This is a genomic window from Paeniglutamicibacter selenitireducens (assembly GCF_051550675.1).
In the GTDB taxonomy this organism is placed as follows: domain Bacteria; phylum Actinomycetota; class Actinomycetes; order Actinomycetales; family Micrococcaceae; genus Paeniglutamicibacter.
In genome coordinates this window covers 56,658-112,971 of sequence record NZ_JBPULF010000007.1, presented here as the reverse complement: position 1 = coordinate 112,971, position 56,314 = coordinate 56,658, and the positions used below count along the sequence as shown (strand labels likewise).

General features: G+C 67.3%; 54 protein-coding genes, 1 tRNA gene and 1 riboswitch (2 of these 56 only partly in view). Of the genes, 26 read left to right on the top strand and 29 right to left on the bottom strand.

What is annotated here, in order from left to right:
• Both ACSYDW_RS13185 and ACSYDW_RS13180 read left to right on the top strand, forming a co-directional pair.
• Positions 1–144, top strand: partial view of an NtaA/DmoA family FMN-dependent monooxygenase gene (locus tag ACSYDW_RS13185; protein WP_438339186.1) — the 3' end only. 1,266 nt of this gene lie to the left of the window's left edge; only the last 144 of its 1,410 coding nucleotides appear in the window; its start codon lies beyond the left edge, outside the window; it ends in the stop codon at positions 142–144.
• The gene (locus ACSYDW_RS13180; RefSeq protein WP_438339185.1) at positions 141–1,094 is read left to right on the top strand and encodes an ABC transporter substrate-binding protein; all 954 of its coding nucleotides are present in this window, start codon (positions 141–143) and stop codon (positions 1,092–1,094) included. Before ACSYDW_RS13185 ends, ACSYDW_RS13180 begins: the two co-directional genes overlap by 4 nt.
• A gap of 56 nt (positions 1,095–1,150) precedes the next feature.
• Here the strand turns inward: ACSYDW_RS13180 and ACSYDW_RS13175 are convergent, their stop codons facing one another.
• The 8 genes from ACSYDW_RS13175 to ACSYDW_RS13140 all read right to left on the bottom strand — a co-directional run bounded on the left by ACSYDW_RS13175 (position 1,151) and on the right by ACSYDW_RS13140 (position 7,166).
• Positions 1,151–1,933 carry an amino acid ABC transporter ATP-binding protein gene (locus ACSYDW_RS13175; RefSeq protein WP_438339184.1) on the bottom strand — a complete coding sequence of 261 codons (783 nt, stop codon included), beginning with the start codon at positions 1,931–1,933 and terminating at the stop codon, positions 1,151–1,153.
• A complete protein-coding gene (locus ACSYDW_RS13170; RefSeq protein ID WP_438339183.1) occupies positions 1,920–2,585 on the bottom strand; it encodes an amino acid ABC transporter permease in 666 nt (221 codons plus the stop codon). Before ACSYDW_RS13170 ends, ACSYDW_RS13175 begins: the two co-directional genes overlap by 14 nt.
• A gap of 65 nt (positions 2,586–2,650) precedes the next feature.
• Entirely contained in the window at positions 2,651–3,481 is an 831-nt protein-coding gene (locus ACSYDW_RS13165; protein WP_438339182.1) for an amino acid ABC transporter substrate-binding protein, read from the bottom strand.
• Positions 3,482–3,731: 250 nt separating this feature from the next.
• Positions 3,732–4,658 carry an AEC family transporter gene (locus ACSYDW_RS13160; RefSeq protein WP_438339181.1) on the bottom strand — a complete coding sequence of 309 codons (927 nt, stop codon included), beginning with the start codon at positions 4,656–4,658 and terminating at the stop codon, positions 3,732–3,734.
• Between the two features lie 113 nt (positions 4,659–4,771).
• Positions 4,772–4,842 (bottom strand) — tRNA-Gly (locus ACSYDW_RS13155).
• 66 nt (positions 4,843–4,908) lie between these two features.
• Positions 4,909–6,117: a cation:proton antiporter gene (locus ACSYDW_RS13150; RefSeq protein ID WP_438339180.1), complete on the bottom strand. Its 1,209-nt coding sequence runs from the start codon at positions 6,115–6,117 to the stop codon at positions 4,909–4,911.
• 9 nt (positions 6,118–6,126) lie between these two features.
• On the bottom strand, positions 6,127–6,609 hold the full coding sequence (locus ACSYDW_RS13145; protein WP_438339179.1) for a cation:proton antiporter regulatory subunit: 483 nt from the start codon (positions 6,607–6,609) through the stop codon (positions 6,127–6,129).
• A gap of 53 nt (positions 6,610–6,662) precedes the next feature.
• Positions 6,663–7,166, bottom strand: coding sequence for an SseB family protein (locus ACSYDW_RS13140; RefSeq protein ID WP_438339178.1), 504 nt, complete (start codon positions 7,164–7,166; stop codon positions 6,663–6,665).
• A gap of 111 nt (positions 7,167–7,277) precedes the next feature.
• On the opposite strand from ACSYDW_RS13140, the gene ACSYDW_RS13135 reads away from it, so the two are divergent.
• Positions 7,278–8,984 carry a fumarate hydratase gene (locus ACSYDW_RS13135; protein WP_438339177.1) on the top strand — a complete coding sequence of 569 codons (1,707 nt, stop codon included), beginning with the start codon at positions 7,278–7,280 and terminating at the stop codon, positions 8,982–8,984.
• 105 nt (positions 8,985–9,089) lie between these two features.
• Here ACSYDW_RS13135 and ACSYDW_RS13130 read toward each other — a convergent pair whose 3' ends face one another.
• On the bottom strand, positions 9,090–10,364 hold the full coding sequence (locus tag ACSYDW_RS13130) for an Nramp family divalent metal transporter (RefSeq protein WP_438339176.1): 1,275 nt from the start codon (positions 10,362–10,364) through the stop codon (positions 9,090–9,092).
• 176 nt (positions 10,365–10,540) lie between these two features.
• Complete coding sequence (locus ACSYDW_RS13125; protein ID WP_438339175.1) at positions 10,541–11,374, bottom strand: M15 family metallopeptidase; 834 nt, start codon at positions 11,372–11,374, stop codon at positions 10,541–10,543.
• 181 nt (positions 11,375–11,555) lie between these two features.
• Between ACSYDW_RS13125 and dcd the strand changes: the two genes are divergently transcribed.
• Entirely contained in the window at positions 11,556–12,137 is a 582-nt protein-coding gene (gene dcd, locus ACSYDW_RS13120) for a dCTP deaminase (RefSeq protein WP_438339174.1), read from the top strand.
• Positions 12,138–12,205: 68 nt separating this feature from the next.
• On the opposite strand, the gene ACSYDW_RS13115 is transcribed toward dcd, so the two are convergent.
• Entirely contained in the window at positions 12,206–13,237 is a 1,032-nt protein-coding gene (locus tag ACSYDW_RS13115) for a malate dehydrogenase (RefSeq protein ID WP_438339173.1), read from the bottom strand.
• A gap of 64 nt (positions 13,238–13,301) precedes the next feature.
• A complete protein-coding gene (locus tag ACSYDW_RS13110) occupies positions 13,302–14,639 on the bottom strand; it encodes an MFS transporter (RefSeq protein ID WP_438339172.1) in 1,338 nt (445 codons plus the stop codon).
• Between the two features lie 245 nt (positions 14,640–14,884).
• Here ACSYDW_RS13110 and ACSYDW_RS13105 point away from each other — a divergent pair, with 245 nt between their 5' ends.
• Genes ACSYDW_RS13105 through mnhG form a run of 6 tightly spaced genes read left to right on the top strand, consistent with a single transcriptional unit; the run spans position 14,885 to position 21,248 of the window.
• Positions 14,885–17,872: a Na+/H+ antiporter subunit A gene (locus ACSYDW_RS13105; RefSeq protein ID WP_438339171.1), complete on the top strand. Its 2,988-nt coding sequence runs from the start codon at positions 14,885–14,887 to the stop codon at positions 17,870–17,872.
• Positions 17,869–18,345: a Na(+)/H(+) antiporter subunit C gene (locus ACSYDW_RS13100; RefSeq protein ID WP_438339170.1), complete on the top strand. Its 477-nt coding sequence runs from the start codon at positions 17,869–17,871 to the stop codon at positions 18,343–18,345. The genes ACSYDW_RS13105 and ACSYDW_RS13100 overlap by 4 nt, the downstream gene beginning before the upstream one ends.
• Positions 18,342–19,970, top strand: a complete 1,629-nt coding sequence (locus ACSYDW_RS13095) for a Na+/H+ antiporter subunit D (RefSeq protein WP_438339169.1) — start codon at positions 18,342–18,344, stop codon at positions 19,968–19,970. Before ACSYDW_RS13100 ends, ACSYDW_RS13095 begins: the two co-directional genes overlap by 4 nt.
• Positions 19,967–20,581, top strand: a complete 615-nt coding sequence (locus ACSYDW_RS13090; RefSeq protein ID WP_438339168.1) for a Na+/H+ antiporter subunit E — start codon at positions 19,967–19,969, stop codon at positions 20,579–20,581. Before ACSYDW_RS13095 ends, ACSYDW_RS13090 begins: the two co-directional genes overlap by 4 nt.
• Positions 20,578–20,841: an MrpF/PhaF family protein gene (locus ACSYDW_RS13085; RefSeq protein WP_438339167.1), complete on the top strand. Its 264-nt coding sequence runs from the start codon at positions 20,578–20,580 to the stop codon at positions 20,839–20,841. Before ACSYDW_RS13090 ends, ACSYDW_RS13085 begins: the two co-directional genes overlap by 4 nt.
• Positions 20,841–21,248, top strand: coding sequence for a monovalent cation/H(+) antiporter subunit G (gene mnhG / locus ACSYDW_RS13080; RefSeq protein WP_438339166.1), 408 nt, complete (start codon positions 20,841–20,843; stop codon positions 21,246–21,248). Before ACSYDW_RS13085 ends, mnhG begins: the two co-directional genes overlap by 1 nt.
• A 154-nt stretch (positions 21,249–21,402) precedes the next feature.
• Here mnhG and ACSYDW_RS13075 read toward each other — a convergent pair whose 3' ends face one another.
• Positions 21,403–21,663, bottom strand: coding sequence for a DUF4235 domain-containing protein (locus ACSYDW_RS13075; protein WP_438339165.1), 261 nt, complete (start codon positions 21,661–21,663; stop codon positions 21,403–21,405).
• A 70-nt stretch (positions 21,664–21,733) separates the two neighbouring features.
• Positions 21,734–21,856, top strand: a riboswitch (TPP riboswitch).
• 54 nt (positions 21,857–21,910) lie between these two features.
• Between ACSYDW_RS13075 and ACSYDW_RS13070 the strand changes: the two genes are divergently transcribed.
• Together ACSYDW_RS13070 and ACSYDW_RS13065 are read left to right on the top strand one after the other, a co-directional pair.
• Positions 21,911–22,546: an ECF transporter S component gene (locus tag ACSYDW_RS13070; RefSeq protein WP_438339164.1), complete on the top strand. Its 636-nt coding sequence runs from the start codon at positions 21,911–21,913 to the stop codon at positions 22,544–22,546.
• A gap of 13 nt (positions 22,547–22,559) precedes the next feature.
• Positions 22,560–24,920, top strand: a complete 2,361-nt coding sequence (locus tag ACSYDW_RS13065) for an ATP-binding cassette domain-containing protein (RefSeq protein WP_438339163.1) — start codon at positions 22,560–22,562, stop codon at positions 24,918–24,920.
• Positions 24,921–25,039: 119 nt separating this feature from the next.
• Here the strand turns inward: ACSYDW_RS13065 and ACSYDW_RS13060 are convergent, their stop codons facing one another.
• Together ACSYDW_RS13060 and ACSYDW_RS13055 are read right to left on the bottom strand one after the other, a co-directional pair.
• A complete protein-coding gene (locus ACSYDW_RS13060; protein ID WP_438339162.1) occupies positions 25,040–25,501 on the bottom strand; it encodes an NUDIX hydrolase in 462 nt (153 codons plus the stop codon).
• A gap of 4 nt (positions 25,502–25,505) precedes the next feature.
• Positions 25,506–26,381: an aminodeoxychorismate lyase gene (locus ACSYDW_RS13055; protein WP_438339161.1), complete on the bottom strand. Its 876-nt coding sequence runs from the start codon at positions 26,379–26,381 to the stop codon at positions 25,506–25,508.
• Positions 26,382–26,491: 110 nt separating this feature from the next.
• Here ACSYDW_RS13055 and cls point away from each other — a divergent pair, with 110 nt between their 5' ends.
• Entirely contained in the window at positions 26,492–27,985 is a 1,494-nt protein-coding gene (gene cls, locus ACSYDW_RS13050; RefSeq protein ID WP_438339160.1) for a cardiolipin synthase, read from the top strand.
• Positions 27,986–28,015: 30 nt separating this feature from the next.
• Here the strand turns inward: cls and ACSYDW_RS13045 are convergent, their stop codons facing one another.
• From ACSYDW_RS13045 to ACSYDW_RS13030, 4 genes are all read right to left on the bottom strand, one after another.
• Positions 28,016–30,061 carry a chorismate-binding protein gene (locus tag ACSYDW_RS13045; protein WP_438339159.1) on the bottom strand — a complete coding sequence of 682 codons (2,046 nt, stop codon included), beginning with the start codon at positions 30,059–30,061 and terminating at the stop codon, positions 28,016–28,018.
• Positions 30,051–30,548, bottom strand: coding sequence for a low molecular weight protein-tyrosine-phosphatase (locus tag ACSYDW_RS13040; RefSeq protein WP_438339158.1), 498 nt, complete (start codon positions 30,546–30,548; stop codon positions 30,051–30,053). Before ACSYDW_RS13040 ends, ACSYDW_RS13045 begins: the two co-directional genes overlap by 11 nt.
• 147 nt (positions 30,549–30,695) lie before the next feature.
• The gene (locus tag ACSYDW_RS13035; RefSeq protein ID WP_438339157.1) at positions 30,696–31,316 is read right to left on the bottom strand and encodes a LysE family transporter; all 621 of its coding nucleotides are present in this window, start codon (positions 31,314–31,316) and stop codon (positions 30,696–30,698) included.
• Positions 31,317–31,395: 79 nt separating this feature from the next.
• The gene (locus tag ACSYDW_RS13030) at positions 31,396–31,860 is read right to left on the bottom strand and encodes a MarR family winged helix-turn-helix transcriptional regulator (RefSeq protein ID WP_438339156.1); all 465 of its coding nucleotides are present in this window, start codon (positions 31,858–31,860) and stop codon (positions 31,396–31,398) included.
• Between the two features lie 110 nt (positions 31,861–31,970).
• Between ACSYDW_RS13030 and ACSYDW_RS13025 the strand changes: the two genes are divergently transcribed.
• From ACSYDW_RS13025 to ACSYDW_RS12990, 8 genes are all read left to right on the top strand, one after another.
• A complete protein-coding gene (locus ACSYDW_RS13025) occupies positions 31,971–34,118 on the top strand; it encodes an MMPL family transporter (RefSeq protein ID WP_438339283.1) in 2,148 nt (715 codons plus the stop codon).
• A gap of 255 nt (positions 34,119–34,373) precedes the next feature.
• Positions 34,374–36,089, top strand: a complete 1,716-nt coding sequence (locus ACSYDW_RS13020) for a DEAD/DEAH box helicase (RefSeq protein ID WP_438339155.1) — start codon at positions 34,374–34,376, stop codon at positions 36,087–36,089.
• 312 nt (positions 36,090–36,401) lie between these two features.
• Positions 36,402–36,875, top strand: coding sequence for a hypothetical protein (locus tag ACSYDW_RS13015; protein WP_438339154.1), 474 nt, complete (start codon positions 36,402–36,404; stop codon positions 36,873–36,875).
• A 276-nt stretch (positions 36,876–37,151) separates the two neighbouring features.
• Entirely contained in the window at positions 37,152–38,996 is a 1,845-nt protein-coding gene (gene dnaK / locus ACSYDW_RS13010; protein ID WP_438339153.1) for a molecular chaperone DnaK, read from the top strand.
• A 14-nt stretch (positions 38,997–39,010) separates the two neighbouring features.
• Positions 39,011–39,559: a nucleotide exchange factor GrpE gene (locus ACSYDW_RS13005; protein WP_438339152.1), complete on the top strand. Its 549-nt coding sequence runs from the start codon at positions 39,011–39,013 to the stop codon at positions 39,557–39,559.
• A 187-nt stretch (positions 39,560–39,746) separates the two neighbouring features.
• On the top strand, positions 39,747–40,712 hold the full coding sequence (locus ACSYDW_RS13000; protein WP_438339151.1) for a DnaJ C-terminal domain-containing protein: 966 nt from the start codon (positions 39,747–39,749) through the stop codon (positions 40,710–40,712).
• 107 nt (positions 40,713–40,819) lie between these two features.
• On the top strand, positions 40,820–41,251 hold the full coding sequence (locus ACSYDW_RS12995; RefSeq protein WP_438339150.1) for a heat shock protein transcriptional repressor HspR: 432 nt from the start codon (positions 40,820–40,822) through the stop codon (positions 41,249–41,251).
• A gap of 42 nt (positions 41,252–41,293) precedes the next feature.
• The gene (locus ACSYDW_RS12990; RefSeq protein ID WP_438339149.1) at positions 41,294–42,202 is read left to right on the top strand and encodes an alpha/beta hydrolase; all 909 of its coding nucleotides are present in this window, start codon (positions 41,294–41,296) and stop codon (positions 42,200–42,202) included.
• On the opposite strand, the gene ACSYDW_RS12985 is transcribed toward ACSYDW_RS12990, so the two are convergent.
• The 3 genes from ACSYDW_RS12985 to ACSYDW_RS12975 all read right to left on the bottom strand — a co-directional run bounded on the left by ACSYDW_RS12985 (position 42,194) and on the right by ACSYDW_RS12975 (position 44,947).
• Positions 42,194–42,589 carry a hypothetical protein gene (locus ACSYDW_RS12985; protein WP_438339148.1) on the bottom strand — a complete coding sequence of 132 codons (396 nt, stop codon included), beginning with the start codon at positions 42,587–42,589 and terminating at the stop codon, positions 42,194–42,196. The genes ACSYDW_RS12990 and ACSYDW_RS12985 overlap by 9 nt on opposite strands.
• A 106-nt stretch (positions 42,590–42,695) precedes the next feature.
• Entirely contained in the window at positions 42,696–43,550 is an 855-nt protein-coding gene (gene trmB, locus ACSYDW_RS12980; RefSeq protein ID WP_438339147.1) for a tRNA (guanosine(46)-N7)-methyltransferase TrmB, read from the bottom strand.
• 26 nt (positions 43,551–43,576) lie between these two features.
• On the bottom strand, positions 43,577–44,947 hold the full coding sequence (locus ACSYDW_RS12975) for a polysaccharide deacetylase family protein (RefSeq protein ID WP_438339146.1): 1,371 nt from the start codon (positions 44,945–44,947) through the stop codon (positions 43,577–43,579).
• A gap of 313 nt (positions 44,948–45,260) precedes the next feature.
• On the opposite strand from ACSYDW_RS12975, the gene ACSYDW_RS12970 reads away from it, so the two are divergent.
• The 3 genes from ACSYDW_RS12970 (at position 45,261) to clpB (ending at position 49,047) form a co-directional block, all read left to right on the top strand.
• Positions 45,261–45,668 (top strand): YccF domain-containing protein, encoded by a 408-nt coding sequence (locus ACSYDW_RS12970; protein WP_438339145.1) that lies wholly within the window; start codon positions 45,261–45,263, stop codon positions 45,666–45,668.
• Between the two features lie 194 nt (positions 45,669–45,862).
• On the top strand, positions 45,863–46,330 hold the full coding sequence (locus ACSYDW_RS12965) for a VOC family protein (RefSeq protein WP_438339144.1): 468 nt from the start codon (positions 45,863–45,865) through the stop codon (positions 46,328–46,330).
• 122 nt (positions 46,331–46,452) lie between these two features.
• Positions 46,453–49,047: an ATP-dependent chaperone ClpB gene (gene clpB, locus ACSYDW_RS12960; protein ID WP_438339143.1), complete on the top strand. Its 2,595-nt coding sequence runs from the start codon at positions 46,453–46,455 to the stop codon at positions 49,045–49,047.
• 99 nt (positions 49,048–49,146) lie between these two features.
• Here clpB and ACSYDW_RS12955 read toward each other — a convergent pair whose 3' ends face one another.
• A complete protein-coding gene (locus ACSYDW_RS12955) occupies positions 49,147–49,743 on the bottom strand; it encodes a septum formation family protein (protein WP_438339142.1) in 597 nt (198 codons plus the stop codon).
• 194 nt (positions 49,744–49,937) lie between these two features.
• On the opposite strand from ACSYDW_RS12955, the gene ACSYDW_RS12950 reads away from it, so the two are divergent.
• Positions 49,938–50,165, top strand: a complete 228-nt coding sequence (locus ACSYDW_RS12950) for a DUF3073 domain-containing protein (RefSeq protein WP_438339141.1) — start codon at positions 49,938–49,940, stop codon at positions 50,163–50,165.
• 139 nt (positions 50,166–50,304) lie between these two features.
• A complete protein-coding gene (locus tag ACSYDW_RS12945) occupies positions 50,305–51,273 on the top strand; it encodes a Sir2 family NAD-dependent protein deacetylase (RefSeq protein ID WP_438339140.1) in 969 nt (322 codons plus the stop codon).
• A gap of 95 nt (positions 51,274–51,368) precedes the next feature.
• Here the strand turns inward: ACSYDW_RS12945 and purM are convergent, their stop codons facing one another.
• The 6 genes from purM to ACSYDW_RS12915 all read right to left on the bottom strand — a co-directional run.
• Positions 51,369–52,511: a phosphoribosylformylglycinamidine cyclo-ligase gene (purM, locus tag ACSYDW_RS12940; RefSeq protein ID WP_438339139.1), complete on the bottom strand. Its 1,143-nt coding sequence runs from the start codon at positions 52,509–52,511 to the stop codon at positions 51,369–51,371.
• A gap of 18 nt (positions 52,512–52,529) precedes the next feature.
• Positions 52,530–54,080: an amidophosphoribosyltransferase gene (purF, locus tag ACSYDW_RS12935; protein ID WP_438339138.1), complete on the bottom strand. Its 1,551-nt coding sequence runs from the start codon at positions 54,078–54,080 to the stop codon at positions 52,530–52,532.
• Between the two features lie 63 nt (positions 54,081–54,143).
• On the bottom strand, positions 54,144–54,470 hold the full coding sequence (locus ACSYDW_RS12930; RefSeq protein ID WP_438339137.1) for a hypothetical protein: 327 nt from the start codon (positions 54,468–54,470) through the stop codon (positions 54,144–54,146).
• Between the two features lie 13 nt (positions 54,471–54,483).
• Positions 54,484–54,861, bottom strand: coding sequence for a sterol carrier family protein (locus ACSYDW_RS12925; protein ID WP_438339136.1), 378 nt, complete (start codon positions 54,859–54,861; stop codon positions 54,484–54,486).
• Between the two features lie 6 nt (positions 54,862–54,867).
• Positions 54,868–55,872, bottom strand: a complete 1,005-nt coding sequence (locus tag ACSYDW_RS12920) for an asparaginase (protein ID WP_438339135.1) — start codon at positions 55,870–55,872, stop codon at positions 54,868–54,870.
• A gap of 4 nt (positions 55,873–55,876) precedes the next feature.
• Positions 55,877–56,314 carry the 3' portion of a class I SAM-dependent methyltransferase gene (locus tag ACSYDW_RS12915; RefSeq protein ID WP_438339134.1) on the bottom strand. 183 nt of this gene lie beyond the right edge of the window, so 438 of the gene's 621 nt are visible here — the last part of the coding sequence; its start codon lies off the right edge, out of view; the stop codon is at positions 55,877–55,879.

Sequence of the window (56,314 nt, the reverse complement as noted above, 5' to 3'; positions counted from 1 at the left end):
GTCCCAAGGCTGCAGGAACGCGGGATCTACCCGACAAGCTACGCGGGGGACACCCTGCGCGAAAACCTGGGTCTCGACGACCCCACCGACATCGCGTCCGCGGCGTCGGACCAACCCAACACCCGATACGAGGAAAGCGCATGAACCAGAAAACCACCACCGGACTGATCCTCGGCGCTGCCGCCCTGGGACTGCTGCTCACCGGCTGCTCCGACCCCGGGAGCACCGCCGCCGCGGACACGGTATCCACGCACGGATTCAACCTGTCCCCGGAACAGAACCGCCAGACGGCCGATCCCGTCGCGGCCGCGACCAAGATCCTGCCCGCGGACATCAAAAAGGACGGCAAGCTCACCGTGGCCATCGCCCCGGGGTCCGCGCCCCTTGCCATGTTCGCCACGGACAACAAGACGGTGATCGGCGACGAGGCGGACATCGCCGTGGCGCTCGCCCAGTCGCTGGGGCTGGAGGCGGACCTCGTGCCGGTGTCCTGGGCCGACTGGCCGCTGGGGCTCGAGTCCGGGAAGTACGAGGCCGTCATCAGCAACGTCACGGTGACGCAGGAACGCAAGAAAAAGTACGACTTCGCCACCTACCGCGAGGACAAGCTCGGCTTCTACGTCCCTGTCGATTCCCCGGTCAAGGAGATCCGCGAACCGAAGGACGTCGCAGGCCTGCGCATCACCGTGGGTTCGGGCACCAACCAGGAGAAGATCCTGCTCTCCTGGGACGCGCAGAACCGGAAAGCCGGGCTGGAACCCGTCGAGTTCCAGTACTACGACGAGGATGCGCTGGCAACCGTGGCGCTGACCTCCGGGCGCGCAGACGCCTCCTTCGGCCCCAACGCCACGGGCGCCTACAAGGCCAGCACCGACGGCAAGACGCGGCTCGCGGGCCTGGTGCCCGGAGGCTGGCCGGATGCCGCAAACATCGCGGTGACCGTGCGGAAGGGCAGCGGCCTGGCCGAGGCCTCGCGGGAGGGCATCGACGGGCTGATCGCCTCGGGCCTGTACCAGCAGATCCTGGACAAGTGGGCGCTGGGCGAGGAATCGATCCCCGCCTCCGAGCTGAACCCGCCGGGTCTCAAGGACTGAATGGCACGACAGAAGGGCCGGACATTGTCCGGCCCTTCTGTCGTGTCGGCGCCTGCCTAGAACGGGTTGAGCAGGCGGTGGACGAACTGCCGGGTGCGCTCGTTTTCCGGGGCACGCAGGACCACGTCCGGGTGGCCGCGCTCGACGACAACACCCTGGTCCATGAAGACCACCTCGTCGGCCACCTCGCGGGCGAACGCCAGCTCGTGGGTCACCATGACCATGGTCCACCCTTCGTCGGCGAGCTCCTTGATGACTTTCAGGACATCGCCCACCAGCTCCGGGTCCAGGGCCGAGGTCGGCTCGTCGAAGAGCAGCAGCGAGGGTTTCAGCGCCAGGGCACGGACGATTCCCACGCGCTGTTGCTGACCGCCCGAAAGCTGGTGCGGGTACTGGTCGTGCTTGTCGGCCAACCCCACGCGCGCCAGGAGTTCCGTTGCCTCGGCAACCGCCTCGGCGCGCTTGCGCTTCTGGACCTGGACGGGTCCCTCGATGACGTTCTCGAGCACCGTCTTGTGCGGGAACAGGTTGTAGGTCTGGAACACCATGGCACTGCGCGTGCGCAGGACCTGGGCCTGTTTCTGCGTGGTTCCCGGGCCGAAGGTGACGGCGGGTCCGCCCTCGAACGACACGGAACCCGCATCGGGGATTTCCAGCCCGTTCAGGCAGCGCAGCACCGTGGTCTTTCCGGAGCCGGAGGGGCCGATGAGCGCCAGCACCTCTCCCTTGCGCACGGCGAGGTCGATGGACTTGAGGACCTGGTTCGAGCCGAAGCTCTTCTGCAGGCCCTCGGCGCGCAGCAACACGGGGGCATCCGCCGGTGGTCTAGTGTGCGACATAGCGGTCGAGCCTTCCTTCCAAGCGCGACTGGGCGGTGGAGAGCACCAGGCAGAACACCCAGTAGACCAGCGCGGCCTCGATGTAGATCAGCATGAACTCCTGGCTGAAAGCGGCGATTTCCTCGGCCTTGCGGAAGAGCTCTGTCACCAGGATCAGCGAGGCCAGCGACGTGTCCTTGACCAGGGAGATGAAGGTGTTGGACAGCGGCGGCACCGCGACGCGCGCGGCCTGCGGGAGGATCAGCCTGCGCAGCGTGGTGGACCGGGACATCCCGATGGTATATCCGGCCTCCCACTGGCCGCGCGGGACCGAAAGGATCGCGGCGCGAATGATCTCGGCCGCGTACCCGCCGATGTTCAGGGAGAACGCAATCACGGCGCTGGGCCACGGGTTCAGGGTCACCCCGATGCTGGGCAGCCCGTAGAAGATCACGAAGAGCTGGACCAGCAGCGGGGTTCCTCGGATCGCCGAGATATAGGCCCTGGCGATGAAGGAGACCAGGCGGTTTCCGCTCAGGCGCATCAAGGCCATGAGCAGGGCGATGGCCAACCCGATGACGAAGCTGGCCAGGGTCAGCGGGATGGTCCCCTTGATGCCGCCCAGCACGATGGGCCAGAGCGAATCGAGGAAGAGGTTCCAGTCGACGTTCATTGACAGTTCTCCCTAGCTGGTCGGAAAACCACGTGCGGCAACATGTGCATCAACAACGGACACGCCTACTTGGTGACGTCGGCCCCGAAGTACTTCTCGGAGATCTTCGCCAGGGTGCCGTCTGCCTCCAGGTCGGCCAGGGCGCCGTCGACGGCCTTGACCAGGTCCTCGCTGCCCTGGCGGAACGCGATGGCGCTCTCGGACTTGTCCGTGGTTTCGGCGGCGATCTTGATGCCCGCGTCGTTCTTGGTCTTCTGCGAGTCCAGGTAGGTCAGCTTGTCGTTGATCGTCGCATCGACCCGGCCCTGCTTGAGCAGCGTGATGGCCTGGGCCCAGCCCTCGACGGCCTCGACGTTTGCGCCGGAGTCCTTGGCCAGCTGGTTCCAGTTGCTGGTCAGCGACTGGGCGGTGGTCTTGCCCTTGAGGTCCTCGAAGGACGTGATGTCGGTGTTGTCCGCCTTGGTCACGATCACGCCGGTGCTCACCGTGTACGGGGTGGAGAAGAGGTACTTCTCCTTGCGTTCCGGGGTCATCGAGACCTGGTTGGCGATGGCGTCGAAGCGGCCGGCCTCCATGCCTGCGAAGATCCCGTCCCACTGGGTTTCCTCGAACTTCGCCTCGACGCCGAGCTTGCCGGCAACTGCCGTGGCGATTTCCACGTCGAAGCCGGTCAACGGCCCGGTTCCGCCCTCGTGGAAGGAGAAGGGCTTGTAGGTGCCCTCGGTGCCGATCTTCAGCACCCCGGCGTCCTTGACCTGCTGCAGCGTCAGGCCGCTGGCGGTTCCCGCCGTCCCGGTGGCGGCGGAGGTAGCGGATGGCTCGGAGGATCCTCCGCAGGCAGTAAGCGTCACGGCGATCGCTGCGGTGGACATCAACGCAAGGAATTGACGTTTCATGGGGCGGTACGGTCCTTTCGAAAACAAAATGTCCGCACCACGGGCGGCCGCGTCCTGTGAACCAGGAAGCCTGCCGATGCGAACCTTGATGCGACGCTAACACGGAGGCCCTGCCCGCATAAGAGTTATGTTCCGAAGTGCGTCGAAAATGTTTGACGGGCGCGGCAGAATCGCTGAAGATTGACAACCCTGCCCGAAGCCGGTCCCGGCGCGGACGCCTGCGGGACGCCCGGGGGACGGTGACGTGATCTCAGGCGAGCAGCAGCGGGACAAGCATCATGGCGGGAACGGCCACGATCGTGGTGAGCAGCACCGTGTCCTTGGCCAGGACCACTCCGCGGTCGTAGCGCGAGGCCGTGACGAAGATGTTCTGGGCCGTGGGGAGCGCCGCCATGACGACGACGATGAATACGTCGTTTCCCTCGAGCCCGAAGATCCACCGTGCCGCGGCCCAGGCCGCGACCGGCTGGAACACCAGTTTCAGGATAGTGGCAACGATGGTGTCTGCCTTGCGGCCGCCGGATGCCTCCAGCGGCCTGGAACCGACAAGCGAAATCCCGAATGCGATGAGCATGGCCGGAATCGAGGCGCCGGCGATCAGCTCGATCGGGTCGGCCAGTGGCTGGGGAAGCTCCACGTCGAACAGCGCGCAGGCCAGCCCTGCCAGCGAACCCACGATCATGGGGTTCCTCGCCGTCTGCGCCAGCATCGACAGGGCAGTGGTTCGGTGCCGCGAGGTGCTTGCATCGAGGATCGCGAGGCAGACGGGGGAGAAGAGGGCCAGCTGCCACAGGATGACCGGGGCCGCGTAGGAGATGTCGCCCAGCACGTACAGGGCGATCGGCAGGCCCAGGTTGGCCGAGTTCACCGTGGAGGCGCTCATCGCCCCGATGGTTGTTTCGGTGAGGTCGCGGCGCAGCCACCAGCGGGTGGCCAGCACGAACGCCACGGCTGTCGCTGTCGCCGAGATCGCCGCGACCCCCAAGTACGGGCCCAGCACGGCGACGGGGTCCGAATCGGCAAGCGTGGTGAACAGCAGCGCGGGGCTGGCCACGAAGAACGTCAGGCGGTTGAGCACGTACCGCGCGTCGGGGCCGAGCACCCCGGTGCGCCCCACCAGGTAGCCAACGGCGATCACCGTCCAGACCACGGCAAAACCCGAGAGCACACCGACCATGGAACGAGGCACCTTCCCGCTGGTGCCGGACGCGGGGTGCGGGAAATCCGTCTCCCGGGTATCCGGCTTAACGCATGGGGACCCGGCCACAGGCCGGGTCCCCATCAATCACGAGCGGGCGACGGGAATCGAACCCGCGTGTCCAGCTTGGGAAGCTGGCGCTCTACCATTGAGCTACGCCCGCGATGCGCCGAGAAGCCTATTGACCGCCCGGGCACAGACAGCATATCCCAAAGTGGGCCACCAAAACCTAATCGATGGCAAACGGCGGGTCGGGGCGTGTCGAGGCAGCCGGGATCCGCTTGCGCAGGAAGGGCCTGCTCAGCGGCTCCACGAAGCGCGCTGCCACCGGTCCAAGGACCGCCAGCAGCAGCACGTACGCGGTCGCCAGTGCGGCAAGTTCCCCTGAGACAGCGCCGGATGCGACGGCCAGGCCGGCAATGACGATGGAGAACTCGCCGCGGGCGATGAGTGCAACGCCGGCACGCAGCCGGCCGGGCACGCCGATGCCCGCGCGCTTGGCCGCCCAGACTCCTGTGAGGACCTTTGTCGCGGAAGTGACCACCGCCAGGGCGATGGCCATGGGCAGGACCGCCGGAATCGTCGTCGGGTCCGTGTTCAGGCCGAAGACCACAAAGAACATCGCGGCAAAGAGGTCCCGCAGGGGTTCGAGGACCTTGCTGGCCGAACTCGCCGTGGACCCGGAAATGGCGATGCCCAGAAGGAAGGCGCCGACCGCCGCCGACACCTGGAGGGCCGAGGCGATCCCGGCGACCAACAGGGCGGCCCCGATGAGCTTCAGCAGGAAATTCTCCTGGTCGGCGGAATGGATGAGCCGCGAAATCTGCGGGCCGAACCGGAGCGCGGCCAGCAGCACCACCGTGATCGCGGCCAGCGCGATGCCCACTGTGCGCAACCCTCCCAGGAAGCTCAGTCCGGCCAGAGTGGCGGTGAGCGCCGGCAGGTAGATGGCCATGGCCAGGTCCTCGAGGACCAGGATGGACAGGACCACCGGTGTTTCGCGGTTGCCCAACCGGCCCAGGTCGGAGAGGACCTTGGCGATGATCCCGGAAGACGAGACATAGGTGACGCCGCCCAGGACCAGGGCCCCGGTGGGGCCCCACCCCATGAGCAGGGCCAGTGCCGCGCCCGGGGTGAAGTTCAGGAGGAAGTCCACGACCCCGGCGAACCACGACCCTTTGAGCCCCGTGACAAGTTCGCGGGCCGTGTATTCGAGCCCCAGCATCAGCAGCAGCAGTATCACGCCGATCTCGCTGGCGATCTCGCCGAACTCGGAGATGCCGCCCAGGTCGATCAACCCGCCATGGCCGAACATGAGGCCGCCCAGGAGGTAGAGCGGTACCGGAGACATCCCGAACTTGGCTGCCATGCGCCCCAGAAGGCCAAGGCCCAGGAACACGGCTCCGAGCTCCACCAGGATGATTGTTGTTTCCCCCATTGGCCCGGCCTATCCGTCGTTGATGAGGCGGGCGGCGCTGTCGAGGCCGGTGGAGGTGCCGACGATGACGAGCACGTCGCCGGCATTGAGCTCGAAGGAGGGTTCGGGGGAGGGGAACACGCTTCCGCTGCGGGATATCGCAACGACCGAGGCGCCGGTGCGCCGGCGCAGGTTGGTGTCGCCGAGGGTCCGGTTCACGTAGGGGCTTTCGTGGCTGACCACGAATTGCTGGGTGTTGACCCCGGGGAGGTCGCGATGCTGGTCGGTGAGCTGGGTGACGAGCTGGGGTGCACCCAGCATGGCCCCGATGGCCCCCGCTTCGTCCACGCTCAGCGGGATGGCTGCGGCGCACGCATCCGGGTCCTCGCGCTGGGAAATGATCAACTGCATGGTTCCGTCACGCAGGATGACTACCCCTACCCGGCGGCCCGAGGCGAGGGTGATTTCGCGACGGACACCGAGACCGGGCAGCGAGGTATCTTCGAAATTCATGATCCAACTCTAGTACCCCGGCACCACGGTTGACCGGGTGCCGGGGTCACGAATCAGGACTGCTGGGCCTTCAGGGTTCCGTCGGGGTTGAAGTCCTCGCGGATGGTCTTCACGCCCTCGGCGTCGATCTCGAAGCTGAGCTCGTGGCCCGGGTTGATCACGAAGCCCGTGTCGATCAGCGAACGCACGATGGTTGCCCCCAGGACCTGGACGCCGTAGGGGGCGGCGTCGATGTAGGCGCCGGGAATGCGGGCCAGATGGGTGAAGAGGGCGATGACGGGCTGGCCTGCAGCGTTCTGCAGCAGCATGGGCTGTGCGTTGGTGGATGCTCCGGTGACTTCCTCGCGGCTGAGGAAGTACACCTCGGAGTTCATGAAGGAGGCGATGACCTGTCCGCTCAGGGCCGGGTCGTTCTGCCCGGCGCGGATCATCATTTCGAAGTGAGTGACGGGGGCGTCGCCTGTGGGGTTCGGGTCGCTGCCGAACACCGCGTGGATTTCATCCGTGCCGGCATCCGCGTTTGCGGGGGTCTGTGATTGCTCGTTCTGTTCACTCATGCAACCAAGCATGTCCACTTTGCGGCCGGCGGCGCAACCCGATGTCTGGTTGGCGCGACAACCGTCCTAAACTAGGGGCATACGATTCTGAATTTTTTGCGAGGAACCCCCATGCCCGAATTCCAGTACGAAGACCTCCTGCCCATCGGGCCGGACGAGACAACCTACCGCCAGATTTCCACGGAGGGTGTACGCACCGTCGAGGGCCCGGGCGGCCGGACGTACCTCGAGGTCGACCCCGAAGCACTGGAGCTGCTGGCCACCACCGCGCTTCACGACATCTCCCACTACCTGCGCCCGGCGCACCTGCAGCAGCTGCGCAACATCCTCGATGACGAGGAAGCCAGCCCGAACGACAAGTTCGTCGCGCTCGACCTGCTGAAGAACGCCAACATCGCCGCCGGCGGCATCCTGCCCATGTGCCAGGACACCGGCACCGCGATCGTCATGGGCAAGCGGGGTTCGCAGGTGCTGACCCAGGGCCCGGACGAGAAGGACCTGTCCAAGGGCATCTACGACGCCTACACCCAGCTGAACCTGCGCTACTCGCAGTTGGCCCCGCTGACCACGTGGGAAGAAAAGTCCACCGGCAACAACCTGCCCGCACAGATCGAGCTCTATGCGGACACCACCCCGGGCCACGAGAACCAGTACAAGTTCCTCTTCATGGCCAAGGGCGGCGGATCGGCCAACAAGTCCTTCCTGTACCAGGAAACCAAGGCCATCCTGAACCCGGATTCGATGCTGAAGTTCCTCGACGAGAAGCTGCGCTCGCTGGGTACCGCGGCCTGCCCGCCGTACCACCTTTCGATCGTCATCGGTGGCACCAGTGCCGAGTTCGCGCTGAAGACCGCCAAGTACGGTTCGGCCAAGTACCTGGACAACCTGCCGACCACCGGTGCGATGACCGGCCGCGGCTTCCGCGACACCGAGCTCGAGGAACAGGTCCTCGAGCTGACCCGCAACTTCGGCATCGGCGCGCAGTTCGGCGGCAAGTACTTCTGCCACGACGTGCGCGTGGTCCGCCTGCCGCGCCACGGCGCCTCGCTGCCCGTGGCCATCGCTGTGTCCTGCTCGGCCGACCGCCAGATGCTGGCCAAGATCACCCCCGAGGGCGTGTTCGTGGAGCAGCTGGAAACCGACCCGGCCCGCTTCATGCCGGAATCCGACCACCCGGCCATCGCCGCACACGACGAGGAAACCAGTGGCGTGTCCGGCACCGGCGGATCCTCCGTGGTCAAGATCGACCTTAACAAGCCGATGGAGGAGATCCTGGCCGAGCTGACCAAGCACCCGGTCAAGTCCCGCCTTTCGCTGACCGGCCCGCTGGTGGTCGCCCGCGACATCGCGCACGCCAAGATCAAGGAACGCCTTGACGCCGGCGAGGACATGCCGCAGTACCTCAAGGACCACCCGGTGTACTACGCGGGACCGGCCAAGACCCCCGAAGGCATGGCCTCGGGTTCCTTCGGCCCGACCACCGCCGGACGCATGGACTCCTACGTCGACCAGTTCCAGGCAGCCGGTGGCTCCATGGTGATGCTGGCCAAGGGAAACCGTTCCAAGGCCGTCACCGACGCCTGCGACACCCACGGCGGCTTCTACCTGGGATCGATCGGCGGCCCGGCCGCGCGCCTGGCCCTCGACTGCATCAAGAAGGTTGAGATCCTCGAGTACGAAGAGCTCGGCATGGAAGCGATCTGGAAGATCGAGGTCGAGGACTTCCCGGCGTTCATCGTCGTCGATGACAAGGGCAACGACTTCTTCGCCGAAACCTCGAAGCCGACCTTCACCGGTTTGCCGATCCGCACGAAGTAGGACCTAGCGTCCCACCGTGAAACGCCGGAAGGGCAGATGCGACACCGTCGCATCTGCCCTTCCGTGTTCCCGGCCGGCATCCGGGCGATGCCCAGAGGGGAGAAGCTAGCCCTGGATGGTCAGCACGATCAGGACCACGTTCAACGCGATCAGCAGCACCGACACCAGGATGCCGGCGGCAGTGGTGAACCACCGGTTTGCGTAGTCGCCCATGACGCTGCGGCGGGCAGTGAGGTTCACCAAGGGCACCAGCGCAAACGGGATGCCGAACGAGAGTGCCACCTGGCTCAGGATCAGCGCAAACGTCGGGTCGACGCCAGCGGCGAGGATGACCAGCGCGGGGGTCAGCGTGATGAGGCGACGGGCCAGGATCGAGATGCGCCGGTGCAGCAGCCCGTCCATGATCTCGGCCCCGGCATATGCGCCGACGGCCGTCGAGGCAAGGCCCGAGGCCAGCAGGCCCACCGCGAAGAGGGTGGCGATGACCGGGCCGAGTGCCGTCTCCAGGGCGGCGTGCGCGCCTTCGAGCGAGTCGGTTCCCTCGATCCCTGCAAGGTTCACCGCTGCCAGCAGCAGCATGGCGACGTTGACGGAACCGGCAATGAGCATGGCAAGCGAGACGTCCCAGCGCGTCGCCTTCAGCAGGCGGGCGATGTTGAACTGGCCCGGCCGCTTGCCGAACCTGTCGCGGGCCAGCGACGAGTGGGCGTAGATGGCGTGCGGCATGATGGTCGCCCCGAGGATGGATGCGGCAAGCAGGACCGAATTGGCATCCGCGAAGCGCGGGACCATGCCGCCGAGCACGTCGGGGGCCTCGGGCGGGGCAATCACGACGCCGGCGCAGAACCCGACGGCGATGATCAGGAGCAGCGAGATGACGATGCGTTCGAAGACCCAGGGGCCCTTGCGGGTCTGCACCAGGAGCAAGCCCATGGAGATCACACCGGTGATCAGCCCGCCGAGCAGCAGCGGCAGGTTGAAGAGCAGATGCAGGGCCACCGCCCCGCCGATGACCTCCGCGATATCCGTGGCCATGGCCACGGCCTCGGCTTGCAGCCAGTAGGCGATGCGCCCTACGCGCGTCCCGAAGCGGTCGCGCAATGCCTCGGGGAGGGACTTGCCCGTGACGACCCCGAGCTTGGCCGAGAGGTACTGGACCAGCCAGGCCATGACGTTGCCGCTGAGTACCACCCACACCAGCAGGTAGCCGTATTGCGCGCCGGCGCTCATGTTCGCCGCGACGTTGCCGGGATCCAGGTACGCGACCCCCGCGACCAGGGCGGGACCCAGGAGCCACAGCAATCGGTTGGAGGAAGGAATCGCCGTCAAGGCTCGGGCTGGTTCGGTGGCGACGGTGGCACCGACATGGTTTTTAGGCATGGCTAAAGAGTAGCGTGTTTTAGGCGCGCCTAAAACACCGTGATCGAGATGTTACCTACGATTTCGGATGACCGATGGCGGGGGAGGGCGCTGCAGAATTATTCCGTGGCCCGCGGTTCAGTGGGTGCGGCCTGGAGGCCTGGGTGGGTGCGGCCTGGAGGCCTGGGTGGGAGAGGCTAGCGGGCGAAGTCGTAGCCGATTGACCAATCCCGGTAGGGGGGAAGGAAACGCAGGACAAGCAGTGATTCCCTCTGCTGCTTCATCTCCTGGGCGGTCAGCGGTTTCACCTTGGAGGCCTTGACCAGGCCGGCGTGGTATTCCTCGAAGGTCTTGGCCTTCGACGCCTTCATGGCCTTGGCCTGTTCGATGCCCAGGTAGCGCAGGTGCCAGGACTCGTGCTTGTAGCCAGTGACCTTTTCGCCGCCCTCGGGATAGCGAATGATGAAGCCGAAACGCTCGGCGTTCTTGGCCAGCCACTTGCCCTCCGGGGTGTCGGCAAAACAAGCCTTCAAGTCGCAGGCGGTGTTGCGCGATCCCAAGTCCGCTGCCAATCCGAGCTGGTGTTCGCTGGTGCCCGCCGGAGCCGAAATGCGTGTCGCGAAATCGAGCCCGTAGCGGGCCTTGTACTGGTTGAAGAGGTCGGCCTGCCGGTCGTACGAGCGGTAGGCGCTCAGGACCGTCATGGACAAAGACTCCTTGCGGGCGTCCTTGAGCAAGGATTCCAGCGCAGTGGCGGCCTCGTCGCGCAGTTGCGCATCGCTGCCCGCGACGGTGCGCAGGTCCTCGGGCTTGTAGTTTGCCGGTTTCAGGGCGTTGTCCCGGTTGACCAATACGAGCAGCGAGGCGGGGTCCTTGGTGAGCTCGTCGGTGGTGGGTTTCGTGGGTCGTTTCTCCGCTGCCACCGACGGGGTTGTTGGGGCGGCCATGGCGGCCGGGGCCACGGCAATGCCGGACACCAGCAGGCTGGCGCCAAGCAGGAGTGCGGGAACGCCCGGACGGAATGAAGACACGATGCCCTTTCACGAAGTGAACCACCAGTAGGAACAGTCTCAGGATAACCGCTGAACCTTGGATATTCCCTGCTCCTGCAGCGGGTGGACGGGCAGGGAGGCATTCCCGTGCCGGGTCATCTGGGCCCGGGGCACGACCTCGATGCCCGTTGGCGGCGGTACATGCGATATTTTGGGTGTTGTGCTGATTTCTGATGGTGATATTCGACGCGAGCTCGCGGCCGACCGTATTAAGCTTGACCCCTTTGACCCGGCGATGGTCCAGCCGGCGAGTGTCGACGTGAGGATCGACCGGTTCTTCCGGCTCTTCGACAACCACAAGTACGCCCACATCGACCCGGCGCTCGACCAGCCGGAGCTGACCCGCCTCGTGGAGGTCGAACCGGACGAGCCGTTCATCCTGCACCCCGGTGAATTCGTGCTTGGCTCGACCTACGAGGCCGTCACGCTTCCCACCGACATCGCCGCGCGGCTCGAGGGCAAGAGCTCGCTGGGCCGCCTTGGCCTGCTGACGCATTCCACGGCCGGGTTCATCGACCCCGGTTTCTCGGGGCACGTGACCCTGGAACTCTCCAACATGGCGACGCTGCCGATCAAGCTCTGGCCCGGCTCCAAGATCGGGCAGCTGTGCTTCTTCAAACTGTCCTCCCCGGCAGAGCACCCCTACGGTTCCGGCGCCTACGGCAACCGCTACCAGGGCCAGCGCGGGCCTACCGCCTCGCGCAGCCACCTGAACTTCCACCGCACGACGCTGGAAAGCTGACCTTCCCCACCGAAGGCCCGGACCGTTGGGTTCGGGCCTTCGGCGTTTCATGACGGCGGCGGGGCCGGCTAGGGGAGCAGCCCGAGGCTCTTGACCAGGGCTCTTTCCTCGCGCAGCTCCCGGACGGACGCGTCGATGCGTTTCCGCACCGCGGGGGAGACCTCCAGGCCCTGCTCGACCTGCCACGTCCCGCCGGCACTGCGCACCGGGAAAGAGCTGACAAGGCCTTCGTCGATGCCGTAGGAACCGTCGGAGACCCGGGCCGCCGAGGTCCACGATGCCCCGGTGCCCAGCATCCAGTCGCGCACGTGGTCCACCGCCGCGGCAGCCGCAGACGCGGCAGAGGAAGAACCCCTGACCTGGATGATCTCGGCCCCGCGCTTGGCCACCCGGGGGATGAATGTTCCGGCCAGCCAGGACTCGACGGCACCGGGGCTGCCGAGCACCTCCGCGAGCGCCTCGGGCAGGGGTCGCACCGTCCCGTCGGGGCCCGTGACGGTGCCGTGGGCGATGTCCGGAACCTGCGTGGCCGAGTGGTTGCCCCAGATGGTGACGTTGCCGATCGCCCCGACCCGAACTCCGAGTGCGAGGGCCAGCTGCCCCAACGCCCGGTTGTGGTCGAGGCGCGTCAGCGCGGTGAACCGTTCGGCCGGCACATCGGGTGCGTGTGCCGCGGCAATCAGCGCGTTGGTGTTGGCCGGATTGCCAACCACCAGCACCTTCACGTCGTCGGCGGCCCGGGCATTGATCGCCGCACCCTGCGGGGCGAAGATCGCGCCGTTTGCCTCGAGCAGGTCCCCTCGTTCCATGCCGGGACCGCGGGGCCGGGCCCCGACCAGCAGGGCGATGTTCGTGCCTTCGAACCCCGCCGACACGTCGGTGGTGACCTCCACGGAGTCCAAGGCACCGAAGGCGCAGTCCTGCAGCTCGAGGGCGGTTCCCTCGGCGGCCCGGAGTCCCGACGGTATCTCCAACAGCCGCAGGCGCACCGGGGTGTCCGGGCCCAGCATGGCGCCGGAGGCGATGCGGAAGAGCAGGGCGTAGCCGATCTGGCCGCCGGCTCCGGTCACTGTCACTGTCACGGGGTTCTGTGCGCTCATGCTCCCATCGAACCATGCCCGCCGGGTGCTGTCAGCAGGCGACGCACGGCCGGGAAGCCTTCGCTCACACCGGCTGCCCCACGCCCAGCCGGCGCGGCGCACGCACCGGCAGGAGCAAGACCAGACCCAGCAACAGAACCAGGATGATGCCCAGGATCCCGTAACGCTGTGCGTCCTCGACGTACGGCTTGGCCAGCGCAATGGAAGTCGCGAACAGCGCGGGGGCCAGGAAACTCACCGCGCGGCCGGTGGTGGCGTACAGCCCGAACAGCTCACCTTCCTGCCCTGCCGGCGCCAGGCGGGCCAGGAAGGCCCGGCTGGAGGATTGCGCGGGCCCCACGAAGAGGCAGAGCATCAGGCCGAAGATCCAGAATCCCGTGGCGTCGGGGGAGAGGAAGACGCCGAGGCCGGCGGCAACCAGCCCGATCAATGAGGCGACGATGACGTTCTTCGGGCCCACCTTGTCATCGAGCCAGCCGCCGAGCATGGCGCCGACCGCAGCCACGACGTTCCCGACGATGGCAAAGATGATGACCTGGGTCAGCGGGAAGCCGAAGGTGCCCGCGGCAATGACACCGCCGAAGGTGAAGACCGCAGCGAGCCCGTCCCGGAAGACGGCGCTGGAGAGCAGGAAGTACACGGTGTGGCGGTCGGTGCGGGCCAAGGCCACCACACGGCGCCAGAGTTCCTTGTAGGACTGCAGCACCGTGAAGCGCGGCCCCCCGGCGGTTCCGGGGATCTCGGGGACGGCAAAAAGTACCGGCAGCCCGAACCCCATGAACCACACCGCCGAGAAGAGCGCGACGAGCCGCAGGTTCAGGGCGTTCTCCTCCGAGGCGCCTGCCCATGGGAAGACCGGGGTGACGAGCGTGAACAGGACGATGGCCAGGGCCACGATGCCGCCGAGGTAGCCCATGCCCCAGCCGAATCCCGAGACCTTGCCAATGGTGGCGGGAGTGGAGATCTGCGGCAGCATCGCGTTGTAGTTGACCCCGGCGAATTCCGCAAAGACCGAGGCCAGGGCGATCAGGGTGACGCCCAGGACCAGGAAACGCGGTTCGGGGAAGACGAAAAAGCAGGCGGCGGTCAGCAGCGCCACGATCACGGTGTTGACCCCGAGCCAGAAGCGGCGACGGCCGCCCGCATCCGAGCGCAGCCCCATCACGGGGGCCAGCAGCGCGATGGCGAACCCGGCCAGTGCCAGGGCGTTGCCCAGCACCACGGAGTTGGCGTCCTCGTCGCCGAAGAACTCGCTCGTGAGGTAGACGGTGAAGACGAACGTCGTCATCACCGCGTTGATGGCGGCCGACCCCCAGTCCCAGGAAGCCCATGCCAGCGTGGTTTTGTTGACGACCCTGGCCTTGCCGGCCGGTGTCGGGGTGCCTGCGGAAATCTCGCTCATGGCTGCATCGTAGCCGCTGCCGGCCCGGGCGGGGCCAACCCCGCACCGCGATGGCGCGCACCGTGTCGCCCATGGTGCGCTCCGGCCCCGGTTAACAACGCGGGTGCCCGCATAATTCCCGCTCCTGAAATGGGGCGTTCGGGTGCGTCAGGACAAGGGCAGGAAGGGCCCGGCTGGTAGGGTTAAAGGCCTTACATCGACCACTTGTTGCCAGGATCCTGGCCGCGCCGATCTCAGGAGATACTGTGCTCCTCGTCCTCATCGCGCTCTTTGCCGTGGCCGGCATCGCTCCGCTGATCTTCCGCAAGCTGGGGCGTTCAACGTTCTACATCCTGGCAGCCGTCCCCGCCGTGTCCTTCGTCTGGCTCGTGGCCAATTTCCCGTCCTTCACGAGCGCGGAACAGTCGGCGGCCAGCGGGCTTCCCAACGCACCGCCCTCCGAACTCCACACGTGGATCGGGCCCCTGGAGACACACCTCGACTTCAGGATGGACGCGCTCTCCGCGATCCTCTGCCTGCTGGTGCTCGGCGTCGGGGCGCTGGTGCTGTTCTACTGCGCCAGGTACTTCAAGAGCGAAGACGCGAACATCGGCACCTTCGGCGCCCAGCTGCTGGCCTTCGCCGGGGCCATGTTCGGGCTTGTCACAGCGGATGACATGATCCTGATGTTCATCTTCTGGGAACTGACCACGATCCTCTCCTACCTGCTGATCGGCTTCAATCGCACCCGCATGAGCGCCAGGCGGTCGGCATTGACCGCACTGATCGTCACGACCTTCGGCGGGCTGACCATGCTCGTGGGCCTGGTCATGCTCGGCGAGGCCGCCGGGACCTACCGGATCTCCGAGATCATGGCCGTGGCACCGGAGCTGGTGTCCCGTGGCACCTTCATCGACGTGGCGATCCTGCTGGTCCTGGTCGGCGCCGTCTCCAAGTCGGCACTGGTGCCCTTCCACTTCTGGCTTCCCGGGGCCATGGCGGCACCGACGCCCGTCTCCGCCTACCTGCACGCCGCGGCGATGGTCAAGGCAGGCATCTACCTTGTCGCGCGGCTGGCCCCCGGATTCAGCCAGACGGCATTCTGGGAGCCGATGCTGCTGGGCCTGGGCCTCGCGACGCTGCTGGTCGGCGGCTGGCGCGCGCTGCGTCAGCACGACCTGAAGCTGGTGCTGGCCTACGGAACCGTCTCCCAGCTCGGCTTCCTGATCCTCATCATGGGTCTGGGCGGCGCGAACGCGGCGCTGGCGGGCATGGCCATGATGCTGGCGCACGGCTTCTTCAAGGCCACGCTCTTCCTGGTGGTGGGCATCATCGACCACAAGGCCGGAACCCGCGACCTGCACCAGCTCTCCGGGCTCTACAGGAGTTCCCCGGTGCTCTTCGGCGTCGCGGCGCTGGCCGCCGCCTCGATGGCCGGGCTGCCGCCGCTGTTCGGCTTCGTCGCCAAGGAAGCCGTCTACGAGACCTTGCTGGAGTACGCGGGGGGCCACGGAACCACGGGCGCGCTGCTGCTGGCCGGCGTGGTGCTCGGCACCATCATGACCTTCGCCTACTCCGCGCGCTTCCTCTGGGGCGGGTTCGCGACCAAGCAAGGGCTGGCGCCCACGCCCTTCCCGCGCGTTCCGCCGCTCTTCCTGGCCCCGCTGGTCGTGCTCACCTTCGCCACGGTGCTCTTCGCCTGGGTCCCTGGGGTGCTCGAGGGGATCATCGAACCCTACGTCGGCCTGTTCCCGGCCGCGGAACACCCGATCCACCTGGGCCTCTGGCACGGCTTCACCCCGGCGCTCGGGCTGAGCGTGCTGACAATGCTCGCCGGCGCCGGGCTGTTCCTGGCCCGCGAAAGGGTCTTCGCCGTCCAGGCCCGGGTCCCGGCGCTGCTCGACGCGGACCGCGACTACAAGCACCTGGTCAACGGGGTGGACAACCTGGCGATCTGGCTCACCGGCCGGACCCAGCGCGGCTCGCTCTCCTTCTACCTCGTGGTGATCCTCACCGTGGCCCTGGTGGTCCCGGCCGCCGTCGCGATCTGGCTCAGCACCCCGGCCCCGGGCAACTTCGTCGCCTTCGATTCACCGGCGCAGCTGGTGATAGGGGTGGTCATCGTGATCGGCGCGCTGGGGGCCGTGCAGGCCGACCGCCGATTCCTGGCCGTCCTGATGGTCTCGGTCACCGGCTACGGCATGGCCGCAATCTTCGCCCTGCAGGGGGCCCCGGACCTGGCCGTCACCCAGCTGCTGGTGGAGACCATCGTGCTTGTCGCGTTCGTGCTGGCGCTGCGTGCGCTGCCCGTGGAACTCTGGTCGAAGAACCCCACGGGGCACCGGCTGGGCCGGGCCCTGATCGGCATCGGATTCGGTGCCTCGATGGTGTACATCGCCGCGACCTCCATGGCCTCGCGCGTCGCCGAGCCGATCTCGCTGGCCTACCCGGAGCTGGCCTACACCGGCGGCGCAGGCAAGAACATCGTGAACGTGACGCTGGTGGACATGCGCGCCTGGGACACCTTCGGGGAGATCACGGTGCTTGCCGCCGCAGCCACGGGCGTCGCCTCGCTGATCTTCGTGCGCGGCCGCGGGGACTCGCGGTTGCGGGCCTCGGCCGTGGCCACGGGTTCGGTGGACCTGGGCTCCGAGGCCATCGGTGGCCGAGGGAGCAGCAGGGCCGGCCTGGCTGTGGCGCGGAACTTCGCCAGCACGCCGGGCAGCCCATGGCTGGTGGCGGGCCACACGCTGGCCCCGGAACGCCGATCGATCACCTTCGAGGTGGTCACCCGGCTGCTCTTCCACACCATCCTGCTGGCCTCGCTCTACCTGCTGCTCACCGGGCACAACACCCCCGGCGGCGGCTTCGCCGGCGGCCTGCTCGCGGGCCTGGCGCTGACCATGCGCTACCTGGCCGGCGGGCGCGTGGAGCTTGCCGAATCGACCCCGATCAGTCCCGGCACCATGATGGGCGTCGGGCTGGGCCTGGCCTCGCTGACGGCCGTGGCGCCGCTGTTCTTCGGGTTGCAGATGTTCACCTCCGCGGCCTTCGAGTTCACCCTCCCGCTCTTCGGGACGCACAAGTTCGTGACCTCCACGATCTTCGACATCGGGGTCTACATGGTGGTCATCGGGCTGGTGATCGACGTGCTGCGCTCGCTCGGCTCGGAGATCGACGAACGCTCCGAGGGCCGCAGCCCCACCGACCTGCACGACCAAGTATCCGACGCCGACACGGGAGTGGGACGATGAGTACCAACCTCACCTTGCTCATGGTCATGGGCGTGCTCTTCGCCGTGGGCATCTACCTGCTGCTCGAACGCAGCCTCACCCGGGTGCTGCTGGGCATCGTGCTGCTGGGCAACGGGGTGAACCTGCTGATGCTTGCCACGGGCGGCCGCAGCGGGCTGGCCCCGCTCTACGCCAAGGGCACCGACCCCGCCGAGTACTCGGACCCGCTGCCGCAGGCGCTGATCCTCACCGCCATCGTCATCACCTTCGCCGTCACGGCGTTCATGCTCGGCATCATCTACCGCTCCTGGGTCATCTCCCGGGCCGACGTGGTGGCCGACGACGACGAGGACCTCCGCGTCTCGCAGCAGTCGCCCTTCGACTTCGAGGAGGACTCGCCGGTCCCCGAGGACACCACCGAATTCGAGGGAGACGAACGGGTCCCGGCACCGGGCACCGACACGAACACCACCCCGGGGGAGGCCCGCACATGATCGACGCCCCGCTCAGCGCCGTGTCCTTTGCACCGCTGGCCGTCGCCCTGCCGATCCTCGGCGCGGCTCTGGCCTTCATCCTGCGTCGCCACAAGCGCAGCCAGCGCCTTGTCACCATCGGCGTCCTGGCCATCACGCTGGCCCTCGAGTCCTGGATGCTCGCCACCGTCTGGAACGGGGGGACCTACTCCGTCACCCTGGGCGGCTGGGCGCCGCCGTTCGGCATCTCCATGGTGGTCGACGGGTTCTCCGCATTCATGCTGGTGGTCTCCACGATCGTCTCGCTGGCCGTGCTGCTCTACGCCACCAGCCAGGGCATGGCCGACGGCGACGAGGACGGGCCCGTCTCGATCTTCCACCCGGCCTACCTGATCCTGGTGGCCGGGGTGTCCAACGCCTTCCTGGCCGGGGACCTCTTCAACCTGTACGTGGGCTTCGAGATCCTGCTGACCGCCTCCTACGTGCTGCTGACCCTGGGCGGAACGACGGCCCGCATCCGCGCCGGCACCACCTACGTGGTGGTCTCCGTTGCTTCCTCGCTGCTCTTCCTGATCTCCATCGCGATGATCTACGCCGCAGCAGGCACGGTGAACCTTGCCGACCTGGCGGTGAAACTGCCGCAGGTCTCCGAAGGCACCCAGAGCGTGCTGCACGTGATGCTGCTCGTCGCCTTCGGCATCAAGGCCGCGGTGTTCCCGCTCTCCTTCTGGCTCCCGGACTCCTACCCGACGGCCCCGGCCCCGGTGACCGCGGTGTTCGCGGGCCTGCTGACCAAGGTCGGCGTGTACGCGATCATCCGCACCGAGACGCTGCTCTTCCCCGGGAACCAGCTTTCGACGCTACTGATGGTCGTGGCAGGGCTGACCATGCTGGTGGGGATCCTGGGCGCCGTGGCGCAGACGGACATCAAGCGAATGCTCTCCTTCACGCTGACCAGCCACATCGGCTTCCTGATCTTCGGCGTCTCGCTGGGCAACCAGCTGGGCATGGCGGCGACCATCTACTACGTGGCCCACCACATCGTCGTCCAGACCTCGCTCTTCCTGGTGGTGGGCCTGATCGAACGCCGCGGCGGGACCTCGAACATCGACCGCCTGGGCTCGCTGGCCAAGCTTTCCCCGGTGCTGGCCGTGCTCTTCTTCATCCCGGCCCTGAACCTCGGCGGCATCCCGCCGTTCTCCGGGTTCCTGGGCAAGCTGGGCCTGGTCCAGGGCGGTGCCGAGGTCGGCACGCCACTGGCCTGGGCGTTGATCGCCGTCTCCCTGCTGACCTCGCTGCTCACGCTGCTGGCCGTGGCCCGCGTGTGGAACAGGGCATTCTGGCGCAAGGCCGAGGACGCCACCGATCCCGACCCGCTGCTGCTGGTCGGCGTGCAGGGCGCCCGCGGGACGACCTACGACATCGTCGCCCATGAACCGGCGAGCCGCTACAGCGACAGGGGAGACACCGCCCTGCTGCCCAACGGCATGGTCGCCATGACCGCGGCGCTGGTGCTTGTCGGCCTGGCGCTGACGGTCTTCGCCGGGCCGATCTTCGAGTTCAGCGACAGGGCCGCGGCGGAGATCATGCACAACGGAAACTACATCGAGGCAGTGCTCGGGGCAACGACGGAGGGGGCACCATGAGCCGGCAACAGCGACTGAGCGATGCCAAGAACGCCAGCGGCAAGCGCCAGCGCGCCACGCTGCGCCAGGAACTGCCGCTGCTGGTGTGGATGGTCCTGGTGTGGGGCGCCCTGTGGCAGGACTTCACGCCCGGGAACCTGGTGTTCGGCCTGCTGCTTTCGCTGCTCGTCGTCAACCTCTTCCAGCTGCCGCCGGTGATCCTCTCGGGCCGCTTCAACGTGCCGCGTGCCGCGGCCTTTGCCGTGGCGTTCCTGTGGGACGTGGTGCGCGCCAGCTTCGAGGTCATGTACCTGGCGGTGTTCCGCGGGCCGCAGACCAAGAGTGCCGTGGTTGCGGTCCCGCTGCGCACCGAATCGGACCTCATGGTCACAGCGGTGGGCCACGCGCTGACGCTGGTGCCGGGGTCCTTCGTGGTGGAGGTCGACCGGCGCACCTCCACGCTGTACCTGCACGTGCTCAACGTCAAGGACCAGGCAGGCGTCGAGAAGGCCCGTGCCGACGTCCTTGACCTCGAGGCCAGACTGATCCGGATCATGGGCAGCCGGGACGAGCTTGACGCCTTGAACGCCGAATCGACGAACGCCGCCACCGGCACGGGAGGAACGCCATGAACGCCGTCTTGTGGATCTGCGGGACGATCCTCGCTGTTTCCGCCTTCCTGGCCATCATCCGCCTGGTCAAGGGGCCCTCGATCCTCGAGCGGGTCATCGCCACCGACGTGCTGCTGCTGATCGTTTCGGCGGCGCTGTGCCTGGAGATGACGGTCAACAAGCACACCAACAACCTGGTGTTCGTGGTCCTGGCCTGCCTTGTCGGGTTCATCGGCTCGGTCACCGTCTCCCGCTACGTCACGGACCGGAGGAACGCCTGATGAACGACACCGTGATCGACGTCGTGGCCGGGGTCTTCATGATCCTGGGCTGCCTCATGTCCCTGGCCGCGGGCATCGGCATGCTCCGCTTTCCGGACCTGCTCTCGCGCATGCACGCCGCGACGAAGCCGCAGGTGCTGGGGCTGTTCCTGCTGCTCTCCGCGCTCGGCCTGGAACTGCGCAGCTGGGCCGTGGTTCCGCTGCTGCTGCTGGCCTGGATCGTGCAGCTGCTCACCGCCCCCGTCTCGGCGCACATGGTCGGCCGCGCCGGCTACCGCACCCGCCACCTCAAGCGCGACACCCTCGTGGGGGACGAACTCGCAACGGTCGTCGAGGCCGCGGGCCGGCGCGAGGCCCGGGAACACGGGCAGAACCCTCCGGCGGGGCACACGGACTTCATGGACTAGCTTCATGGACCAGGACCAGGACCAGGACCGGGCACCGGCCTCGCGGCATGCGGGGAACGGGGGGAAGCCAGCCGTCCGTGCCATGGGTTCCGTGCAGGAAAGCAGGAAAAAGGACCCGAAGAGAATGTTCTTCGGGTCCTTGGTGTCCGATGGCCTACGAGTCCTTGGTGAACTTCGCGATGGCCTTCTGGGTGCCGCGGTCGGTGAGCACCTGGATCAGCGCCGCGGTGACAGCCGAGAGCACCGCGAAGCCGATGGCCTGGCGCATTGTCGCCTCGGCCTGGGCTTCCTTGTTGCCATGCTTGGGCGGCTGCTTGCCGGTGAACCCGATCCAGAGCTTGTCGACGATCTTCCCGCCAAGGAACCCCGCGGCGATGGTGATGGCCGGGCCGAGCAGTTTCATCAAGCTTTTCATGGACGCTCCCTGTTTGTTGCGGCAACAGTACGTCCCCCAGCTTACCTGCGGTAGCATGGCAGGACTGAAACAACCACGACAGGGGAGCGCTGTGCGGCCTGCGCCGCAACACAAGCGCTGAGAGTGCGGAGAGCCGCAGACCCTCGAACCTGCCCCGGCTAGTACCGGCGAAGGAAGTCGAGTTCTCAGGGGTGCGCCGAAAAGCGCGCATTCCCTCCCCTCCTTGTATCCAAGGAGGATCACCACCATGAGCACCATCGAAGGCCGCAACGGCCACAACACCACCGCCCCCAGGACCAGCAGCTGGCGCGTCGTCGACATCGTCATCGCCGCGGTCATCGCCGTGTCCTCGGGTGTCATCTTCTGGGCCTGGAACAACAGCCACCACGTGTTCGACGTCCTCTTCCTGGCCTTCCCGCCGTCCTCGGCCCTGCTGGCCGGCATGTGGCTGTTCCCTGCCGTCCTTGGCGGGCTCATCATCCGCAAGCCCGGAGCCGCACTCTTCTGCGAACTCGTCGCGGCCGTGGTGAGCGCCCTGCTCGGCTCGGAGTTCGGGCTGACGGTACTGGCCTCCGGCCTGATCCAGGGCCTGGGTGCCGAGGCGGTCTTCGCCGCGTTCCGCTACCGCCGCTGGAACCTGCCCGTCGCACTGCTCGCCGGCGCCGTCACGGGCCTGTTCGGCGGCATCAACGACGCCTTCATCTTCCGCTGGTTCCCCGAATACACCGTGGGCATGCAGCTGACCTACGTCGCCTTCATGGCCGTCTCCGGACTGGTCATCGCGGGCCTGCTTTCCTTCTTCGCCACCCGGGCACTGGCCAAGACCGGGGCACTCGGCGCACTGGCGAGCCGCAAGGCAGCCACCGAACCGGCCTTCGGCTAGGGATAGCGCGCCGATGACTACCCGTACGGGATTGCAGCAGGCCGCAGGCGCCACCTCCCCGACCCAGCGGGGCACCGGGGTATCGGTCACGGCCAGGGGCTGGGGCTGGCGCCACGCCGACCGGGCCAACCCGGCCCTGCAGGGGCTGGACCTGGAGATCCCGGCCGGGCAGCGCGTGCTGGTGGCCGGCCCCTCCGGGGCGGGCAAGTCGACGCTGCTCTATGCGCTGGCCGGCGTCCTCCACGAGGACGACGACGCCTACTCCTCCGGCGAACTCCTGCTTGACGGCCGCCCGGCCGCCGAAGCGCGCGGCCTGGCGGGCCTCATGCAACAGGACCCGGAGACCCAGGTGGTCCAGGCCCGGGTGGGCGACGACGTGGCCTTCGGCGCGGAAAACCTCTCGGTCCCGCCCGATGAGATCCAGCGGCGGGTCCTCGCCGCGCTCGATGCGGTGGGCTTGGACGTTCCCCTTGACCACCCGACGGGAGCGTTGTCCGGCGGGCAGAAGCAGCGCCTCGCGCTGGCCGGGATCCTGGCCATGGGGCCGGGCCTGGTGCTGCTGGACGAGCCGACGGCAAACCTCGACCCGGCCGGCGTCCTGGAGGTCCGCGACGCTGTCATCGCGGCGTTGGAATCCTCGGGGGCAACGCTGCTGATCGTCGAGCACCGCCTCGAGGCCTGGGCGCCCCACATGGACAGGGTCATCGTGCTGGCCCCCGGCGGGGGAGTGGCCCACGACGGAAGCCCCGAAGGGCTCTTCGCCCCCGGGCCTGTCCGCGAGGAACTCATCGCCTCCGGAGTCTGGGTGCCCGGGTACTCGCCGTCGCTCGAACCCGGTACCCCGGAACGGACCCCGGGCGCGGTCCTGCTGGAGGCGGCGGAGCTGTCGGTCTCCAGGGACAAGGGCGGGCCGGTTGCCGCGGGCCACCTGGACCTGGAGGTCGCCGGCGGGGATGCATGGTGCATCCGCGGGGCCAACGGGGCAGGCAAGTCGACGTTCGCCTTGACCCTGGGCGGGTTGCTGCCCCCGGCCTCGGGCAGCCTGCAGGCCACCGGCGACCTCGCCGCGGGCTCCGAGGCGCGTCCCTACCACTGGCGTGCCACAGAGCTGGTGGGCCGCATCGGCTCCGTCTTCCAGGAACCGGAGCACCAGTTCGTGGCAGCCACCGTCCGCGAGGAACTGTCCTTCGGCCCCCGGCACGCCGTGAAGCCCGGCACCAGGGAACGACTCTTCGACGAGGAGGAGATTGAGCGGCGGGTCGACGAGCTGCTGGCGCGGCTTCGCCTCGGGCACCTGGCCGAGGCCAACCCGTTCACCCTCTCCGGAGGGGAGAAGCGGCGGCTCTCGGTCGCCACGGTGCTGGCCTGCAGCCCGGACGTGCTGATCCTCGACGAGCCGACGTTCGGCCAGGACGCCAACACCTGGCGGGAACTGGCCCTGCTGCTGCGCGAGGAGCTCGCGCGCGGCACGGCGGTCATCGCGGTGACCCACGACGCGGACTTCGCCCGCGCGTTGGGTGCGACGGAGTTCCACCTCAACGCCGAACCGCGTACCGCCGGGGACACCGGCGCCCGCAGCGGGCTGCTGGAATCCGATGCCCGGGGCGGCGCGAGTTTCCTGGGCCGGGCGAACCCCCTGTCCAAGCTGGTGGCGGTGGCCCTGTCGACGATCCCGCTGGTGGCAAGCATGGACTGGGTCAGCAGCGGCCTGGTGGTGCTGGCGACAATGCTGCTGCTCCCGCTGGCGGGACTTTCCGCGGGCAGGTTCCTCTCCCGCGCCTGGCCCCTGCTGGTGGCAGCGCTCTTCGCCGCCTGGGGCACGGCCCTGGTGGGCAACGATTCCGGGAGCGTGCTGCTGGACCTGGGGATCTTCACGATCACCCAGGGCTCGGCGGCGGCGGGCGCCGCGACGGGCCTGCGCGCCTTCGCGGTGGCAGTGCCGGCGGTGCTGGTGCTTTTCACCACCGACCCCACGGACCTGGCCAATGCGCTGGCGCAGAAGGCCAGGCTGCCGCACCGGTTCGTGCTCGGGGCGCTGGCCGGGATGCGGCTGCTGGGGCTGCTGATCGAGGAATGGACGACCCTCGGCATGGCACGCCGGGCCCGCGGCGTGGGAAGCAGGGGATCGCTGGCCCAACGCATCCGGGCGAACCTGGGACAGGTCTTCGGCCTGCTGGTGCAGGCGATCAGGCGTGCCTCGCGGCTTGCCGTGACCATGGAAGCCAAGGGATTCGGCACCGCGGCGCGGACCTGGGTCCGCGACTCGGTCTTCACGGCGCGGGATGCCGGGATCGTGGCCTTCGGGCTGCTGCTCGGCACCGCGGCGACGCTCGCCGCGGTGCTCTCCGGAACCTGGAACCTGGTCTGGACCTGAGCCGCACGCCGTTCGGGCGGACGGTGCAGGCGAAAGGGGGCCTTGGCCCGGGGTGAACAATCCCGGGCCAAGGCCCCCGTTGGTGTGGTTTGCCTCGCCGTCGAATTCAGGAGTCGAAGTCAGGCGTCGAAGCCGAGCGAGGCGATCGACGCGAGCGTGCCGTCGCGGAGCCCCTCGAGCACATGGCGCTCATGGGGAGGAACCAATTCCGGAAGCCCGTCCAGGGCGAACCAGCGCAGGTCCGCGCATTTCTCCGGCTCCCGGATGGCGGGCTCGCCCTCCCACCGGGTGCAGGTGAAGAAGAAGTCGACGCGCTGGTCCACCGGCCGGTCCCCGCCGTTGCTGCGGTGCAGGGTGGCCAGCGGGGAGAGCGCCGCGGCCTCGACGCCGATGCCGAGCTCCTCGTGTGCCTCGCGCACCGCGGCCTCGAAGGCCGATTCCCCGGCCTCCACGTGGCCGGCCGCGGCGCAGGCCCAGTGCCCGTCCATGAAGCCGGTGTTGCGCCGTAGTTGCAGCAGCACCTCGTCGCCGCGCAGCAGCAGCACGTAGGCGGCGGGAACCACCGTGAATCCGCTCCGCACGGCCCTAGCCGATCGCGTTGACCATGGCGGTGAGCTCCGCGTGGAGCTTCTCATCCCGGGCAATGGGCGTGCCGTCGATCGAGTTCACCGGGGTCAGCAGGCGGACGCTGGACACCAGCCAGACGCCCTCCGCGTCCATCAGGTTTTCGGGGGTCAGCGGGCCGTAGCCCAGCTCCCAGCCGGCGGCCCGTGCGGCGTCGAAGATCGCGCCCTGGGTGGTGCCGGGCAGGATGCCGGTCTCCAGCGTCGGGGTGATCAGGCGCTTGGTGTCGCCGTCGCGGTGGGCCAGCAGCACCGTGGAGGTGGGGCCCTCCAGGACGATCCCGTCGCTGGAGATGAAGATGACGTCGTCGGCACCCTGCTTCCTGGCGTGGCGCAGGGCCGCCATGTTCACCGCGTAGGAGAGGGTCTTGGCGCCCATCAGCAGCCAGGGCGAACGTTCGGCGACCATCGAGTCGTAGCCGCGGTCCAGCAGGAGAACGGAAATGCCGCTCTCGCGCTGCAGGCGCCCGAGTTCGGGGGCGGCGGAGACCATGACCCAGCAGGTCCCGTGGCCGGAGCCCTCGGTGCCGCGGGTGGCCACCAGCTTCACCACCGCCTCATCGCACGGTTCGCTCGCATCGAAGGCCGCCACGGCGGTGGCGATGGCGGCGCGCCAAGCCTCCTCGCCGGGGATCGACAGGTCGCAGGTGTCGGCCGAGACGCGCATGCGGGCCAGGTGTGCCTCGAGCTTGCGGACCACCGAGCCGGTGTAGAGCGCCGACTCGAACACCCCGTCCCCGCGGGTGGCGCCCTGGTCGAGCACCGAGAGCTGGGGTGCGGCGGCATCCGCGATGCGGCCGGCGGGGAAGGCGGGGTCAAGGAACACAAGTGCAGTCATGCTCCAAGGTTACCGGTGCGCGGCTCGGGCACCGGGTTTCCGCACACGCGCTGCGGCGCCCGGGTACGCTGGAACCAGGGCCCGATCACGGCCCTGGCAAGGAGGAACCCATGGATGTCGGCAACGGGGCACTCACCGTGGGTGCTGTGCTGTGGTCTCTCGCCGTCGCCCTGGAGTTGGCCATCCGCATCACCATGGTCGGCATCGTCCCCGGGAACCGCCGACCCACCACGGCCATGGCCTGGCTGCTGGCGATCTTCTTCATCCCCGTCGTCGGCCTGCTGCTCTACCTGCTATTCGCCAACACCAGGCTCTCGCGCCGGCGCATCGAACGCCAGAAGCGCGTGAACGACTCCATCCTGGAAACCACCCAGCACATGGTCGGCGAGCAGGTGGTGCCCGATGCCCCGGAGTGGGTGCTTTCCGCCGTGGCGCTGAACAAGTCTCTCGGGGCGCTGCCGCTGCAGGAGGGCAACGCCGTCGAGTTCATCACCGACTACGAGGACTCCTTCCTCCAGATGCGCCGCGAGATCGAGCGGGCGCGGCGCTACGTCCACGTGCAGTTCTACATCATGGGCGACGACGAGACCTACGTGGGCCCGATTCTCGAGGCCCTCGAGCGCGCCGCGGCCCGCGGGGTCAAGGTCCGCGTGCTCTTCGACCACCTGGGCACCCTGCGGGTCTCCGGCTACCCGGCGCTGATCCGGCGGATGAGCGCCGCCGGCATCCAGTGGCGGCGCATGCTTCCGCTGGCGCCCTTCCAGCGCCAGTGGCGGCGCCCCGACCTGCGCAACCACCGCAAGATCGTGGTCGTGGACGGGCAGGTGGCCTTCACCGGGAGCCAGAACCTGATCGAGCCCGGGTACAAGCGGGCCTCCTCGCGGCGGATCGGCCGCTCCTGGGTCGAGCTCATGGCCAAGGTCCACGGCCCGCTTGTCACAAGCCTGGACGTGGTTTTCGCGACCGACTGGTCGCAGGAGGGCGACGAGGACCTGCTGGCGGACCTCGCTGAGGTCGAGGCGGCGGTCCGCGGTCCGCTGCCGGATGCCGGCGAGGCGGTCGGCCAGGTGGTGCCCAGCGGGCCGGGCTTCGAGACCGAGAACAACCTGCGGCTCTTCAACACGCTGATCTACTCCGCCACCGAGCGGCTCTCCATCACCAGCCCCTACTTCGTGCCCGACGACTCGCTGCTCTACGCGATCACCACAGCGGCCCAGCGCGGCGTGGCGGTGGAGCTCTTCGTCTGCGAGAAGGGCGACCAGTTCCTGGTCCACAGGGCCCAGCAGTCCTACTACGAGGTGCTGCTGAAGGCCGGCGTGCGGATCTACCGCTACCGGGCCCCGAACGTGCTGCACTCCAAGTGCTTTGTGGTGGACGACCAGGTAGCGGTGCTCGGCTCCTCAAACATGGACATGCGCTCGTTCTCGCTGAACCTGGAGATCACCCTGATGCTGCTGGGACCGGACATGGTGGCCGAGCTCATGCGGGTGCAGGACGGCTACCGGGCCGGGTCGGTGGAGATGACCCTGGGGCAGTGGAAAAGCCGGCGCCCGCTCAGCCGCTGGATCGACAACGTCGCGCGGCTCTCGGCCACCCTGCAATAGCGGGCGGCCGGCGGCGGGTGCTCCGCCGGCTCAGTCCACGTCCGCGGGGAACACCGAGCCCAGCGCCGAGAGCACGCCGAAGGCCTTGGTGCGCACCTCGTCCCATTCCTCCTGCGGGGAGGAATCCGCGGTGATGGCCCCGCCCACGCCGAGGCTGAGGTCCCACCGGCCGGTGCCGGGTTCCCCGGTCATCACCAGCGTGCGGATGACCACCGACAGGTCGGTGGCCCCGGTGGCGGAGAAGTATCCGACAGCGCCCGAGTAGAGCCCGCGCGCCGCGCCGTCCTCCAACGTGTCGAGGATCGCCATGGTGGAGATCTTCGGCGCGCCGGTCATCGAGCCGGCCGGGAACGCGGCGGCGACGGCCTCCGCGCGCGAGGCCCCGGGCAGCAGCTTCGCGTCGATGGTGGAGACCATCTGGTGCACCGTGGCGTAGGTTTCGATGGCGCAGAGCCGGGGCACCGAGAGCGTCGAGGGGTCGGCGAAGTGCGAGAGGTCGTTGCGCAGCAGGTCCACGATCATGATGTTCTCCGCGCGGTCCTTCGGCGAGGACGCCAGCTGCTCCTGCAGGGCCAGGTCGGCCTCCGGGGTGGCGCCGCGCGGGCGGGTGCCCTTGATGGGCTCGGCGCGCATCCAGCCGTCCGCGCCGATGGACATGAAGCGCTCGGGGGAGGTGCTTGCCGCGGCCATGGAACCGAAACGCAGGTAGTGGGCGAACGGCGCGGGGTTCGCGGCCCGCAGGCGCAGGTAGTTCTCCCACGGGTCGCAGGCCACGGCGGGGGCATGCAGCGCGGTGGTCAGGCAGACCTCGTAGCTGTTGCCCTGGCGGATCTGCTCCTGGGCGGCGCGGACCTTGGCCAGGTAGCCGGGCCTGGAATCGCGGACCGTGAAGCGCGGGGCAGGTGCCGGTGCCGGTTCGGGTGCCGCGGCCGGCAGGTCTGCGAGCGCGCCGGCGACCCGGGCGGCAAAGGCCTCAGGGGCCGAACCGGCGGTGCACAGCAGGTGAACGGTGCCGCCGTGGTGGTCGAGGATGACCACCTGCGAGGGGCGGAGCAACGCGGCGTCGGGGATGGCTCCCGGGGCACCGGGATCGCGGCGCAGGTCGCTGCCACCGGTTTCGCGCTTGAGCTCGTACCCCAGGTAGCCCAGCCACCCGGGCACGAACGGCAGGTCCGCGGTGGCCGGCTGGAAGGCGCCGGTGTCCCATTGCCGGGCCAGGAACTCGAAGAAGCCCCCGGGGATCCGCGCGGTGGCGGTGCCTTCACGCAGGGCCCCGGCGCCCGGGTGGTGTACCAGGACGGCGCTTTCGTCGGTGTCGGCCGCGGCCATGATGCTGAAGCGGTTGCGGTTGCGGGGGTCGGCAAAGGAGAGGTTGCTCGATTCCAGCAGCACGGCGTGCGGGGCGTCGCGGTACAGGGCGGCGAAAAGCGCGGCGGCGTCCGGGGTGCCCGGCAGTTCGAGGTGCACCGGGCGCCGGGCCGCTGTCTCGGTGCGCTCCGGCGCCAGCAGGGTGTGGAACGGGGGGAGGGCCTTCAGGGCGCGCAGCGTGTGCCCGGGGGCGGACCCGTCGGCGCGGTTCTCGAGCACCACCTGGGCGTGGGCCGGGACGGGATCGGCCCGGAGGTAGCTTTCCTCCTGGGAGGCCCAGCGGTCCCAGTGCGCGGCGAAGACCTCGCCGTCGCGCTGGAGCGCGCGGGTCTTGCGGGTCTCGTCGGCGACCTCGACCCACACCACGGCATCGAGCAGTTCACGTGCCGCGGCGCAGCCGGCCCCGACGCCCTCGAGGATGACCACGGGGGCGGGGGAGAGGGTGCGTTCCTCGCCGGGGGTTCCGGCTGCCCAGTCCCAGGTGTTCCAGGTGGCCGCCTCGCCCCGGCGCAGCGGCTGCAGGACGTCCCGGACGTAGGATTCGGTTCCGGGTGCGAGCCCGTCCCACCCGGGGTAGATGTCTTCGAGGTGGAAGACGGCTACCTCGCGGTGGCGTCGTAGTTCCGTGGCCAGTTCGGCCGCAAGCGTGCTCTTCCCCGCACCGGAACGACCGTCAATGCCAAGGATGAGTGCCGGGCTAGTTGCCACGTGAAGGCATGGTGTGGGCGCGCACGTAGTCGAGCACTCCCGGGATGGCTGCGTGGATCATTTGCCAGCACAGGCGGAAATCGGCGGAGTCCCCGAACCACGGGTCGTAGATGCCCTGTTCCCCGTGCGGGGCGGTGGCGAAGGACGTGTCGAAGGAGCGGATCATGCGCAGGGCGGGGCGCTGCTCCGCGGCCACGGCCTGCAGCAGGCCTTCGAGGGTCGCGTAGTGGTCTTCGTCCATGGCCAGCAGCAGGTCGATGTCCGCGAGCGTCGACGCGTCGAGGGCGGCCGCCCGGTGAGCCTCCGGGTTGAGGCCGTGCGATTGCAGGATGGAAGCGGCGCGCGGGTCGATGGGCGCACCGGCCTCCCCGTCGCTGGTGCCGGCGGACGCCACCGTGACATCGGCGATCCCCGCGTCGTCGAGTGCCGTGCGCAGCATGTACTCCGCCATGGGGGAGCGGCAGGTGTTGCCCGTGCACACTGTCATTATCCGAAACATGGTTTTAGTTTAGGGCGCTGACGCCCCTAGTGACAGGCTCAAACGCGCCGGGCGCGGAAGGTTACGGGATTGTGCCCTGCGCCGCGGCGGTGCTCCCGGCCCGCGGTGCCGCGCGGCGCCGGAGGGGTTCGGGGCCTAGTGGATGAAGGCCAGCAGCGCGGCGACAAGGATGAACAGCGTGCCGAAGGTCATGTTCAGGATCCGCTGCCCGCGAGCCGTGGCGGTGAAGCGGCTGAAGCCCTTGGCCGCGGCGGCGAAGAAGAACCACATGACGAGGATGTCGACGACCACGATCGTCGTGATGAACACCAGGTACTGCGGGATCGCCGGCTGGTCCAGGCGGATGAACTGGGGTGTGAAGGCCAGGAAGAAGACGATGGCCTTGGGGTTGAGCAGGTTGACCCACAGGCCGCGCCGGAACATCGAACCGGCGGATTCCTGCCCGCGGACATCGATTTCATCGGGGTGCCGGGGCTTGGCGAGGATGAGCCGTATGCCGAGGTACACCAGGTACGCCGCCCCGGCGTAGCGGATGGCGGTGAAGAAGGCCGGTGAGCGGGATACCAGCAGGCCGACGCCGGCGGCCACGACCACCACATGGACCAGCAGGGCGGCCTGCTGCCCCATGATTCCCCAGATGGAGCGCTTGAAGCCGGAGTTCAGCGAATTGGTCATGGTGTTGATGGCGCCCGCGCCGGGGGTGAAGCTGATGAGTGCGGAGGCGCCGAGCAGGGAAAGCCAGAGCGAGAGGGTCACCCGCCAAGCTTAGGGGAGCCCGGGAGCCGTTCGTGAATGCGTGTAGCCCGGTGACGAAATCACGCGGGCGGAGGTTGCCTCAGCCGGTGGCGCCGGCCAGGCCCGCCCTGTCGATGCCGGCGATGGCGTCGGCCATGAAGCGGGAGACCAGTGCGATCTCGGCCTCGTCGTAGCCCGAGATGACCTCCATCATCCCGGCTGCCAGCGGGCCGAACATGGTTTGCCCGTCGGTCCTTGCCTTGTCCGTCATGCGGATGCGGACCACCCTGCGGTCCTTGTCGATGCGCAGGCGCTCGATGTGGCCGCTGCGCTCGAGCCGGTCCAACAGTGCGCTTGTTGCGGGGGAGCTGATGCTCAGTTCGCGGGAGAGGTCGCCGGGGGTCGGGGGATTGCCTGCGATTTCAAAGCGCATGATCGCCGCCAGCGCGTTCATGTCGGTGCGGTGGGTCTGGTGACGGTTTCCCGTGGATTCCACGTAGCGATCCGAGGCCTGGGCAAATTGTTGCAGCAGCAGGACTAGTTCACGAGCGGCGGTGCGATCCATGGCACCAATCATACGTTCAGGCTTGAAGTATTTCCATGATGGAAATACTATCTAGTCAAGTGAATTGGCTGCAGCTGCGGCTGGCCGACCATTGCGACGAGGGGAAGACCATGGAAAAGCACGCTGCCGGCACCACGGAACCGGTGCTGGAAACCGAGCCGCCGGGCGCGGCACGGAAACCGCGAGGGGGAGGGGTGCGCGCCCTGGTCGCCGCGGTCCTCGTGCTCGTCTGGCTGGCCGTGGCCGGGGTCGGCGGACCCACCTTCGGAAAGCTCGGCGACGTGCAGACCAACGACCAGGCTTCCTTCCTTCCCGCATCCGCCGAGGCCACCCGCGCGCTCGAGTGGCAGGCGAAATTCCGCACCTCGGACGCGATCCCCGCGGTGGTGGTCATCGCCGGCGACACAAAGCTCGACGAGGCGGCCATCGCCGCGACGACCGAATCGCTCAAGGACCTGCCCGCGCTCGAGGGCGAGATCGCCGGGCCGTTCTTCTCCGAGGACGGGCTGGCCGCGCAGCTGCTGGTGCCGCTGGGCGCCGAAACCGAAACCAAGGAGGCCGTCGAGACGCTGCGCCACGAACTCACGGAACGCGTCCCCGAGGGCACCCGCGCCTACGTGACGGGCCCCGCGGGGTTCAACGCCGACCTTGTCGAGGCGTTCGGCGGCATCGACGGGGTGCTGCTGGGCGTCGCCCTGGGCGCCGTGCTGCTGATCCTGCTGCTGGTCTACCGCTCGTTCCTGCTGCCGTTCGTCGTCCTGTTCACCTCCGTTGCCGCGCTCTGTGCGGCAATCGTCGCCGTGTACTACATGGCCAAGGAGGGCTGGATCCGCCTGGACGGGCAAAGCCAGGGAATCCTCTCTATCCTGGTCATCGGCGCCGCGACGGACTACTCGCTGCTCTACGTCGCGCGGCACCGCGAGGCCCTGGCCCACGGGGCCGGCCGTTGGGAAGCCACGACCACGGCCTGGAAGCGCTCGGTCGAACCCATCCTTGCCTCGGGCGGCACCGTGACGGTCGGCCTGCTCTGCCTGCTGTTCTCCGACCTGAACTCCAACAAGGCGCTGGGCCCGATCGGCGCCAGCGGCATCGTCTTCTCCGTCGTTGCGGCGCTGAGCTTCCTTCCGGCCGCGCTCGGCCTGCTCGGGCGTTCCGCCTACTGGCCGTTCATGCCCAAGCCCGCCCGCCCGCTGGGTGCCGAGGAGCTTCCGGGGGGCCTGTGGGGTAACGTCGCGAAGTTCGTCGGCCGCCACCCGCGCAGCATCTGGATCGCCACCGCCCTGGTCCTGGTGGTCGGCGCCCTGGGCGCGACCCAGTTCAAGGCCTCCGGCGTCCCGCAGAGCGAACTTGTCCTGGGCCAGACCGATTCCCGCGACGGGCAGGTGGTCCTGGGTGAACACTTCCCGGGCGGAACCGGCAGCCCCGCGTTCGCCGTCATCGACAGCACCAAGGCCGAGGATGCCCTGCCCGGCATCGAGGCCCTGGACGGCGTGGCCTCGGCCTATGTCCAGGCCGCTGACGGGGGTCCGGCGGTGGCGGCCGCGGGCCGCGAGGCTCAGATCGTCGAGGGCCGCTCGCTCATCTCGATCACCCTTGACGACGCCGCCGACTCCGATGCCGCGAAGGAAACGCTCGGCTCGCTGCGCGATGCCGTCCACGCCATGGATCCCGGTTCACTGGTCGGAGGCACCACGGCAACGCTTGCCGACACCGCCGCCACGGCCGAGGCGGACCTCGCCAAGATCATCCCGCTGATCCTGCTCGCCATCCTGTTCATCCTGATGCTCCTGTTGCGCTCGGTCGTTGCCCCGCTGCTGCTTGTTGCCACCACGGTGCTCTCCTACGGAACCGCGATGGGCGTTGCTGCCTGGGTGTTCAACGGGATCCTCGGCTTCCCCGGGGCCGACCCCTCGGTTCCGCTCTTCGGGTTCGTGTTCCTCGTCGCCCTAGGTGTCGACTACAACATCTTCCTGATGACGCGGGTGCGCGAGGAGTCGCTGGAGCACGGAACCCGCGCCGGGGTCTTGCGTGGGCTTTCGGTGACAGGTGGCGTCATCACCTCCGCGGGCGTGGTGCTTGCGGCAACCTTTGCCGCGCTGGGCATCATTCCGATCATGTTCCTGGTCCAGCTGGGGTTCATCGTGGCCTTCGGCGTCCTGCTGGACACCCTGGTGGTGCGCTCGCTCCTGGTTCCGGCACTCGTGCACGACATCGGCCGTCACGTCTGGTGGCCGAGCAGGCTGGGCCGGAAGGGGTAACCGATCTCTCGTACGGGTCCGGGCGGGGTACTGATAGGATTGAAGCTTGTAGATCGGTATGGCCCGGGAATCAGCCCCGGGACCTGAGGGTCTATGCGTCGACAGATTAGATTTCCCGATCCGCCGCTGGCTTCACATCCTTCTTGCGATTGAACGCGGTTGCATCATGTGCGCTTCGCGCCACCCCGGCACTCTCTTTCTTCGGCGATCACGCGCGTCGAAACCGTCGTGCGAAGCTTTGAGAGAAAGAACCACGTGAGTCCTTCATTCACTTCCCTTGGCGTGCCCGCGACCCTTGCAGAGGTCCTGACCGCACAAGGCATCGAATCCGCATTCCCCATCCAGGAAGCAACGCTGCCGACCACCCTGACCGGCGGCGACGTGCTGGGCCGCGGCCAGACCGGCTCCGGCAAGACCCTGGCATTCTCGCTTCCCGTGGTGGCCCGCCTCGCGGCAAACCCGAAGCCGCGCAAGGCCCGCTTCCCGCGCGCCCTGATCATGGCACCCACCCGCGAACTGGCCACCCAGATCGCCAAGGTCATCGAGCCGCTGGCCGAGGCCGTGGACCTGCGCACCGCAGTTGTCTTCGGCGGCGTGTCCCAGCTGCGTCAGGAAAAGGACCTCAACGCAGGCGTTGACATCCTCATCGCCTGCCCGGGCCGCCTCGAGGACCTGCTCAAGCAGCGCGTCGCCGACCTGTCCCGCGTGGAAATCTCCGTGCTGGACGAGGCCGACCACATGGCCGACCTCGGCTTCCTGCCGGTCGTCAAGCGCATCCTTGACCAGACCCCGCGCGGCATCCAGCACCTGCTCTTCTCCGCAACCCTGGACAACGGCGTGGACAAGCTGGTCCAGCGCTACCTCGAGAACCCGACGGTGCACTCGGTCGACGCCCCGCAGGCAGCGGTGAACACCATGGAGCACCACGTGTTCCTGGTGTCCAACGACGACAAGAAGGAACTGGTCCGCACCCTGGCATCCGGCGCCGGCCGCCGCATCATGTTCATGCGCACCAAGCACCACGCCAAGAAGATGGCAGTCTGGCTGTCCAAGTCCGGCATCCCGTCCGTGGACCTGCACGGCAACCTGAGCCAGAACGCCCGCGACCGCAACCTTGCAGCATTCGCCGCAGGCGATGCCCGCGTGCTCGTCGCCACCGACGTCGCAGCCCGCGGCGTGCACGTCGACGGCGTAGAGCTCGTGGTCCACATCGACCCGCCGGCAGAGCACAAGGCCTACCTGCACCGCTCGGGCCGCACGGCCCGTGCCGGTTCGGACGGAACCGTTGTCACCATCGCGACCCCGGACCAGCAGGGTGACGTGAAGTCGCTGCTGAAGGCCGCGGGCCTCAAGGTGCCGCTGGTCAAGGTGACCCCGACTGCGCAGGTCGTTTCCGACGTCGTCGGCGAACGCGCCGAACTGGTTGCCTACGTTGCCCCGCAGCAGCGCACCCAGTCCGCTGTCCGCAAGGACACGCTGGCCGACTCCGACGCCGCCGGTGGCCGTGGCCGCCGCCGCGGTGGACGCGGAACCGCCAAGGCCTCCGCACCGGCCAAGAACACCGGCGGCGAGTCCCCTCGCGGCCGCGACGAGAACCGCGGTGAACGCCGCAGCGAGAACCGTGGTGGCGCGGCTTCCTCGGCCCGCGGCAACGGTGGCGAGCGTCGCGGTGAGAGCCGCAACGAGAACCGTGGCGAGCGCCGTGGCAACGGTTCCGCCGCAGGCCGCGGTGGCGAACGCCGCACCGACGAGCGCGACGTGGCCCGCCGCGGCGGCCGCGGTTCCGCCGCCGCACGCAACAACTCCGGCCAGCGCCAGGGTGCAACCTCGGGTTCCCGCCCGCGCGGCGGCAACACGATCGGCGAGGCACTGGGTGCTTCCAAGGTTGAAGCAGCCAACGGTGCCACCCGTGGCGGCCGCGGACGCGGTCCGCGCCGCGCTTCGGCGCCGGCCTCGAACAACCGCGGCTAGCAGGACCACCGGGCCGCGCCTATGGCGGCCGGTGGCGTGATGCCTCCTTGGTGGGCCGGGCTGTGCAAGTATTCTTGCACGGCCCGGCCCACCTTGTGTTTAAGGGGTCTCCGAATCGCCCGGCCTCATCCGTTCGGATGAGACGCTCCGACGACAGGGCCCGGCAGGTCATCCTCCGGAGCGCCCTCCCGCAACGCCCCGGCCGCTAGCGTGGAGGCAACCGCCGGCTGCAGGTGGCCGCCCCTGGGACTTGCCGTCCAGGGGGCGCGCCGGGAAGCAGCTCGCCAGCCCGAGACACATGGAGAAACCCCCGTGATTGAAGCCCTGCAGGAATTCGCGTCCTCGTTCCCGTCCGCACTACAGTGGATTGCCGTGGTCCTTGCGGCCTCGATTCCGTTCGTCGAATCCTATTTCGGCTCCGTGCTCGGAGTCGTGATTGGCCTGAACCCGTTCGTTGCAATCACCGCGGCGGTTATCGGCAACGTCGCTTCCATGCTCCTGCTGGTCAACGGGGCGCATTTCGTTCGCGGAAAGGTTGCCAAGGAAGGGAACGAACCAACGGAGAAGTACAGGAAGTTGCGCGCTGGCTTCGACAAGTACGGAGTGGCCGGTGTCAGCCTGCTGGGGCAGACCATCCTGCCGAGCCAGATCACCTCGGCCGCGCTGGTCTCCTTCGGGGCCGCCAAGGAAAAGGTCATCTTCTGGCAGGTCATTTCCATCATTCTCTGGGGCACCACCTTCGGCCTGTTGGCATACCTCGGGGTTGACATGGTGTTGGGTCGCTGATCCGGAAGGAGTCCGCGCGGTTCCGGGAAACCGACTTCCGCTCCCATCTCTCACAGCGAACACATCTCCCAGCAAGTTCAAAGAATGCCGGATTTCCGCGGTTTTTTCCCGTGCAATCCGGCTGTTTTTTGCCCAAAAACATGAACTTGAGCCAACTCCACTCAAGTTTGAATTGACAAGGATTTGCGGCTGAGTAAACTTGAGTACAGAACGCTCAACCGGTTGCCCCGGAAGGAGCGTTGGTTCAATTTCCCCAATGCAAGAAGGAGCTCACCCATGTCACGTGCCGTAGGTATTGACCTTGGAACCACCAACTCTGTTGTATCCGTCCTCGAAGGTGGCGAGCCCACCGTTATCGCCAACGCCGAGGGCAACCGCACGACCCCGTCGGTCGTAGCCTTCGCCAAGAGCGGCGAGGTCCTGGTTGGCGATATCGCCAAGCGCCAGGCCGTCAACAACATCGACCGCACCATCGCTTCGGTCAAGCGCCACATGGGCACCGACTGGTCGGTTGCCATTGACGACAAGAAGTACACCGCGCAGGAAATCTCTGCCCGTACCCTCATGAAGCTGAAGAACGACGCCGAGTCGTACCTGGGCGAAAAGGTCACCGACGCGGTGATCACCGTCCCGGCCTACTTCAACGACGCCGAGCGCCAGGCCACCAAGGAAGCCGGCGAGATCGCGGGCCTCAACGTCCTGCGCATCGTCAACGAGCCGACCGCCGCAGCACTGGCCTACGGCCTGGACAAGGGCAAGGAAGACGAGCTCATCCTGGTCTTCGACCTCGGCGGCGGAACCTTCGACGTTTCCCTGCTCGAAGTCGGCAAGGATGACGACGGATTCTCCACCATCCAGGTTCGCGCCACCGCCGGTGACAACCGCCTGGGCGGCGACGACTGGGACCAGCGAGTCGTTGACTGGCTGCTGGCCCAGGCCAAGTCCAAGGGTGCCGACCTGTCCAAGGACAAGATCGCACTGCAGCGCCTGAAGGAAGCCGCCGAGCAGGCCAAGAAGGAACTCTCCTCGGCCACCAGCACCAACATCTCCCTGCAGTACCTCTCGGTCACCCCGGAAGGCCCGGTTCACCTCGACGAGCACCTCTCCCGTGCCAAGTTCCAGGAACTGACCGCCGACCTGCTCGAGCGCACCAAGAAGCCGTTCAAGGACGTCATCGCCGAAGCCGGCGTGAAGGTCTCCGAGATCGCCCACGTGATCCTCGTCGGCGGCTCGACCCGTATGCCTGCCGTTGCCGAACTGGTCAAGGAAATGGCCGGCAAGGAAGCCAACAAGGGCGTCAACCCGGATGAGGTAGTTGCCGTTGGCGCTGCCCTCCAGGCCGGCGTGCTGAAGGGCGAGCGCAAGGACGTCCTGCTCATCGACGTCACCCCGCTGTCCCTGGGCATCGAAACCAAGGGTGGTGTGATGACCAAGCTGATCGAGCGCAACACCGCGATCCCGACCAAGCGTTCGGAGACCTTCACCACCGCCGAGGACAACCAGCCTTCGGTATCGATCCAGGTCTTCCAGGGCGAGCGCGAGTTCACCCGTGACAACAAGGCCCTGGGCACCTTCGAGCTGACCGGCATCGCGCCGGCACCGCGCGGCATCCCGCAGGTCGAGGTCACCTTCGACATCGACGCCAACGGCATCGTCCACGTGTCCGCCAAGGACAAGGGCACCGGCGTCGAGCAGTCGATGACCATCACCGGTGGTTCCTCGCTCTCCAAGGACGACATCGACCGCATGGTCCGTGAAGCCGAGGAGCACGCTGCAGAGGACAAGGCCCGCCGCGAGGCAGCCGAGACCCGCAACGCCGCCGAGCAGGCCGCCTACTCGGTGGACAAGCTCATCAAGGACAACGAGGACAAGCTGCCCGAAGAGGTCAAGACCGAGGTCCAGGCCGACGTCGACGCACTGAAGGCCGCCCTTGAGAAGCAGGACAACGACGAAGAGGTCAAGGCCGCCTTCGAGAAGCTCCAGGCTTCGCAGTCCAAGCTGGGCGAGGCAATCTACGCCAACACCCAGGCTTCGTCCAACGGTGAGGACGGCGCCGAGGCCCCGAACGCCGAAGAGGACATCGTCGACGCCGAGGTCATCGACGAAGACGAAAAGAAGTAAGGGGCGCATCAACCATGTCTGAGCAGAATCACGACGAAGGAACCTCCAACGAAGAGGTCACTCCAGTTGACGAAGCCCATGACTCGGGCGACGCGTTGAGCCAGGCTGAAGCCATCCTCAACGAGGCTGCGGCCGAGGGCGGGATTGCCGACAAGGAAGCCGAGCTGCGTGAAGACCTTCAGCGGCTCCAGGCTGAGTACGTCAACTACCGCAAGCGCGTTGAGCGCGACCGCGAGGCAGTGCGCGAGCTTGCCGTCCAGTCGGTCCTGAACAACCTGCTGCCGGTACTCGACGACATCGATGCGGCACGTGCCCACGGCGACCTTGTTGACGGACCGTTCGCATCGATCGCCAACAAGCTCGACACCGTGCTTGAAGGCCTCGGCCTCGAGCGCATCAACGAGGCAGGCGTGGCGTTCGACCCGGCGGTGCACGAGGCACTGATGCAGCAGCCGAACCCGGAGATCCCGGCAGACCATGTTGCAATGGTCCTGCGCTCCGGATTCAAGAAGGGCGAGCGCATCATGCGTGCGGCCCAGGTGATCGTTTCCCTCGGGGAATAATTGCCAGCAATGCAACACGGTAGTAATACCGTGAAGTAGTTCCACCACCTGCGGCGGGTCGCCCGGTTTCCTGGAAAGGACCGGGGACCCGCCGCAGGCCGGTGGACTTCCACCCCAGGATTTTGGCCCGGAACCGTTTTCCACGAGTTCGAGGGCATTGAAGCACAACACGAAAAGGAGGCGCCTGATGGCAAGCCAGGATTGGGTCGAAAAGGATTTCTACGCCATATTGGGCGTCTCCAAGGACGCCAGTGAAGCGGACATCAAGAAGGCCTACCGGAAGATGGCCCGCAAGTACCACCCGGACACCAACGCGGGCGACGCCGCAGCGGAGCGCCGCTTCAAGGACATCACCGAGGCGCACTCGGTGCTCTCCAACCCCGAGGACCGCCAGCAGTACGACGCCATCCGGGCCATGGGCTCCGGAGCCCGCTTCAGTGCGCCCGGCGGCCACGGCGGACCCAGCAACGGCGGCTTCGAGGACGTCTTCTCCAACCTCTTCGGCGGCGGTGGCGGCGGCGGGCACCGCGGTGGCCAGGTGCCCCCGGACTTCTCGGACCTGTTCGGCGGAGGCGGCGGTTTCGGTGGCTTCGGCCAGCAGGCACCCCGCAAGGGCGCCGACCGCACCGCGAGCACCAGTATCTCCTTCGCGGGTTCCATCAAGGGAACCACCATCGGGTTGCGCGAGGACAGCGGCGAGGTCATCGACGTGCGCATTCCCGCAGGCATCAAGGACGGCCAGTCCGTACGGGTGCGCGGCAAGGGTTCGCCCGGCACCGCCGGCCCCGGGGACCTGATCGTCAAGGTCAACGTCAAGCCGCATGCGGTGTTCACCCGCGAGGAAAACAACATCCGGATCCACGTCCCCGTCACCTTCGCGGAGGCCGCGCTGGGCGGGCAGATCGAGGTGCCGACGATCACCGGGGAAACAGTCAAGATGAAGGTCCCCGCCGGTTCGTCCTCGGGCCGTACGCTGCGCCTGAAGGGGCGTGGGGTGCACACCTCAAAGGCCACCGGTGACATGCTGGTCACCCTTGACGTACTGGTTCCGCAGAACCTGTCAAAGGAAGCCAAGGCCGCTGTCGAGGCGTTTGCGGAAGCCACCAAGGGCGAGGATCCGCGCCACGGCCTGCTGGCCCACGCAGTACTCTAGGAACGACGTGGCTGCCTTCCCCGGATCCGAGGAAGGCAGCCACCCAGGCAACAGGCAGCCGGCCCACGCCGGTTGCGGGACACGGGAAAGCGCGAAGGGACAGGACCATGAACAACGAACGGCTTAGGCCTGTTTTTGTCATTTCCGTGGCCGCCGAACTGGCAGACATGCACCCGCAAACCCTGCGCCAGTACGACCGCATGGGCCTCGTGTCCCCGTCCCGGCAGGGCGGCAAGCAACGCCGGTACTCCGAACACGATGTCGAGCTGTTGCGCGAAATCCAGAAGCTGTCCAAGGACGGCGTCTCACTGGAGGGGATCAAGCGCGTGCTCGCGTTGGAGAACCAGGTGGCCGCGCTCCAATCCCGGATCAGCGAGCTCAGCAACGAGGTCTTTGCCCTGCGCAGTGCCAGCCAGAGCGCCGGGCTCGGACGCGTCTTTGCTGCCGGCACCAGCGGGGACGTCGTCTCCCTGGCCCGCGGCCAGCGTCCCCGCGGGCGCAGCCAGGCCCTGGTGATCTGGAATCCGCGGGCCAAGTAGCCCCTGCGGTGCCGGGGCAGAACAGGGGAACGGGGGAGCCGGATGCCGGACCGAGGGCGGTACGCCCAACTCAGCGAGGTCGCCGAGGCCCGTTTCGAGGCCCTGTGCGCCATCCGCGGCCGCTTGCGCCGGACCCACCGACAGGCACTGGACGGAACGGCCCACGCCCTGAGGCCGGGTTCCATGGACCCCGCCATCCCCGCACGCCGCCTTGTCTACCTGGACCTTTCCGCGCGGGAGCCCCTGGCTGCGATTGTCGTGGGCGACCTGGACACCGCAACCCACGTCACCTGGCAGCTTTCGGGCACGGGGATCAGGGCCCGCAACGCGCTGTGGGGCAGCGCCCGCGAGGCCGGGCAGCTCTACCTCGAACAGCGAAATGCGGGAATCGAATCACCGGCGGTTGTCGCCTGGCTCGGGTACCGAAGCCCCAACCTGGCAAGCGCCCTGGTGAACCGATCCGCGCGCCGGGGCGTGAAGGTGCTGGCACGGGACCTCGAGGTCTTCGCCACCCTGCGCCGCGACAAGCCGCACCTGGCGATCGAGGCGCATTCCTATGCCGCGAGCCTCGCGGCCCAGGCGCTTGATGCCGGTGCCGGATCGAGGGTGCACATCCAGGCGCTTGCCACCATCGGTTCGGCCGGTATCCCCGGGAAGCTTTCCCGCGACCCAGCCCGGCTCAACATCCCGCCGGGCCGCATCTACGAGGCAGTTGCCGAAGGTGACCACCTGGCACGGTGGGGGCGGCTGCTGTCGGGCCGCAAGACCCTCGCCGGGCGTTCGTTCAGCGTGGCGGCCAGGCCGGACCTCGGGCTGCTGGGAATCCGCGGGCACAACACCTCGCACATGGACCGCGGCGACGCCGCGGCCCCGCGCGGCTACCGGGATCCGGGTACGACCTCGCTGCGCAACCTTGCCCTGATCACCACCGGCCAAGAGCCGTTACCCTGATCCGCCGGCCACGGTGCATGTCAGTTGGTGCGGTTCGAAACCGGTCCACAACCGCATTCCGTCCTCGCAGACTTCCTCGACACGCTCCTCGAGGGCCGGGCCGGGCTCGGGGTCCACGGTCTCCACCAGCACGAGTGTTTCTTCCGAGGTGGTCGGGGTGATCTCGACCTCGCTGACGCCCTCGATCGCCAGCAGCTCCTGTCGGAGGATCCCGGCGCTTTCCTCGTCCGTCAAGGAGCGATGGTAGATGTACTCCCTGAGCTCGCGCAGCGGCTCCGGAGGGTTCGCCGCCACGAGCACGCCGATGCCGATGACCGACCCGCCGGCAAGCAGCAGCGTGCCGAGCAGGATGCCCAGCATTTTCAGGAACGCGGTCTGCGGCTTCATCCGCCGATCCTACGCCACGGAACCCTGCGGTCCCTGGGTGCTGGAATGCAGGACATCCCCTGTCGGACGGGCAAAGGGTCCGACAGGGGATGTCGTGTGGTTGTGTCTAGCGCTTGCGGTAGGTCAGGTCAAAGACCAGACGGCCGGCTTTCAGGGCCTTCCCCTCGAAGCTGGTCAGCGTGCGACCCTCGAATCGGGGAGACCATCCACCCTGTTCGTCGACGAACGCCGCATCCGCTTCCTCGCCCTCGAGGCCGAGTCGGCGGACCTTCGTCAGGTTGCTTTCCTCGCCGGCCAGGTTGCCGGGGTGCAGGTTCTCGAAGCTTTCGGAGGCCTCGAAGATCTCGCGCATCTGCTCGGCGTAGTTCGACCAGTCGGTGGCCAGGCGGACGATGCCGCCGGGGACCAGGACGCGCTCGATCTTGGGAAGGAACGACTCCTTGATCAGGCGGCGCTTGTGGTGGCGGATCTTGTGCCACGGGTCGGAGAAGAAGATCCAGACCTCCTGGGCCGAGCCCTCCGGAAGCATGATGTCCAGTGCCTCCGGGGCGTTTGCCTCGACAGCGCGCACATTGGTGAGCTCGAGGTTCTCGACCCTCACCATCAGCGCGGCAAGCCCGGGACGGTAGACCTCCACGGCGAGGAAGTCCTTGTCGCGGTTCGTGTCGGCCGCATGGGCCATGGCCTCCCCGAGCCCGGAACCGATCTCGACGATCAGCGGGGCCTTGCGTCCGTAGACCGCTTCCGGGTCAAGGACGAAACCCTCGGCCACCGAGGTGTCGGCGCGTTCGCGCTCGGGTTCGATGACGTAGGTCTCCGCAATGCGCTCCCAGGCGTCCGCACGACGCCCCTGGAGGCGGCTGCCGCGGCGCACGAAGGACACCGGTTCGGCCCGGTAGAAGCTGAGGTCTTCGGCGGCCCGGCCGCTGGCGGGCAACTTGCGATCTGTGGGAATGCTCATGTACTTAAGGTTAGCGAACTCCCGGGCTACTTTTTATCGCCCGCTTTCGGGCGCACGGGGGCCGGAACCGGTGCCCTGGAATAGGTCTTCCCCGACTTCAGGCTGTCCTCGCCCAGCAGCTCCGTCACCGTGACGAACGTGTACCCCTTGGCCTTGAGCCGCGTCAGGATCTCCGGCACGGCGGCCACGGTGCTGCCGTGGATGTCGTGCATGAGCACGATGGACCCCGGCCTGGTCTGCGAAACCGCGGCATCGACGACTTTTTCGCTGTTGCGGTGCTTCCAATCCAAGGTGTCGACGTCCCACAGGATCACCGGTGCCTGTGCCAACCGGTCGGACGTCGGGTTGTGCGCCCCGTACGGGGGCCGCATGAGCGTCGCCGGCTGGCCGATCGCCGCGGAAATCGCGTCGTTGGTGCGGTCAATCTCACTTCGAACCTGGGTGGGGGACAGGGCCGGCAGGGACCTGTGGCTCCAGCTGTGGTTGCCCACCTCGTGGCCCTCCTCGACCATGCGCCGGACCAGCTCCGGGCGGGCCTTGGCATTCGGTCCGACGACGAAGAACGTCGCCGCCGCGTCCTGCTTTCCGAGTTCGTCGAGCAGCTTGCCCGTCCGGGGTCCGGGGCCGTCGTCGAAGGTCAGCGCCACGCACTTGGACGTGCTGCAGTCGATGCTCCGCGGGAGCGGCACCACGGTTTCCGGTTCGGTGGCGGCCTGGCCCGGATCCGCGGGGCGCGCAGATTCAAGGAGCGCTGCCGGGATCCGCGGCAGGGGATTCATGCCGGCCGTCCGTGCCATCATGCCGAAGGGCGAAAGCAACGGTACGACATTCGCCGCGGGAACCGTGACAACAACGGATCCTTCGGACCCGGGCGCGATCGTGTAGTCGTCGAACTCCACGGTGGCGTTCCCCTGGGAGTCGAAGTTGACCGAATCCAGCCACGAGTCCTCAAGGGCTGTAACGTTCTGGGGCACGACTGCGGGGTTGGCGGTCGAGGTCTGTGCCACGAACTCGCGGAACTCCGCCCAGTCCTCGTCGTCGCCGAACAACTCCCGGCTCCCCAGAAGCCCTGTTTCCCGGGTGTTGAACCACTGCGTCACGACGGAATTGCCGCCCGAGGCCCCGGCAAATTCGTAGGTGGTGGTCCTGATCCCGATCACGTCCTGCGACACTGCGGTGAGGTAGCTGCGGATGTTGAGCTCCCCGGTCGCCGCGGATCCGGCGTAGACATCGGGGTTGTTGTTTCGGTTGAAGGAGCCCATGCGCGATTCCACGAGGCCGCGTTGCGCTTCGCCGATCGAAGGCAGCGACGGGACCTCGAAGTGCCGGGTGAAGACATGGCGGTGCTCGTCGGATTGCTCGACCGTGTCGAGTTCGGGGATGAAGTAAAGGGGCAAGGAATCGCCTTGGCGAATGTCCTTATAATGCGAACCGGCCGTTGACGTGGGGGAAGCTGCGCTGGGTGTTGCGGTGGACCCGGGCGAGGGTGCGCAACCGGTGAGCAGTGAGAGGGAGAGGAGTCCTGCAAGGAAGGTGGAAGATTTTTTGCCGAGAGGGAACCGCATCCATCAAGCTTGCCGTTTTAGGGTGAACTAATCGAATTGAGCGGGGTTCGCGCGATGAATCGTTAGAAAGCGTTATCGCTGACTCGGGGGTCAATCAGGGACTTACCCGATGGCAGAAGCGACCCGAATCGGCAATGCTAGGGGTATGCGCAATCTACTTTCTGCCGTCCTGAACGTCATCTGGCTGGTTTTCGGCGGCATCTGGCTGGCTGCCGGATATGCCCTGGCGGGCATCATCTGCTGCCTGCTCATCGTGACGATTCCCTTCGGCATTGCTTCATTCCGCATTGCGCTCTACGCGCTGTGGCCGTTCGGCCGGACGGTTGTCGATCGCGGGCGAGTGGGGGCAATGTCAACCATTGGTAATGTCATCTGGATTCTAGTGGCGGGCATCTGGATCGCCATCGGCCACGTGCTTACGGCGATACCAATGTTCATCAGCATCGTCGGCATCCCGCTGGGTGTGGCGAACCTGAAGATGATTCCGATTTCACTCATGCCGCTGGGCAAGGAAATCGTTCCATCGAACCAGTACATGCCAGGAGTCCGCTGAGCCCGCCCGCCGGCGTCCGGCTCCCCGCCCCCGAGATGCCGTCCCGGGCCGTGATGGCCCGGGGCGGCATTCTGCATTGCCGGCCGCCGCGCCCGGTTGCGTGGCATTCGGGCGCCACCCTTGAATGTGGCGCATGCGATTCATAGTCTGTGGGTGTGCCGAACGCCCAACCAATGCCCCGAGGGGGATCACCCGTGAAAAACATCGTTACCTGCCTGTGGTTTGACCAGCAGGGCCTGGATGCCGCCCGGTTCTACACTGCGATCTTCCCCAACTCCGAGATCGGCACCCATGTGGATCTCGATGAGAACGGGCAACCCGCGAACGTGCCCATGACCGTGGAGTTCAGTCTCAACGGAAACCCGTTCGTTGCCTTGAACGGCGGGCCGATGTTTTCGTTCAGCGAGGCGGTGTCCTTCCAGATCATGTGCGAGGACCAGGCCGAGATCGACTACTACTGGGACGCGCTGACCGACGGTGGCGAGGAAAGCCAATGCGGCTGGCTCAAGGACCGCTATGGCGTCTCGTGGCAGGTGGTCCCCACCAGACTTCCCGAGCTGCTCGGGCAGAGCGACCCAGAGGTGGCGCGCCGGGTTGTCGAGGCGTTCATGCCCATGCGCAAGCTGGACATTGCCACGCTCGAACGGGCTGCCGCTTCCTAGGGAAAGCGGGCAGGGCGGACTGAGGCCACAATTTTTGTGATGTCGGGAATATGTCCATGCAATCCAAAGTTGAGTTAGGTAGACTCAAGTTTGAGTAAATCGCTAACAACGAAAGGAAAAGCGTGGACACGAAATTTACTACCAAAAGCCAGGAAGCGCTCTCCGGCTCGGGCATGAACGCCTCAACGGCCGGGAACCCACAGGTTGAACCCGCCCACTTGCTCAAGGCACTCGTCGACCAGCGTGAATCGGTGGCAGTGGCCCTGCTCAAAGCCGCGGGTGTCGACCCGGACCAGGTCTCGGTGCAGGCCAGCGCGGCGATCAAGGCGCTGCCCTCGTCCTCGGGAAGCTCCGTGGCCCAGGCCCAGTACTCCCGGGGGATCCTCCAGGCAATCAACTCCGCACAGCAGGCAGCCGAGGCCCTTGGTGACGGCTATGTTTCAACCGAGCACCTGCTGCTGGGCCTCAGCGAGGACACCGGGGCCGCGGGCAACATCCTGCGAGGGCTCAATGCAACCCGGCAGGCCCTAGATGCTGCGCTGCCCGGAATTCGCGGGGACCGAAAGGTCAACAACCCGGACCCGGAAAACACCTTCCAGGCGCTCGAGAAATTCGGCACCGACATGACGGCCATTGCCCGTTCGGGCAAGCTGGACCCGGTGATCGGCCGCGACGGGGAGATCCGCCGCCTGGTCCAGGTGCTCTCCCGCCGCACCAAGAACAACCCGGTGCTCATTGGCGAACCCGGCGTCGGGAAGACCGCGGTGGTCGAGGGGCTGGCGCAGCGCATGGTGGCAGGCGACGTCCCCGAATCCTTGCGCGGCAAGACCTTGATCTCCCTTGACCTGGGGTCAATGGTCGCCGGCGCCAAGTACCGCGGCGAGTTCGAGGAACGCCTCAAGGCAGTGCTTGAGGAGATCAAGGCCTCGGACGGGCAGATCGTCACCTTCATCGACGAGATCCACACGGTCGTGGGAGCAGGTGCCTCCGAAGGCGCCATGGATGCGGGCAACATGCTCAAGCCCATGCTGGCCCGCGGCGAACTGCGTCTGATCGGTGCGACGACGCTGGACGAGTACCGCGAGAACATCGAGAAGGACCCGGCCCTCGAGCGCCGCTTCGCCCAGGTCTATGTGGGTGAGCCCAGCGTGGATGACACCATCGCCATCCTGCGCGGCCTCAAACCGCGCTACGAGGCGCACCACAAGGTCACCATCGCCGACTCGGCGCTGGTTGCCGCGGCGTCCCTCTCCAACCGCTACATCACCGGTCGCCAGCTGCCAGACAAGGCGATCGACCTGGTCGACGAGGCGGCCAGCCGCCTGCGCATGGAGATCGACTCCGCCCCGGAGGAAATCGACCAGCTGCGCCGCGCCGTGGACCGGCTGACCATGGAGGAACTCGCCTTGGCGGGCGAGACCGACCCTGCCTCGCGCGACAGGCTTGAGGCGCTGCGCGCGGACATCGCGGACAAGAAGGAAGAACTCGATGCGCTGAACGCCCGCTGGGAAGCGGAAAAGTCGGGCCTGAACCGGGTCGGCGACCTCAAGGCCCGGCTTGACGAGCTGGGCTCGCGCGCCGAGAAGCTGCAGCGCGAAGGCGACCTGGAAGCAGCCTCGCGGCTGCTCTACGGGGAGATCCCGGCCCTGGAGAAGGAAATGGCCGATGCGGCCCAGGCTGAGGCCTCCGGGGAGGAAGCCGAGCTGATGGTCGCCGAAGAGGTGACATCGGACGACATCGCCGAGGTCATTTCCGCCTGGACCGGGATTCCCGCGGGACGCATGCTGCAGGGCGAGAGCCAGAAGCTGCTCGAGATGGAGGCGTTCCTGGGCCACCGGCTGATCGGCCAACAGAAGGCCGTCAGGACGGTCTCCGATGCCGTGCGCCGTGCCCGCGCCGGAATCTCGGACCCCGACAGGCCCACCGGGTCGTTCCTGTTCCTGGGCCCGACCGGTGTTGGCAAGACCGAGCTGGCGAAGGCCCTGGCGGACTTCCTCTTCGACGACGAGCGCGCCATGGTCCGCATCGACATGAGCGAGTACTCCGAGAAGCACGCGGTGGCCCGCCTGGTCGGTGCCCCGCCGGGATACGTCGGCTACGAGGAGGGCGGCCAGCTCACCGAGGCGGTGCGCCGCAGGCCCTACTCGGTGGTGCTGCTCGACGAGGTCGAGAAGGCACATCCGGAGGTCTTCGACATCCTGCTCCAGGTGCTGGACGACGGGCGTCTCACCGACGGCCAGGGCCGGACGGTGGACTTCCGCAACGTCATCCTGATCATGACCTCGAATCTCGGTTCGCAGTTCCTGGTCGACCAGACGCTGGAACCCGCGGCCAAGAAGGAAGCGGTGATGAACATCGTCAACGCATCCTTCAAGCCCGAGTTCCTGAACCGGCTCGATGACGTGGTCATGTTCGACCCGCTGTCCCTCGAGGAGCTGGGCTCGATCGTCTCCCTGCAGGTGGACACCCTGGCCGGGCGCCTGGCCTCGCGCCGGCTGCAACTGGTGGTCGACGAGGAGGCCCGCGACTGGCTGGCCTTCACCGGCTTCGACCCGGCCTTCGGCGCCCGGCCGTTGCGCCGCCTGATCCAGCGCGAGATCGGGGACAGGCTGGCCCGCGAGCTGCTGGCCGGCACCGTCCAGGACGGGGACACCGTTGTGGTTGGCGTGAACGAGGCCGGCGACGGCCTGACGCTCACCTCGAGCCGTACCCAGTAGCGGTCACCCGCAACGAAACATCGGCGCCGGGCTTCGGGCAGTGGATTTCCCACTGCCCGAAGCCCGGCGCATTTGCACGTCGCGGGGAGCTGGACCGCGTTAGGAACTGATCCCGGCCGCGTCGCTGGGCAGCAGGGAATCCTTGACGGTCCCCTCGTTGAAGATGAGGAAGCAGGCAACCTTGCGGTCGCCCTTGTTCCAGGTTCCCTTCGAAGGGTGGGAGAAGTGGTAGGACCAGGCGGAGTCGATCGAGCTTTCCGGACCGAGGGTCACCGACTTGCACAAGGCTTCGGAACGGCCGGGCATCTGCTCCGCACCCGGGAACTCCGCCTCGGTGATCTCGAATGAGCCGATCATCTGGGCATTGTGCGACGTCGCGCACGTAACAATCGTGACGGGTTCGAGGGCCGTCTTGAATCCCTGGAGGCAGTCGCCCACCGACAGCTGCTCCGGGGGCACGCCCAGCGCGATGATGCCGTCGAGACCCGGTGACGGGTTCCTTGACACTGGCGCGGCGGCACCGGTGTCGCCAACGGTTCCGAAGATTTTCTCCCTGCCGAAGAGAAAAATCAGCGCGATGCCAACTATCGCGACCAGTGCCCACAATGACGAGGATTGCCACCACGGACGTTTCCGGGGCCGGGGCCTGAGCGCCGGCAACGCGGCTTTTCCCTCGGGGGGAGGCGGTACTGACACGGAAGCTCCCTACTCGGCTACAGTCGACTTGGTGGACAAATTAATACTCTACCGGCAGAACCCGGGTTGCGGGCAGGCACTCGTCGCCGAATCATGTTAACCTTGAATCACGAAAGAATTAGTCACATATTCTGGGGCCTCCGCCTAACACGGTAGGACCACCTCCAGATCTACTGAAAAAAGGGGGTCACGCCATGGGGCGCGGCCGTCAGAAGGCAAAAGCGACACGACAGGCCAGGGACATTAAGTATTTCTCCCCGGCCACTGATTTGTCAGCCTTGGAACGCGAGCTTGGAAAGACGCGTGGTCCTAGTACCGCGACACCAAGCCCTGTCGAAGTACCTTACGAGTCCGATTATTCGGATTACGAGGATACGTACGCAGACGACGACGATGAGGACGACCAACGGCGCATCAGCTGATGCGCCGACTCCCTGAAGTGATCACTGAGACATCAGCGGTCGTGGTTTTTCCAGTACGTGAGCATGAAGACCGTGGCCACCACACAGAACCTGTGTTGGTGACCGCGGTCTTTGTCGTGCCAGCAAGGAGGACGCAACGATGAACCACGAAGGCAAGCTCGGGATCGAAATGGCCCATCGCTCGGCGCTTCGATCCATCGAGCGCGTGGTCGACGAGATCGCGCCGTTGCAGGACCCGGACGTGGCGCAGGCCGGAATCCGCCGGATGCTGGAACACGAGTCGGTCCTCGTGCTGACCGGGGCGGGAGTCTCGACGGACTCGGGGATCCCGGACTACCGTGGGCCCCGTGGTTCATTGCTGCGGCACCGCCCGATGACCTACCAGGAGTTCCTGCACGACCCCGAGGCCCGGCACCGCTACTGGGCACGCAGTTTCGTGGGGTGGCGGCACATGGACAGGATGGCGACGAACCCCATCCACCACCTCCTGGCACGGTGGGAGGACTCGGGGAGAATCAACGGCATCGTCACCCAGAACGTCGACGGGCTGCACAAGGCCGCAGGCTCCCGGACCGTCGTTGCGCTGCACGGCGACATGGAAGACATCAGCTGCCTGAACTGCGGCGCGACAGAGAACCGGCGCGCCTTCGGCGAGCGGCTGCAGCAGGCAAACCCGGGCTTCATTGAGCGTGTCGACCTGGATCCCTCGCTGGTGAACCCCGACGGGGACGTCACCCTCGATGCGAAGCACGTCGCTGAGTTCACCATGGTTGGTTGCCTGGTGTGCGGTTCCGAAAAGCTCAAGCCAAACGTCGTCTACTTCGGTGAGAATGTTCCTGCCGAACGCAAGGACCGGATCAAGGAACTCGAGGCCGCATCCACTGGCCTGTTGGTCATCGGCTCCTCGCTGGCGGTGATGAGCGGCTACAAGATGCTGCTCGATGCCAAGGCCGCGGGCAAGCCCGTGGGAATCATCAACGGCGGACCCACGCGAGGAGACGCCAAGGCGGACTACCGCTGGCGTACCGACATCGCGCAGGCGCTGGTGCTGCTTGACGCACCGCATCCGGAGGACCCCGCCGCCCACGCGCGGCACCTCCCCATGTAGGCCAGGCCCAGCAGCCTGGTGCCCTTGGGACCCTTGTTAAGCAGTGAAGGACCGCACCCCAGGGGTGCGGTCCTTCACTGCTTAGCGTGCGGAGGCTAGCCGGCGAAGGTGCCGCGCATCAGCACCGCGCCGCCGTCAACGCCCTTGGCGCCCTGGACGTAGTCCAGGCCGGCGGTCTTGGCTTCCTCGGTCACCGCACCGACGGTGCCCATGACCCACGAGTTCATGCCGCGGGCGGTCAGACGGGACAGCGCCGCGTCGGCGATCGAGGCGTCGACGATGGCGACCATGCCCACGCCAAGGTTCAGCGTGCGCTCCAGGTCCGGCTGCGGCACGGAGCCGAGCTCGGAGATGACCTTGAAGACGGCCGGCAGTTCCCAGCTGTTGCGTTCCACGGTGGCCATCAGGCCCTGCGGCAGCACGCGGGCCAGGTTGGCGGCCAGGCCGCCGCCAGTGACGTGGCTGAAGCCATGCACGTTGATGGCGCCGTCGACGTTGAACGCGCGGACCAGGTCCAGGCAGTCCAGCGTGTAGATGCGGGTCGGTTCCAGCAGTTCCTCGCCCAGGGTGCGGCCGAATTCCGGAACGTGGCGGTCAAGGGCCCAGCCGGCGTGCGCCACGACGCTGCGCACCAGCGAGTAGCCGTTGGAGTGGATGCCTGAGGCGGACATGCCGATGATGACGTCGCCGTCCTTGACGCGGTCCGGGCCCAGCAGGCCGTCGGCCTCGACGATGCCGGTTGCGGCACCGGCGACGTCGTACTCGTGCTCACCCAGCAGGCCCGGGTGCTCGGCGGTTTCGCCGCCAACCAGCGCGGTGCCGGCGATCTGGCAGCCTTCGGCGATGCCGCGGACGATGTCGGCGATGCGCTCCGGGACGACCTTGCCGCAGGCGATGTAGTCGGTCATGAACAGCGGCTCGGCACCGACGACAACGATGTCGTCGACGACCATGCCGACCAGGTCGTGGCCGATGGTGTGGTGGATGTCCATGGCCTGGGCGATGGCTACCTTGGTCCCGACGCCGTCGGTGGAGGTTGCCATCAGCGGCTTCTTGTAGGACAGGAACTTCGAGGCGTCGTAGAGGCCGGCGAATCCGCCCACCCCGCCGATGACGTTGGAGTTGTGGGTTGCCTTGATGGCACCCTTCATGAGTTCGACGGCACGGTCTCCGGCCTCGACATCGACACCGGCCGAAGCGTAGGTGATTCCGGAATTCTCAGGGGTGGCGCTTGTCATCTCTGATGTGTCCTTTACTTAGTTGCTCGGTGTTTTGTCTGCGTCGGAGAGCGTGGACTCGAACTCCGAATCCGGGCCCGGCTCACATCCCGCCTGGTTGCTTCGTTCAAGCAGGTTCTTGCCCCGGAGTGCGGAGGCGGGGAGGGCGATCGGGTATTCGCCGGTGAAGCAGGCGGTGCACAGGCGCTCGCGCGGCTGCTTGGTGGCACCGATCATGCCGTCCTCGGAAATGTAGGCCAGGGAATCGGCGCCGATGGACTTGCCGATCTCCTCGACGGCTGCGCCGTTGGCGATCAGCTCCGCGCGGGTGGCGAAGTCGATGCCGTAGAAGCAGGGCCACTTGACCGGCGGGGAGGAGATCTTCACGTGGACCTCGGCGGCACCGGCCTCGCGCAGCATGCGCACCACGGCGCGCTGGGTGTTGCCGCGGACGATCGAGTCATCGACGACGACCACGCGCTTGCCCTTGATGACGGGCTCCAGCGCGTTGAGCTTGAGCTTGATGCCCAGCTGGCGCAGTGTCTGCGACGGCTGGATGAAGGTGCGTCCGACGTAGGCGTTCTTCACGAAGCCGTGGGCGAACGGGATCCCCGATTCCTCGGCGTAGCCGATGGCCGCCGGGGTGCCCGATTCAGGGACTGGGATGACGATGTCCGCCTCGGCGGAGTTTTCGCGGGCCAGCTGGCGGCCCATCTCCACGCGGGACTCGTACACCGAGCGGCCGTTGATCGAGGCATCGGGGCGGGCCAGGTACACGTACTCGAAGACGCAGCCGGCCGGGGTTGCCTCGCCGAAGCGCTGCGAGCGGATGCCGTCCTCGTCGATGGCGATGAATTCGCCCGGTTCGATCTCGCGGATGAAGCTGGCGCCAACGGTGGCCAGTGCGGCCTGTTCGGAGGCCACGACCCACCCGCGGTCCAGGCGGCCGAGCACCAGCGGACGCACGCCGAAGGTGTCGCGGGCCGCGTAGAGGGTGTTTTCGTTCATGAAGACGAAGCAGAAGGCACCCTGGAGCTTGGGCAGCAGGTCGAGTGCAGTCTCTTCGAGGGTCTGTCCCTCGCCGCCGGAAAGCAGCGCCGTCACCAGTGCGGTGTCGGTGGTGTTGCCCTGGGCGATCTCGCCGCGGACCTTTTCGCCGGACGCGGCGTGCCGGGCGTTGACCATGTCCATGAGTTCGGCCGAGTTGGTCAGGTTGCCGTTGTGGGCCAGGGCCACGGTGCCCGAGTTGGTCGGGCCGAGGGTCGGCTGGGCGTTGGCCCAGTGGCTTGCGCCGGTGGTCGAGTATCGGCAGTGGCCGATGGCCAGGTGGCCCGCCATCGAGTTCAGCGTGTTCTCGTCGAACACCTGCGAGACAAGCCCCATGTCCTTGTAGACATTGATTCGCTGTCCGTCACTCGTGGCCAAGCCGGCCGATTCCTGCCCGCGGTGCTGCAGCGCATAGAGACCGTAATAGGTCAGCTTCGCCACTTCTTCGCCGGGAGCCCAAACGCCGAAGACACCGCATTCATCCTGCGGGCCCTTCTCGTCGGGCAAGAGATCATGATTTAGGTTTCCGTCACCACGCGCCATAGAAATTATTCTCTCACGAGACGAGGGTCATGTTTTGCGCGAAAAGTCGCACAAAAGGCGCTTCTAGCGGTGTTCTGGGTCACCAGTGGGCACTGCCACGGTGCGACGGCCGCGCTTGCGTGTGACGCGATCCACAATCAAAAAAACAATACCGGCCAGTAGCACTCCGACGATGGCGAAACCCACGGACAGGAAGCCCGCAACCGAGCCGCGCGAGAAGTCGGCGGACTCGGGGCCGCTGTAGGCGGAGATGAAGGCGGCGATGACGCCGACAAGTGCCCCGACACCCATGAAGGGCCAGAACTTGGGCGCCGAGTGGACGACCACCTCGATGTTTTCCGAAGGCGTCGATCCTGGGGTTGGCTCTGCGGGTTGCTGCGTCGGTTCCATACCCTCAAGGGTACTAAACCAGCGGCAACTCGCCCGCCAGGTCCGCCCGCAGGCCCGAGGCCGTGACCTTTCCCGTGGCCAGTGCGGCCTCCCACGAGATCCTCCCGCTGACCAGCGACAGCCACATGTCCGCCGGCAGCTCGATGACGTTCGGGGGAGTGCCCCGGGTATGCCGCGGGCCCGGGATGCACTGGGTGACGCCGAAGGGCGGGACCCTGACCTCCACGGAGTTGCCCTCGGCACGGCTTGCCAGTTCCTCAAGGGCGTAGCGCACGGCCATGGCAACGGCCGGGCGCGGCAGAGCGGCCCGAGCTGCGTCGTCCGCGGCGTTGATCCAACGCTGCAGTGCCGCGCGTCCCTCGGCCGGGTCGATGCGTCGCTTGATGGCCATGGCGGATCAGCCCAGCAGTTCCGCAACGCCGTCGGCCAGGCGCACCGAGCCGACGGGTTCGCCCCCGCCCAGGACCGGGCGGGTGACCTTGGGGAGGATGCCTGCCAGCTGGCCGGCGGTGATGGCGCCGGCGCGCTCCAGCATGGTCAGGCCCAGCATGTCGGTGCCGCGGCCGGAGCCGTCGAGCATCTTCACTGCCACGGCGATCCCGTTCGGGGCCGCGAGCACCAACACGCCCTCGGCGCCCAGTTTCGCCAGGACGCCCAGCTCCTCCATGACCACGGTGTTGGGCAGGTCGTGGCCCTGCACGGCCCACGGGTAGTCGAGCATCGCCGTGGCGATGGTGGCTGCCCGCGCCTCCGAGTGCTTGTCGCCCGGGGCCTGGGCCAGCTTCGAGGCGGCGCGGGCCAGGCCAGCCAGCGTGATGGCCGGAACCGGTGCCCCGCAGCCGTCGACGCCCAGGTGGGAGATCTTTTCGCCCGCGTACTGCTCGATCACCTCGATGACCCGGCGCTGCACGGGATGTTCGGGGGAGAGGTAGGTTTCGGTGTCCCAGCCGTTCTCGGTGCAGGCCCAGAGGAAGGCGGCGTGCTTGCCCGAGCAGTTGAAAGCGACCTTCGACTTGCCTTCGCCATCGAGCACCGTGTCAACGCGCGTCCCCTCGTGGGCCGGCCAGGCGCTCGGGCATTGCAGGGCTGCTTCGTCAAGGCCGGCCTTGTGGAGCATGACCTTGGCCAGCTCCATGTGCTCGGCACTGCCGATGTGGCTGGCGCAGGCCAGGGCCACCTCTGCCCCGCGCAGCGGGACCCCGCTCTGCATCGAGGCCAGGGCCTGGAACGGCTTGAGCGAGGAACGCGGGTAGAGCAGCCCCTGCTGGTCCCCGAGCGCGGAAACGATGTTCCCCGAGGCGTCCACGGCCACCGCTGCGCCGCGGTGGCGCGATTCGACGAACCCGTTGCGTTCGACGACGACGAGCTCCACGGCCTGGGAAGGAAGTAAGGTTTCGGGCATTTGTTCAGTTTACGGGCTGTGCCCTGTGTAACAGCGCAACGACGAAGTCCGAGTCCGCCTCGAAATGCCGCATGTCCCACCCGGCAAACCGGGCGCTGAACGCGAGGCCCGCGGCCGCCGCGTCGGCCTCGAAGTCCTCCAGTGCGTAACCCTTGCGCAGCGAGAACCCGACGGCCAGGCGCCCGCCCGGGGCCAGGTGGGCGGCGAGCGATTCCAGCACGGCGGCGGTGCTCCCGGGGGCCACGAATGCCAAAACGTTCCCCGCGGCGAGTACGACGTCGAAACGCTCCGGGTTGCCGTCCGCATCGCGCAGCCGAAAAGCCGCCAGGTCAGCGTGTTCCCAGCGCGAACCGGGGAAGTCCAGGCGGGCCTGGGCCAGCAGTTCGCCGTCGAGGTCCACGCCGGTGACCAGGTGGGACCGCGCCGCAAGCTCGCCGCCGAC

Coding starts and splice junctions, on each gene's coding strand:
- ACSYDW_RS13005 (WP_438339152.1), top strand. CDS start 39,011: ATGTCTGAGCAGAATCACGACGAAGGAACCTCCAACGAAGAGGTCACT.
- ACSYDW_RS13085 (WP_438339167.1), top strand. CDS start 20,578: ATGAACGCCGTCTTGTGGATCTGCGGGACGATCCTCGCTGTTTCCGCC.
- ACSYDW_RS13115 (WP_438339173.1), bottom strand. CDS start 13,237: ATGAGCGCACAGAACCCCGTGACAGTGACAGTGACCGGAGCCGGCGGC.
- ACSYDW_RS13160 (WP_438339181.1), bottom strand. CDS start 4,658: ATGGTCGGTGTGCTCTCGGGTTTTGCCGTGGTCTGGACGGTGATCGCC.
- purF (WP_438339138.1), bottom strand. CDS start 54,080: ATGGCGCGTGGTGACGGAAACCTAAATCATGATCTCTTGCCCGACGAG.
- trmB (WP_438339147.1), bottom strand. CDS start 43,550: ATGAGCATTCCCACAGATCGCAAGTTGCCCGCCAGCGGCCGGGCCGCC.
- ACSYDW_RS13095 (WP_438339169.1), top strand. CDS start 18,342: ATGATCGACGCCCCGCTCAGCGCCGTGTCCTTTGCACCGCTGGCCGTC.
- ACSYDW_RS13130 (WP_438339176.1), bottom strand. CDS start 10,364: ATGCCTAAAAACCATGTCGGTGCCACCGTCGCCACCGAACCAGCCCGA.
- ACSYDW_RS13065 (WP_438339163.1), top strand. CDS start 22,560: ATGACTACCCGTACGGGATTGCAGCAGGCCGCAGGCGCCACCTCCCCG.
- ACSYDW_RS12990 (WP_438339149.1), top strand. CDS start 41,294: ATGCCGGACCGAGGGCGGTACGCCCAACTCAGCGAGGTCGCCGAGGCC.
- ACSYDW_RS13180 (WP_438339185.1), top strand. CDS start 141: ATGAACCAGAAAACCACCACCGGACTGATCCTCGGCGCTGCCGCCCTG.
- ACSYDW_RS12945 (WP_438339140.1), top strand. CDS start 50,305: ATGAACCACGAAGGCAAGCTCGGGATCGAAATGGCCCATCGCTCGGCG.
- ACSYDW_RS12995 (WP_438339150.1), top strand. CDS start 40,820: ATGAACAACGAACGGCTTAGGCCTGTTTTTGTCATTTCCGTGGCCGCC.
- ACSYDW_RS13040 (WP_438339158.1), bottom strand. CDS start 30,548: ATGACAGTGTGCACGGGCAACACCTGCCGCTCCCCCATGGCGGAGTAC.
- ACSYDW_RS12930 (WP_438339137.1), bottom strand. CDS start 54,470: ATGGAACCGACGCAGCAACCCGCAGAGCCAACCCCAGGATCGACGCCT.
- ACSYDW_RS13175 (WP_438339184.1), bottom strand. CDS start 1,933: ATGTCGCACACTAGACCACCGGCGGATGCCCCCGTGTTGCTGCGCGCC.
- ACSYDW_RS13000 (WP_438339151.1), top strand. CDS start 39,747: ATGGCAAGCCAGGATTGGGTCGAAAAGGATTTCTACGCCATATTGGGC.
- ACSYDW_RS13090 (WP_438339168.1), top strand. CDS start 19,967: ATGAGCCGGCAACAGCGACTGAGCGATGCCAAGAACGCCAGCGGCAAG.
- ACSYDW_RS13055 (WP_438339161.1), bottom strand. CDS start 26,381: ATGACTGCACTTGTGTTCCTTGACCCCGCCTTCCCCGCCGGCCGCATC.
- ACSYDW_RS12950 (WP_438339141.1), top strand. CDS start 49,938: ATGGGGCGCGGCCGTCAGAAGGCAAAAGCGACACGACAGGCCAGGGAC.
- ACSYDW_RS13170 (WP_438339183.1), bottom strand. CDS start 2,585: ATGAACGTCGACTGGAACCTCTTCCTCGATTCGCTCTGGCCCATCGTG.
- ACSYDW_RS13075 (WP_438339165.1), bottom strand. CDS start 21,663: ATGAAAAGCTTGATGAAACTGCTCGGCCCGGCCATCACCATCGCCGCG.
- purM (WP_438339139.1), bottom strand. CDS start 52,511: ATGACAAGCGCCACCCCTGAGAATTCCGGAATCACCTACGCTTCGGCC.
- ACSYDW_RS12985 (WP_438339148.1), bottom strand. CDS start 42,589: ATGAAGCCGCAGACCGCGTTCCTGAAAATGCTGGGCATCCTGCTCGGC.
- ACSYDW_RS13030 (WP_438339156.1), bottom strand. CDS start 31,860: ATGGATCGCACCGCCGCTCGTGAACTAGTCCTGCTGCTGCAACAATTT.
- ACSYDW_RS13135 (WP_438339177.1), top strand. CDS start 7,278: ATGCCCGAATTCCAGTACGAAGACCTCCTGCCCATCGGGCCGGACGAG.
- ACSYDW_RS13070 (WP_438339164.1), top strand. CDS start 21,911: ATGAGCACCATCGAAGGCCGCAACGGCCACAACACCACCGCCCCCAGG.
- ACSYDW_RS13100 (WP_438339170.1), top strand. CDS start 17,869: ATGAGTACCAACCTCACCTTGCTCATGGTCATGGGCGTGCTCTTCGCC.
- ACSYDW_RS13145 (WP_438339179.1), bottom strand. CDS start 6,609: ATGAATTTCGAAGATACCTCGCTGCCCGGTCTCGGTGTCCGTCGCGAA.
- mnhG (WP_438339166.1), top strand. CDS start 20,841: ATGAACGACACCGTGATCGACGTCGTGGCCGGGGTCTTCATGATCCTG.
- cls (WP_438339160.1), top strand. CDS start 26,492: ATGGATGTCGGCAACGGGGCACTCACCGTGGGTGCTGTGCTGTGGTCT.
- dnaK (WP_438339153.1), top strand. CDS start 37,152: ATGTCACGTGCCGTAGGTATTGACCTTGGAACCACCAACTCTGTTGTA.
- ACSYDW_RS12920 (WP_438339135.1), bottom strand. CDS start 55,872: ATGCCCGAAACCTTACTTCCTTCCCAGGCCGTGGAGCTCGTCGTCGTC.
- ACSYDW_RS12970 (WP_438339145.1), top strand. CDS start 45,261: ATGCGCAATCTACTTTCTGCCGTCCTGAACGTCATCTGGCTGGTTTTC.
- ACSYDW_RS12925 (WP_438339136.1), bottom strand. CDS start 54,861: ATGGCCATCAAGCGACGCATCGACCCGGCCGAGGGACGCGCGGCACTG.
- ACSYDW_RS13150 (WP_438339180.1), bottom strand. CDS start 6,117: ATGGGGGAAACAACAATCATCCTGGTGGAGCTCGGAGCCGTGTTCCTG.
- ACSYDW_RS13110 (WP_438339172.1), bottom strand. CDS start 14,639: ATGAGCGAGATTTCCGCAGGCACCCCGACACCGGCCGGCAAGGCCAGG.
- ACSYDW_RS13165 (WP_438339182.1), bottom strand. CDS start 3,481: ATGAAACGTCAATTCCTTGCGTTGATGTCCACCGCAGCGATCGCCGTG.
- ACSYDW_RS13140 (WP_438339178.1), bottom strand. CDS start 7,166: ATGAGTGAACAGAACGAGCAATCACAGACCCCCGCAAACGCGGATGCC.
- ACSYDW_RS13025 (WP_438339283.1), top strand. CDS start 31,971: ATGGAAAAGCACGCTGCCGGCACCACGGAACCGGTGCTGGAAACCGAG.